Genomic DNA, 57,671 nt, shown 5'->3' with positions numbered 1-57,671 from the left:
AACTATCAGATTATGTACCATCACAGGATAGTGGGCCTGGTTCCCAGACATTTGCACATATTCTTACAAAGTTCAAAAAGCGGGAGGAAGGCAGACAATGAGACCACGCAATTTTATAATTCTCGCTTTAATTTTAATCTTAGTAGTGATAGTTTTTCCAAGCCAGCTTGTGGCACAACCATTGCCAGGTATTGATTTTAGGATAAATCCTACTAGTGAACCTGAGGAGGTTGTTGATACTTTAAGGGTATTGTTTTTGCTAACAGTTTTGGCATTAGTACCAGCATTTATGGTTTTAATGACATCCTTTACCAGGATTGTAGTGGTACTATCCTTTGTGAGAACTGCAATGGCGACGCAACAAACACCACCCAATCAGGTGTTAATAGGTTTGGCATTATTCTTAACCTTTTTTGTCATGGCACCGGTTTTTGATCAGGTAAGAGTGGATGCGTTAGAACCATATTTGGCAAATGAAATATCTCAGGAGGCTGCTCTTGAAAATGCAGAAACACACTTAAAAGATTTCATGCTTATTCATACAAGGGAAAAGGATTTAGCTTTATTTGTTAATGCTTCTAATATGGATAGACCTGAAAGTGAAGAGGAAATTGGGATTATGGTTTTAATTCCAGCTTTTGTAATTAGTGAATTAAAAACAGCATTTCAAATGGGGTTTTTGATATTTATTCCATTTCTTATTATAGATATGGTAATTGCAAGTACATTAATGTCTATGGGTATGTTTATGCTTCCCCCAATTATTATTTCTTTACCCTTTAAAGTACTGCTATTTGTTATGACTGACGGATGGTATTTAGTCATTAAATCTTTACTACAAAGCTATGGATTGTAAGGTGATGCTTAAATGACTCAAGAATTTGTAATTCACTTAGCAAGAGAAGCCCTAAGTCTAGCACTATTACTTGCCCTACCTGCTTTAGGGACAGGTTTGATAGTAGGTTTAGCTATAAGCGTGCTAATGGCGACTACACAGATTCAGGAACAGACACTAACTTTTGTTCCAAAACTTATTGCTGTTTTTTTTGCAATATTTATGTTTAGTTCCTGGATGCTTACATCTCTGACCAATTTTGCCGGAAGTATCTTTGGCAATTTGGCAAATATGGTACGGTAGGCAGATATGTTTGATTTCTTTATTATTCAAGGTTGGCTTCTAATATTTGCTAGAGCATCTTCCTTTGTCGCAATTGCACCTTTCTTTTCCATTCAGGGAGTACCAGCATTAGTTAAAATAGGTTTTAGTTTTACCCTTGCAGTTATACTTCTACCTCTTGTGCCATTTACTCCACTTGATGATATTGCATTACTAGCGTGGTGGCTCTTAGTGCTCAAAGAGGTTGCAGTAGGGTTAACCCTTGGTTTTATTACAAATATGATATTTGCGGCTATAAGAATTGCCGGTGAACTTATAGATATTCAAATGGGATTTGCCATGGCAACTGTATTAGATCCCCAAACTCAAACTAGGACAACCCTAATGGGTCAGTTCAAATATCTTGTAGCAATTTTAATTTTTCTTGCAATAGATGGACACCATGTTTTAATCGGGTCTTTAGTTCATAGCTATACTCTAGTTCCTTTGACCAATGCGGTATTTGATCCTGCCATCTCATTATATATTTTGAAAACCTTTGTAGGCATCTTTGCACTTGCTTTTAAGATTGCAGCCCCAATTGTTGCAGTATTAATCATAGCTGATATCTCTCTGGGTCTTGTGGCAAGGACAGTACCCCAGATCAATGTCTTTATTCTGGGTTTTCCTCTTAAGGCTGGCTTGGGGATGCTCACCCTTGCATTGGTATTACCATTGTTTGTAACAGTTGTAGGCCACCTGCTTTCCCAGATGGAAAAGGATCTAATAACGGTAATGGAGATTTTGGTACAATGAGCCTTGATGAAAGATTAAAAAGTATCAATTTACAGTTATTTGCTGAAGAGGAAAAAACAGAGGAAGCTACACCCAAGAAGAAACAAGAAACTAGAAAAAAAGGGCAGGTAGCAAAAAGTACCGATTTAAATGCAGCATTAACTATCTTTATCTTGGTTATAACTCTGTTTTGGATTAGAGGATATTATGGTGAAAAAATAACCGGCTTTATTGTTCATATCTATACGGAGGAATTAACAAAGGAGCTGACCCATGGACAACTGATTTATATTATAAGGATTTTCATGACTACTTTTTTTGAGACAGTAGCACCAGTACTAATAATTACTGTGATTATTGGTATATCTGCCAATATGCTCCAGGTTGGTTTTAAAGTTACGCCAGAATCAATTCAGCCCAAGCTTAGTCACCTTAATCCAATTGAAGGTTTTAAACGCATTGTTTCAAAAAAAGCACTTGTTGAAATGGCTAAAGCCATTCTTAAGGTGATGATTGTTAGTATAACAGTATTCTTAATTGTTAGAAGCAACTTTGATAAAATGCTATTTATGGTTGACATGGGTCTGGAGGGCATTAGTAACTTAATAGCTAATGTATTGTTTCAGGTAGCTATAGGAGCAGCGCTAGTTTTTTTTATAGTAGCTATTCTAGATATTACATACCAAAAATGGGAATTCAAAGAAAGAATTAAAATGACAAAACATGAGGTTAAGCAGGAGTATAAGCAGAGTGAAGGAGACCCACTTATTAAGTCAAAGATTAAAGAGAAACAGAGAAAGATGGCAATGAGTCGTATGATGACTCAAGTTCCAGAGGCAACAGTCGTTGTTACAAATCCTACCCACCTTGCGATTGCTTTAAAATATGAAGATGGTGTTACAGATGCTCCATTAGTGATTGCTAAGGGTGCGGGGTATGTTGCATTAAAAATAATTGAATTAGCTAAGGAAAATGGGATCCCTGTCATAGAAAACAAACCAGCAGCTTGGGGTCTATACGAAGCTGTAGAAATAGGACAGGAAATACCATTTGAATTATATCAAATTGTAGCAGAGATTTTAGCTGCTTTGTACAGGTTAAAGAACAAAGGGAGAGTATTATAAATGCCGCAAAACCAATCAGTTTTTTTCCAGACACTAAGAAAGGCACTAGGATATGCCGACATTATCATAGCGGCACTTATTATATCTATTGTTCTAATAATAGTAATACCTATACATCCGAATATATTAGATATCTTACTGGCCTTAAGTTTAACAATAGGTTTGATTATTATTTTAACCACTATGTTCATTACCAGACCATTACAGTTTTCAGTATTTCCTTCTTTACTCCTTGTAGTTACTCTTTTTAGATTGGCACTTAATATATCTTCAACACGGCTAATCTTAGGAGAAGGAAGTGCTGGATCGGTTATTGCAGCTTTTGGTAATTTTGTAGTAGGGGGCAACTATGTAGTGGGATTTATTGTATTTCTTATTATTACTGTTATTCAATTTGTTGTTATTACAAATGGCGCTAGTAGGGTTGCAGAAGTAGCTGCTCGCTTTACATTAGATGCCATGCCTGGTAAACAAATGAGTATAGATGCTGACTTAAATGCAGGAATTATTTCTGATCAGGAGGCTAAGGGAAGACGGGAAACTATTCAAAAGGAAGCAGATTTCTTTGGCGCCATGGATGGTTCAAGTAAGTTCGTTAAGGGTGATGCCATAGCAGGTATTGTTATAGTGTTGGTCAATATCTTGGCTGGATTAGTTATTGGAGTATGGCAGAGAGGGTTAGATATCTCCCAAGCTTTACAGCTTTATACGTTATTAACAGTTGGAGATGGTTTAGTGACTCAGATTCCTGCCTTATTAGTTTCCACAGCCACAGGTATTTTGGTCACAAGAGCAGCTACAGGACAGAGTTTGGGAAAAGATATAAGTGAACAGTTGTTTGTATTTCCAAAGGTAATTGGGTTAACTGCCATTATTCTTGCAATTCTAGGAATACTTCCAGGACTTCCTAGTATACCGTTTTTTATCTTAGCATCTGCAACCGGTTTTACAGCATACATGCTGCATAATGAGAATGAGAGAAAACAGATTGATATGGATGAGGAAGAGCTTAAACAAAGTACAGGAGAGACAAAAGAGCCTGAAAATGTATTATCACTAATGCAGGTAGACTCACTAGAAATAGAAATTGGTTATAACCTGATTCCTCTTACAGATGAAGGGCAGCATGGAGATTTGTTAGATAGACTTTCCGCAGTCAGAAGACAATGTGCAAGGGAACTTGGCATCTATGTAAAGCCTATCAGAATACGAGATAATTTGCAGCTAGATGCAAATAGGTATCGCTTTAAAATCAGGGGCAATGAAATAGTTAGTGGAGAGATACTCCCAGGATACTACTTAGCAATGAGTCCTGGTGATGAAACAATAGAAGTAGAAGGGATAGCCACAACAGAGCCGACCTTTGGTTTACCAGCTTGGTGGGTCAATGAAGAAGTTAAAGAAAAGGTTGAAATGCAGGGTTTCACAGTTGTTGATTCAGCTACTGTATTAATTACCCATTTAACAGAATTTGTTAAATCCCATGCTTACGAGCTGTTAGGTAGACAAGAAGTAAAAGAACTTTTAGACTTGGTCCAGGAGACAAATCCAGCAGTTGTGGATGGATTAGTACCTGATTTATTAAGTTTAGGAGAAGTGCAAAAGATTTTACAGAATCTTTTAGCAGAAAGAATTCCCATAAGAGACCTTATTACCATTTTTGAAACCCTTGTTAATAGAAGTCCTATAAGTAAGGATTCAGATTACCTTACTGAATCCATTAGAGCTGTCTTGGCAAGAACAATCAGTAAAAGTCATGCTCCTGATGGAAAGCTGATCGTAGTAACCATAGACTTATCTTTGGAGGAAAGGGTTAAGAAATCCATGCAACAAACATCTGATGGAGTATACCCAGCACTTTCTCCAGAGGTGACAGAGCATATTTTTGGTCAACTAGAAAAATATGTTGAAGATTTTAGTTTATTGGGTCTACAACCAGTAGTTTTATGTTCATCAAGAATAAGAATGGCTTTTCGTAGGTTAACTGAAAGATTTATGCCAAGCTTAGTTGTTCTATCCTTAAATGAGCTTATTCCTGAATTAGATGTGGAGGCCATTGGAATGGTGAAAGACTATGAGAATTAAAAAATACTTAGCATATGATATGAAGGAAGCATGCCAACTTATTAGGCAGGATTTAGGTCCTGATGCAGTTATTATTAATTCTAAGGAGGTTAGGCAAAAGGGCATTTTGGGATTCATGAAAGCGCGTATGGTTGAAGTGACTGCGGCAGTTGATGAAATTCCTGTTGAAAAACCAACCCAGCAAGGGGTAAAAGAATCACAAGTAAATAATGATAAAGTTAGCAATGAAATGCAGGAAATGAAAGAATTATTGCAGCAAATCATAGTCAAGGAAAGAAATGCTGCTAATGGCAAACCATTTGTGAAAGTTAGTGACTTAGAGGAATTTGATCCCCATGAAGAGTTTAAAAAGATCCTCCAAGAATTAGATCTTTTGCCCGAGGTAGAAAAGAGAGTTGAGGATATTTTTCAAAAACAAGAGTTGGATGAATGCCTAAATAGAATTCATATAAAAGATAAATTATCAGAGAAATTGGTTGATTTTTTCATACCTGTTACCAAAGCAAACCATAACAGTAATGTACTAGCCTTTATAGGTCCAACTGGAGTAGGAAAAACCACCACCATTGCAAAGCTTGCTGCAAATTTTGCGTTGTATCATGGATTAAACATAGCTCTTATAACTATTGATACTTACCGAATAGGAGCTGTTGCTCAGCTTAAAATCTATGGAGACATAATTGGAGTAACAGTTGAAGCTGTAATGACTCCCCAGGAGTTAAAGTTAGCCGTAAAAAATCATGAAGACTGTGATTTAATACTAGTAGATACTGCTGGCAGGTCATCAAAAAATGCTGAACAGATTAACGAATTAAAGACATTTCTAGATGCAATTAGGCCTCTTGAAATTTATCTGGTGTTGGATGTAAATACCAAGAATAAGGATTTAATAGCAATAGTCGATAAATATAGTATTTTGAAGTACTCTAAACTTGTTTTTACTAAAGCAGATGAAACCTATAGCTTAGGTTCAATTTTAAATGTAGTGGAGGCCACAGAATTACCTGTTGCCTATGTCACCAATGGACAAAATGTTCCTGATGATATTATCCCTGGGGAACCAGATGGTTTGGCCAAGTTAATAATAGGGGAAGTGGAATAATGCTAGATCAGGCTAGTAGGCTAAGAGAACTATTCGCAAAAGATAATACTCATAAAAAAGCAACTATTCCCTCCTTTAGAACAATATCTGTAGTTAGTGGTAAAGGAGGGGTAGGCAAAACAAATTTAACTCTAAATTTAGCAATTGCCCTTGCGCAACTTGATAAAAAGGTTATGATATTGGACGCTGACTTAGGTATGGCCAATGTAGATATATTAATGGGCTTAAGTCCTCAATATAATCTACTAAATGTGTTAAAGGGTAAAAAAACCTTGGACGAAGTAGTTGTAGAGGGTCCTTACGGTATCAAGATTATTCCAGGGGGATCAGGTTTTGGGGAAATAGCAGGCATTGATAAGCAGCACCAAGAATTATTGTGGGAGCAGTTAAGAAATGTTTGTAGTGAAGTCGATTATCTTTTTATTGATTGTGGTGCTGGAATATCTAGAACTATTCTAGGTTTTATATCGGCAGCTGATGATGTTTTAGTTGTGTTAACTCCTGAACCTACCTCTATAACAGATGCATATAGCGTTATCAAAGTTCTGTCTAGGTTTGAGATAAACTCACAGGTGTTTTTAGCAGTAAATAAGGTTTCTAGTTTGAAGGAAGCAAATACTACAGCGAGTAAAATTGAAGCAGTATCTAATAGGTTTTTAAAGATTAAAATTAAGAGGTTGGGTTACGTGTCTAAGGATCCATATGTAGAAAAGGCTGTTTGTAGCCAAGTACCCTTTTTCATGTTTAATCCCAAGTGCCAGGCGACAGGTGATGTTAAACAGTTAGCGGTTAACTTAATTGATGGCAAAATGAAACCTCCAAAAGGCATTGATAACTTTATGGGTAAGTTGTTTAGATTATTTGAATAGGGGGAGGAATGTTTTGTCTTCTTCAAATTTTAAATTTTTGCAGATCAATTCTAACATTGAAGTAACACGAGATGATGATAATACAATATATAAGAGCTTGATACAAGGGATCAGGGTTGATAGCTTCATGATCCAAGAGCCTGTCTACAAGAGATTTGTCTTATCGTTAAAAAATGGAGAAAGAGTTAGCTTAGGTATTTTTACAGAAAATGATAGATATACTTTTGAAGCAAATGTTTTAGGTGTAAAAAATGACAACAACTTAAAATTATATATTTTAAGTCTACCTGAAAATGTTAAAAAGCATGAAAGAAGAAATTTTGTTAGGGTAGAAGTTGCTATAAATGTAAAGTATGAGGTTTTGGAGCACCCACCATCTGTAGCAAAAGATGCTGAAAAATACAGACCAGTACAAACCGCTTTAGCAGTTGACTTAAGTGGTGGAGGTATGATGCTTAAGGTTGATAAATTTCCTCCAGAAAAGGCTTATTTAATTGTAGAATTTGAAATTTTACTAAAAGGTAAGGCTCAGCGGCTAAAACTATTTGGTCAGGTAATGAGGAATATTACTGAGAATAAGGGCGGAGTAAAAAGATACTTGGCAGGTTTATCCTTTTACAATATAGATGAGAGAACCCAGGATAAAATAATCGGTTATGTTTTTGATAAGATGATTGAAACCATAAGAAAAACTTAGGATGAGTGATAATGGAAAGGGAACAGCTTTGGAAGTCATATCAACTAAATAAAGATCTACTGATTAGAGATAACATTATCGAAAGTTATCTACCCTTGGTAAAGAAGATAGTAGGTAGAATGACATTAAAGCTGCCACTACATTGGGATAGGGAAGATGTTATTAGTTATGGAATTATTGGGCTAATAGAAGCAGTTGAAAGGTTTATTCCTGCTAAGGGCATTAAATTTGAAACTTTTGCTACGCTCAGAATTAGAGGAGCGATTCTAGATGCTTTAAGAGATTCCACGATAATTCCTAGGGGTTTAAGTGAAAATCTTTCAAAGGTTTCAAGGACAATAGAACGCCTTGAACAGGAAATGGGTACAGAAACTACTTCGGAAGATATAGCTAAAGTACTAAATATGTCTGTAAAAGAAGTAGATGGGATTATTATGGCGTTTGCACATCTAAGCTGTGTTTCCTTACAAGAAAGTTTAAGGATAGATGGAACTGAAGGGGAGGGCTTAGCTTTAATTGATACATTAGCCGCACCATCTATGTACAACCCTGAGGAGCAGGTTGCATGGAAGGAAACCCAGGATAAACTTATAAAAGCAATTGACGAACTCACAGAAAAGGAAAAGTTGGTTTTAGCAATGTATTTCCATGAGCAACTTACTTTAAAGGAAATAGCGTATATTATGAATATTACTGAATCAAGAGTATCTCAGCTAAAGAGCAAAATTTTATTAAAAATTCGGTTATTTTTAGAGAAAGGAAAATAAACAATGGGAATTTTTTTATTGATTTTAGGCGTAATTATCATAGCTGTTGTTTATCCCACCTTAAATGGTACTCCTATTTCATTTTTAAAAACAAATAAAAAACCAATTTCAGAAGACAAAAAGATTGAGGAATTAGAGGAAAAAATTGATATATTGTCAAATAATGTAGAAGAAGTCCTAGATAGGTTAAGTGAGGTACCATCCCAAAGATATGGAAATGTGGGTAGTCCGAAAGTAGCACCATCTTTTTCTCAAAGTCTCGTAGAGAGACAAACCATAGAAGAATACGATGAGATAATTGACGCTTATCACAAAGGAGAAGAAATAGTTGATATAGCTAAAAGGTTTAATAGGGGAAAGGGTGAAATACAATTAATTTTAAATTTGAAAAAATAAGAACCACCATTAAGAAATATAATCAAATTTTATTTGGTATAGGTATAGGTTTTCTCATTGCTGGATTACTTATAACATTTGGCTCACCCAAACCCACTAAGTACGAGATAGAAAGCCTTGCAAGGCAAGAAGGTATGGTATATCCCCAAGAGGTATTACCATTTGATTCTGATAATAAGGGAGGAGAGGAAAATTAACAGAGGACTGTATATTTCCGTAAATGGTTTATTATCACGGCAGCTTCAGCAGGATATAATGTCTGATAACATTGCTAATATAAATACACCAAGTTATAAAAAGAGAGACATTACTTTTTCAACACTTCATGATTCACTTATACATTCAGTAAGTGGTCCTGAGGTTGAACCAATTGGAGTTATGCCCCATGGTTCCCAAGTATCTGAAACACATACTGATTTTAGTATGGGGGTCTTGTTTGAGACTGGCGCACTCTATGATTTTGCTCTAGCTGAAGAAGGGTTTTTTATAGTAGAAACTCCTCAAGGAGATTTATATACAAGGAAAGGGAGTTTTAGAGTAGATAGTGAAGGCTATCTTGTTACCCATGAAGGTTATAGGGCAATAGGGTATTATGATGATTACATACATGTAGAAAATGAAGATTTAGATCAAGCATTTGCAATTGCTAATCCTCCTGAAGATAGCTTAACAAAGTACGGGGAGGATCTTTATGCAATTTCAGACCCTTCTTTGGAAAACATTCTAGAAAATCCACAGTTAAAAAGAGGTTACCTTGAAGGATCCAATGTGGATTTAGGACAAGCTATGGCTGAAGTAATAGAGGCCCTTAGGCTTTTTCAATTAAATCAGAGAATGCTTTTAACCCAAGATGAGATAATGAAAAAGAGCGCAAATGAAATCGGTAGTTTGAGATAAGCAACTGACTTCTTATGCAATGAAAATATGGAGGACACGCAATGATAAATGCATGGTCTAAAGAAGAAAGCATTCAGGAATTTAGGGTTGGAATAGCCGACATGAAGGTTACAAATAGTCCCCACAATGTCATTACACTAGGATTAGGGTCATGCGTTGGAATCGTATTATTTGACAAGTTTGCTCGGGTTGGGGGTATGGTACATATTATGTTACCAGACAGTACTCAGTTTAAAAACGCAGACAACCCTGCCAAATTTGCTGACACCGGAATAGATATGCTACTACGAGAAGTATTAATGATTGGTGCAAAAAAAAGTAACATAGTAGCTAAAATAGCTGGTGGTGCTCAGATGTTTAAAAGAAACACATCTAACTTACTAAATATTGGGGAAAGAAACATAAAAAAGACTAAAGAAGTGCTTGATAGCCTCGATATAGCTTTAAGTGCAGAGGACACAGGGGGGAATAAAGGCAGAACGATGATTCTTCAAACTGACTCAGGCAAAGTTTTGGTTAGAACTGTTGGATCTGTACCTAAAGAAATATAGAGGGGGGAGTTGGTGTTGGATTTTACTGAATTTAAAGAACAGATATCAAGAAAACTTGGTCTTAATCTAAGTGGATATAAAGAAAAGCAATTAAAAAGAAGAATTGAGCACCTTATGATTAGCCAGGGATTTAAGGAATTTAGTGAATACTATCTAGCACTAAATAGAGATCAGGAACAAGCTAAAAAGTTTCTAGAAAAAATAACAATAAATGTTTCTGAGTTTTTTAGAAATAAAGATATATTTGACAAGCTGGAAACAGATATTTTTCCTTATTTATTAAAAAAAACTAATAGATTAAAGATATGGAGTGCTGGATGTTCCATAGGTTCTGAAGCTTATAGTATTGCAATGATACTAGATCACCTCACACCTAAGATCATGCATACTATACATGCTTTTGACCTTGATGAAAGGATTTTAGAAGAAGCAAAAGCTGCAAAATATCGTAGTGATTTACTAAAGAACGTCTCTATGGAGAGATTAAACAAGTATTTTACTCAAGAAGATGGCAAATATCAATTAATTGATACTATTAAGAATAAGGTGACATTTAGAAAACATGACTTATTAAGGGATAAATGTGAGAATGATTATGATTTAATCGTATGTCGAAACGTAACAATATACTTTACAAGAGAAACTCAAAATGAATTATATGTAAATTTTTTTAATGCATTAAAGCCAGGTGGTATTTTATTTATAGGTGCCACTGAAAGTATATTAAATTATAGTCAACTTGGGTTTGAAAAAACATCAGCATGGTTTTATCAAAAACCATCATGAGAAGGAGAGGTGTATTAAACTGTCACAATGGAAAAAACTAGAAGCAATACATTTAGACGTCTTAAAAGAAATAGGTAATATAGGTTCAGGTAATGCTGCAACATCTCTTGCTCAACTGCTGGATAGAAAAATAGATATGGATGTACCTAGTGCAGGTGTAATTAATCTGCAAGAGTTTATAAAAACCTTTGGTACGGGGGAGGAACTGGCAGTATGTATCAATCTGTCAGTAGCAGGTTGTGCACCAAGTACTGTTATATTTCTCTTAGATGAAAAAAGTGCCTTCATGCTAGCAGATTTGTTAATGAATATTGAACCTGGAAGTAGGACAGAGTTAGATGAAATTGCATATTCTGCTTTGCAGGAAGTAGGAAATATATTAACAGGTTCCATGTTAATAGCGTTATCTAGTATGACTAGACTTACTTTTAACCCATCTGTGCCAGCACTTGCTCATGATATGCTAGCAGCTGTTTTAAGTGCAGCTCTCTTAGAAAGAGGCGTATTTGATGAAAACATTCTCTTAATTGAAACAAGATTTCATGATGAAAATGTTTCTCTAAATGGATATTTTTTTCTTATCCCTGAAGAAGGATCATTAGAAATAATATTTCAATCTTTAGGCATAAATTTATAAATACAGGGGAGGTCAATAATGGCTAAACGAGTTTTAATTGTAGATGATGCAGCTTTTATGAGGATGATGATAAAGGACATACTTAGCAAGAATGGATATGAGGTAGCTGGTGAAGCAGAAAATGGGCAGAAGGCAATAGAAATGTACAAAGAACTTAAACCAGACTTAGTTACTATGGACATAACAATGCCTGAAAAGGATGGGATTGCTGCTGTAAAAGAAATCAAACAAATGGATTCCTCAGCCCGGATTATAATGTGTAGTGCAATGGGACAGCAAATGATGGTTATGGAGGCAATTCAAGCAGGGGCACGTGACTTTATTGTTAAGCCCTTTCAACAAGAGAGAGTAATACAAGCAATGGAAAAGGCATCTAAGTAGCTTGATTGTATGAAGGGTGGTTTTTTACCTTGAAAGAAGTTTTATCTCAATCCGAAATAGATTTACTTTTAAATGCCCTATCTACCGGGGAAATTTCAGCGGAAGATGTGAAGGCAGAAAGTACAAAAACTGATGTTATAAAAAACTATGACTTTCGTCGTCCAAATAAGTTTTCAAAGGATCAATTGAGGACCCTCCATATGATCCACGATAATTTTGGGCGTTTAGCATCTAATTTTTTATCGGGGTACTTGCGAACTAGTGTTACTGTAAAAATTGCTTCTGTTGACCAGCTAACCTATGAGGATTTTCTGGTTTCAATACCAAGCCCCACTTTAATGGCTGTTTTAAGTTTGTCACCTCTTAAGGGGACAGCTGTTTTTGAATGTAATCCTGCTTTTACGTTCCCTATTATTGATTTACTATTTGGCGGCCCAGGAGAAATGCCGGTTGCTTTAAGGGAAATGACAGATATTGAATTAAGTGTTCTAAAAAAGCTAATTAGCAAATTGATGGAAAGCATGGTTTATGCATGGTCAGACATATTTAATTTTCAGCCAGTCATTGAAAATATTGAAACTAATCCACAGTTTAACCAAATAATTTCCCCAAACGAAACTGTTGCAATAGTTACCCTTTCAACAACTGTTAATCAGTCACAGGGGATTATAAACCTATGTTTACCATTTATTACCTTAGAACCTGTAATTTCTAAACTGACTGCTCATTACTGGTTTGCAAGTCAAGATGTTTCAGGTGCAGATGGAGCAAAAAGTATTATACGTAATAAATTGCTTAATGTACCTTTGGATTTAAGTGCCGTTGTTGGGCATACAGAGTTAACTGTTAGGGAGTTTCTGGGACTCGATGAGGGTGATGTTATTCCTTTAGATATTAATGCAGGTGATGATTTTGAATTGTATGTTAACGATCATGTAAGGTTCAAAGTACAACCTGGGCTAGTTAGGAGTAAGGTTGGAGTTAGAGTAACTTCCAAAGTGTCGGGAGGGAATAACCATGGATAATTTCTTGTCTCAAGAAGAAATAGATGCCCTTCTAAAACAAGGTCAGTCTGATGATTCAAACGGGGAAGAAAGTGAAGTAGTTGAAAAAAGTATAGAGATTACTGCAGTACAGGAAGATAAAGATTTTTCAAGTGTTCTTAGTGACATGGAAAAGGATGCTCTTGGCGAAATAGGTAACATTTCCATGGGCTCTGCATCAACGGCTTTATCGGAATTATTAAATCAAAAGGTTATAATAACTACTCCTAGGGTAAATATAATAAGTGCAAAGACATTATATGACTCCTTTAGGATTCCCTATTTATTAATTGATGTAAACTTTACAGATGGATTAAATGGTTCTAATATTTTAGTTATTAAAATTAGGGATGCAGCCATAATAGCTGACTTAATGATGGGAGGTCCTGGTACGGATCCACCAGAAGAATTAAGCGAAATTCATGTAAGTGCAGTAGCAGAGGCAATGAATCAAATGATAGGTTCTGCTGCTACGGCCATGTCAAGCATATTTGGAATAGGTGTGAAAATAGCTCCACCAATTGTAAATATTGTTGATTTAAAGCAAGATGAGGTATATTACCCGTGGGATAAGGAAGAACCGATGTCAGTTATTTCCTTTGACCTTAAGATAGGTGATCTTATTGATAGTGAGATTATGCAGGTTGTGCCTGTTGATATAGCTAGAATGGAAGCTAATTTACTACTGAATCCTGGACAACCAGCCGCTAAACCTGTTGTTTCTCAGCCAGATTCAGAACCCATTCAAGAATCTGTTAATGTAGCTGTCAATAAAGACAAGGCCCGACCGTCTGCGGAAGAATATATACCATCAACAAGTCAGTTGCAAGACTATCCTAAAAACTTAGATTTAATTCTTGATGTGCCCTTAAAAGTATCTGTTGTCTTAGGCAAAACAAAAAGACCTATAAATGAAGTTCTTAACCTGATACCTGGTTCCATAGTAGAACTGGAAAGGTTGGCTAATGAACCAGTTGATGTACTTGTGAATGGAACTCTAATAGCAAAAGGTGAAGTAGTCGTAATAAATGAAAACTATGGAGTAAGGGTTACAAGTATTGTAAGCCCAGAGCAACGTTTGCAAAATCTTAAAAAAAATTAGGCAGCTAAAAAGCTGCCCTTGTTGATGGAGGGTTAGTAACGGTTAGGTTGGTTTCCCATGGTCTGTTCAGCTTTCATGATTGCCATTTTTACCAAATTACCACATTCCCGAGAGGGTACACCACCCCATCCTTCATTCATGACTGTGTTATAAACACCGAGCTCTTTTGCGAGCTCATATTTTAGCTGTTCAGACATAATTTTTGACAATTTTTATGACCTCCTTTTTAATAACCTGTCCATCACTATTATTTTTAGCTAAATAGAGCTAATTACACCTGGTTTTTTGTGGTCAGGTTATCTATAATTATTTCAGGAAATTATAATATTAGCACATTAGTCCTAGAATATTATATAAATATGTAACTTGAAGGGTTAGGTAAAATGAAAATTGAACGTAAGATTGTAAAATATAACAATAAAATATTTCAAAAAGTTAATGATGTTGTTGCGGGAGAACAACCTATTACAATTTATTTGAATGGTGAAGAAGTGGTGACTCTCCTTTGTACATCCGAGTATTTACAGGATCTTGCTATTGGGTTTTTAACCGCTGAAGGATTACTAGCCAGAGACGCAGATATTAAAACTCACTTAGAAATAGAAAAAGGCATTGTTTGGGTCGATAGCTCTAATACTAGTAAGTTGAGTAAAGTTAATTTTGCAAAAAGAATGATTACAACTGGTTGTGGTAAAGGTACTAGTATGTATCACTATCACGGTAAAAGAAAGATGATCTTATCGCATTTAGAAGTTCCTATCGATGTATTGTCTAATGGATTAAAGGAAATGCAGTCCAAATCAGAATTGTATCAGACTACTGGTGGTGTTCACAGTTCAGCATTAATGCACAAATCAGGGGAAATAATTGTTTTTAGAGAAGATGTAGGCCGACATAATGCAGCTGATAAAATACTTGGTTTTTGTATTAACAAGAATATTACTATGGAGGATAAGATCTTTTTAACTAGTGGTAGAATCTCCTCAGAAATAGTAGGTAAGGTCGCACATATGCAAATACCAATTCTTATTTCAAGAGCTGCACCTACTTCACTTGCCATAGATATAGCTGAAGAATTAGGATTAACAGTTTTAGGTTTTGTTCGAGGCAAAAGAGCAAATATCTACACTAATGCTCAAAGAATACTAATAACACAAAACCCCACTTAAGTGGGGTTTATAGAATTACTAATTTTCAGCTGATGATTAATCCTGCTTATCATGAGCCTTTACTTGTTGCGCTCCATGATTTTTTAGGATATTTTCTGCTTCATCAATATTTTCTTCAGAAGAATTGATTGCGACAATTATTTTATCTTGTTTTAATTCTTCCTCATATCTACGGCCTTCTTCTTCTGGAATTCCCCAGTCTACTAAACCTCCAGCTACTCCACCACCAGCAGCTCCAGATAATAGACCTGCTATGGGGCCAGCGGCAATTAGTGGACCAATTCCAGGTATAACAAGGGCACCTGCACCTATAGCTAAACCACCAAGACCTCCAAGCACACCACCAGTCGTAATACCATCAGCTAATGTTTCACCGCCAGCCATTGTTTGACCACCATCATCATCAGGTGTGCGATGAGCTCCTTCTTGATTTCGATCTTTTGCTAATAAAGATATTTCTTTTTCAAAACCTGCTCTCCTTAGGTCTTCTATAGCTTCCTTTGCTACACGTTCTGATTGAAAAACTCCTACAACAGATTTACTCAAGAAAATTCCTCCTTAATTATTCTCAAGTTTAGTTTAACTCTATTATGAAAAAATATTCTTATTTAACAATGGTTAAAATTTTTTCATTTGCCATGCAAAAAAATTAAAAGATGTGGTTATTTTAGCCTAAAAGGGGTTATGGTAATTTTAATAAAACGTTATAATAATATTATGTCAAAATTGGTGGTGTCAGTTATGGAAAAAATTAAAATACCTTATGGCAAAGAAATCATTAAGTGGTCTCCTCCAAAAGAATTTAGAATAGAGATTGTTAACCTAAAAGCTGTTCAGGGGGCATCTAACCAGATCGAGGAAGTTATAAGGGCCATTGAAAGTCCAATAGGAACCAAAAGACTTGAAGATTTTAGAGATGTGACCAAGGTTGCAATAGCTATAAGTGACTTAACAAGGCCTGTACCTAATAAGCTATTAATTCCTCCAATTGTTAATAAACTGGAAAAGATGGGGATAGACCCTAAGAACATTTTTATTATTGTAGGAACGGGATTACATAGACCTTCCAACAAAGAGGAATTTATTAAACTTCTAGGTGAAGAAATAGTAGACAAAGTTACAGTAATAAGTCATGATGCCAATGATAAAAACATGAATATATCCTGTGGAAGCACAGGTAAGGGGACACCTGTTGTAGTTAATAAGTATTATGTTGAAGCAGATTTGAAAGTTTTGACGGGTATGATTGATCCACATCAGTTTGTTGGTTTCACAGGTGGTGCAAAGGCACTTGCGATAGGGCTAGGTTCAAAAGAGTTAATTCAGGCAAATCACTCAATGCTGACTGACAAAAAATGCCAACTTGGAATGTTAGAAGGAAATCCTGCTAGAGAAGATATAGATGAGATTGGAAGAATAGTTGGGATTGATTTTATAGTAAATGTAATACTTAATAATGATAAGGAAATTGTAAAAGTAGTAGCTGGCGATCTTATTGAAGCACATAGAAAGGGCGTTGAAAGTGCAAGAGAAATTTTTGAAGTGCCAGTAAAAGAAAAAGCTGATGTTGTAATAGTATCACCAGGAGGTTTCCCAAAAGATTTAAACATATATCAAGCTCAAAAAGGACTAGCCCATGCATCAAAGGTAGTAAAGGATGGAGGTTATATAATATTAGTTGCGGATTGTTCTGAAGGTATTGGTGATGACAAATTTTATAATACTATGAATAACTTTAAAGAGCCTCAGGAAATCATTGAACATTTTAAAAGTATAGATTTTGAAATGGGTGTACATAAAGCATTTTTATGGTGCAGAACCCTTGCTAAAGCAAATGTTTATTTATTATCCAAGGGTATAAATCAGGAAAATGCATGTGGTTTGATGGTAGAGAAAAGAGATAGCCTAGAAACTATCTTTGCCGAAATAAAGGAAAAACTTCCAGAGAACGCAAAGGTGATTGTTATGCCAAAGGCAAATTCAACAATACCAGTAGTTACGGAATAATATAGCTTTAATAGCATAACGGATTGTAATATGTGGCTTAGCAAAATGTTATGTTCTTTCATTCTAGGAATTAAGTTTTAGAATTCTAAAGCTCCTTACATCGAAAAACTCTATGCCTTGCAAACTCGCTTCGCTGAGACAAGCAAGTCATTTACGAGTTTTTCGCCTCCAGTCACTAAGAATTGCTTTAAAACTCAATTATTGTTCTCTCACATTAACATTTTTGCATTATACAGTTTTAGTAGACAATAAATACATTTATAAACTTTAAAAAAGGAAAGGAGGCCTAAAGTCTCTTTCCTTTTTTGTACTATCAGAAAGATAAGTTCAAACAAGGTAGATAGTATTTACAAAAACTAAGGTTTCCGCCTGCGTCTAAGGACTTGGCGCAAGCCAAGTTTTGTTTTAATTGAGATAGAATTATACGTCCAAGATGTTAAATCTGCAAATCGTTTTGCAATGGGTAGCACCATAAGAGAAATTATTAAGTTGTAGATGGTTTGAGCATTAGCAATTTGCCTGGGTAATGAAAGGGACGTCATTTCAATTAATGTGCTAAAGCTTGAAATAAAGGGGAAGAAAAGAACTAAACCTCCAACATTTAAAATTATGTGTGCCAAGGCAACCTTACGGGCTGCTACTGATGAATGTATTACTGCCAGCACAGCTGTAAAGCATGTTCCTACATTTGAACCCAAAATAACGGCTATTGCGGTAGTTAAGGAGAGGTACCCATGAGGTGCTAGAGCCAAAAGAATTGCTGTAACTCCACTACTGGATTGGAGTAAAGCCGTACTTATCACTCCTATTGAAATACTATATAGAATACTATTGTCTAATTTCGAAAACATGAGTAAAAAGAGTCTACTGCTTTCCAATTGAGATGTTGACCAAGTCATGAGGTTCAGACCAATTAAAACCAGAGAAAAGCTTAATAGGATCTTCCCTCCAAGCCTGACTGTTATAATAGGTATAATATAGAGAATGATCCCAACAATTATCATGGGCAAAATAAGCTTCTTTAGATCAAAAGCTACCATTTGTGTTGTAAAAGTTGTACCTACATTGGTTCCTAATACAATTCCAATAGCTTGATAAAAGGTCAAAAGCCTAGCATTTACAAGTCCAATTGTAATTACAGTAATGGCACTACTGCTTTGAAGTATCATTGTAGCTACTGTTCCAAAAATGAAACCTCTTGTGGGAGTGTCTGTAAATCTTTTGAGTAGATATTTAAGTCTAAACTGATGATAGCTCTCAAGAGTTTTGCTTATAAAATAGATTCCTAATAAAAGAGTGGATAAACCTCCAAGAAAGCATAGTATGAAAATCAATTAAAGTCCTCCCACTATATAAATAAGCATAGAAATTCCAACCCCTTTAGGGGTACTTATGTAGATTAGTTATTCAAATATTAACTAAATATACCATAATAAATTTCTTGATTTGAACAAATTTTTACATTATTATCTTTAAATGTTTAAAAGGAGGAATTTATTTACCTATCTCGAAGTTTATAGGATATGTTATAATATAATAGTTAATTTTATGGAAAAAACTTTTGAAATATAATGTTTATTATTTCACAAGCATATTTTTGTATTATTTCTACTATTTATAAAACTGTGTTTATTATCAAGAAAAACAATAGCTTTAAGCATGGGAGAGGAGGAAGGATGTTGGAGGAATTTGACATTAGCTACCAATTAAATGATAGCGCCCCTATTAAAAAACAAATAGAGGAACTTAGTGGGGAACAGGTAAAAAAGTGTTATCAATGTGGTAAATGTACGGCTGGTTGTCCAGTAGCCTTTGCTATGGACAATCCTCCAAGGAAGATTCTTAGATTGTTACAAGTGGGCTTAGCTGAAGAGGCTTTAGAAAGTAAAAGTGTTTGGATTTGTGCTACTTGTGAAACGTGTTATGCTAGGTGCCCTAGAGGTGTTGATATTCCACGAGTAATGGAAGCAGTAAGAATCTTAGCTAAGAAAAAGGGAATTGTCCCAGAAAAAAACATTAACTATTTTAATGATCTGTTTTTAAAATCTGTGAAAAGTAATGGAAGAGTACATGAAATGGGTTTGATTGTCATGTACAATCTTATGTCAATGCAGCCATTTAAGGATGCAACCTTAGCACCTAAATTGTTCTTGGATGGGAAAATTAGTCCTTTTCCGCATAAAGTAAAAAATCCTTTAGAAATCCAGAGGCTATTTGAAAGAGTTAGGGAGAAGGAAGAAGGGGGTCACATCTAATGACTTTAAAATATGCTTATTACCCCGGTTGTTCTCTAAATTCTACCGGTGTTGAATACAATCAATCTGCCAAAGCAGTTGCAAAGCATTTAGGCGTACAATTAGAAGAAATAGATGATTGGAATTGCTGTGGTGCTTCAGCTGCCCACAATACAAGTCACCTTTTGTCAATAGCGCTACCTGCCAGAAGCCTTGCGTTATCGGAAAAGCAAGGACTTGATGTGGCTGTTCCATGTGCTGCATGTTTCAACAGAATGAAGGCGGCGCAAGTGGAAGTTAGAGAATCTAAAGAAATGAAACAAACCATAAGTGAAGTTATTGGTATGGAGTATGAAGCGAAATACGAAGTAAAACCACTTTTGGACGTACTTGTTAATGATGTGGGTCTTGACAAGATTAAAGAGGCTGTAACTAGACCTTTAACAGGATTAAAGGTGGCTTCTTACTATGGATGTCTATTAGTAAGACCACCAAAAACTATGTGTTTTGATGATGTAGAAGATCCAATGACAATGGATAATTTAGTTGAGGCATTAGGCGGGGAACCAGTAGATTGGAGTTATAAAGTAGAATGTTGTGGAGCAGGCCACTCAACTGCTAAACCTAGTGTCGGTATTCCAATGATTAGAGATATTCTTAAAAATGCTAAATTAAATGGTGCTAATTGTATTTTGACTGCATGTCCCCTTTGCTTTTTGAATTTAGATATGAGACAAAAAGAGGCAAGTCAATTACACAATGAAACCTATGAGTTGCCTGTCTTTTATTTCACCCAGCTTATGGGACTTGCAATTGGCTATTCGGCCAAAGAATTATTTATAAACAAACACTTTGTGGATCCAATGAAACTATTAGAAGAAAAAGATATTTTCAGGCATCCAGATACAAGGAGGGAGAAGGCTTGAAGCGTATAGGAGTTTTCGTATGTCATTGTGGTTCTAACATTGCTTCTGTAGTCGACGTGAAGAAAGTAGCAGAGATCGCTAAAGAAATGCCAGGAGTAGTATATGCAACAGATTATCAGTATATGTGTTCTGAACCAGGACAGGATGTAGTTGTTAAGGCAGTAAAAGAACACAAGCTTAATAGAGTTGTAATTGCTTCGTGTTCGCCGAGACTTCATGAACCAACCTTTAGAAAAACTTTAGTAAATGCCGGTTTAAATCCATATTATTTAGAAATGGCAAACCTCAGAGAGCATTGTTCATGGGTTCACTCAAAAGATAAGGAAGGTGCTACAGTAAAGTCTATCGATCTTGTAAGGAAAGCAGTAGCCAAGGTTAATAAGACTGTGGCTCTCTTTCCTGGAGAAATACCTGTTGAAAAAAGATGTTTAGTAATAGGTGGAGGCATTGCAGGTATGCAGACGGCTATTGATGTGGCAGATATGGGATATGAAGTAGTAGTTCTTGAAAGAGAAGCAACTATTGGTGGTAAAATGGCAATCCTTGATAAAACCTTCCCTACAATGGATTGTTCAGCTTGTATTTGTACACCTAAAATGGTTGATGCTTCACAGCATCCAAATATAAAACTATATACCCTTTCAGAACTTGAAACAGTAGGTGGATATGTAGGAAACTTTGACGTAACCATTCGCAAAAAAGCTCGTTATGTGGATATGGTTAAATGTACAGGTTGTGGAATCTGTGAAAACAAATGTCCTAAAAAGGTTGTATCTGAATTTGATTATGGGATGGGTAAAAGACCTTGCATTTATAAACCTTTCCCACAAGCTGTGCCAAATAAACCTGTGATAGATGCAGAAAACTGTAGAATGCTTACGGAAAATAAATGTGGGGTTTGTGCTAAGGTATGTCCTACAGATGCAATTAACTTTGAAGATAAAGATGAGCTGGTTACAGAAAGATTTGGTGCCATTGTAATGGCTACTGGCTATGAATTATATAATTGGAAAAAGGATTTTGGAGAATATGGATATGGAAAATACCCTGATGTAATAGATGGCTTACAGTTTGAAAGGCTTGTAAACGCATCTGGCCCAACTATGGGCAAGATTAAAAGACCATCTGATGGAGAAACTCCTCAGGATATAGTCATGATAAAATGTGTTGGTTCAAGAAGCACGGAAAAAGGAAAAACTTATTGCTCCAAGATATGCTGTATGTATAGCGCAAAACATGCCACGCAAATAATGGAGAAAAATCCTGATGCTAACGTGTATATTTTCTATATGGATGTTAGGACACCTGGTAAACTGTATGATGAATTTTATATGAGGGCCAAAGAAAGTTACGGTGCCAACTATATTCGTGGACAGGTTTCTAAGATTTATCAAGAAGGCAAAAAGCTTATAGTAAAGGGAGAAGACACTTTACTTGGAAGACCTGTGGAAGTAAAAGCAGACATGGTTATTTTGGCTACGGCCGCCGCTGCTGTCAAGGATTCCGCAGCTATAGCTCAAAATGTTGGTTTTTCATATGATAAAGATGGTTTCTTTACAGAGGCCCATCCAAAGCTAAGACCCATAGAAACAAATACAGCTGGTGTTTTCCTAGCAGGAGCTTGTCAAGGACCAAAGGATATTCCAGAGACGGTATCCCAGGCAACTGCAGCTGCTGCAAAGGTAGGGGCACTATTTTCTAAAGATAAAATGGCGACAAACCCATTGATTAGCTCTGTTGATGAAAGTATCTGTTCAGGATGTGGATTGTGTATTCCTGTTTGCCCATACAAGGCAATTGAGTTAATCACAATTAAGGAGCGCGTTCATGGTGGAGAAATTGAGAGAAAAGTAGCAAATGTTAATGAGGGATTATGTCAGGGTTGTGGACCCTGTACTGTCGCTTGTCGTTCAGGTGCAATTAACCTGAAAGGATTTACAAATCAACAGATTTTAGCGGAGGTGGATGCCGCATGTCAATAGAACAAAAACAACAAGCAGAATGGACTCCGAAAATAGTAAGTTTTTGTTGTAATTGGTGTAGCTATGCAGGTGCTGATTTGGCTGGCACTAGTAGGTTCCAGTATCCTGCCAACTTGAGAATTATCAGGGTTCCATGCTCTGGTAGAGTTAACCCCCACATGGTAATTAGGGCTTTCCAAAAGGGAGCAGACGGGGTACTAGTGGCTGGTTGTCACCCAGGTGACTGTCATTATGCAACAGGCAACTATTATGCTAGAAGAAGGATGCTTGTCTTTAAAAGACTACTTGAATATGTGGGAATAGAACCAGAAAGATTTCAGGTGAGGTGGATTTCTGGATCTGAAGGGCAGAAATTTGCTGAAAATGCTATAAAGCTTTCTGAGGAAATCAAGGCTCTAGGACCTAACAGGAAGTTGAGGGATATCCGATGATGAACAAACTAACTGATAAAGCTAAAGAAGTTGCCAAGGAATTATTGGAGAAAAAAGAAGTTAATCTGGTACTAGGTTGGGAAAAGGGTACCTTTGAAGATAAAACTGCACCACTATTTATGAAAAAGCCAGAAGATGTAGAAAAGCTTATTATTAACGAGTTTTGTGTTAATAGCTTGAGTTCTTATATGCTCCATTATAAAACCCATAGTGGTAAAATTGCTTTATTTGTAAAGGGTTGTGATTCTAGGGGAATAGTTAGGCTTATCCAGGATAAACAGTTTACTAGAGATAAGGTTTATCTTATTGGGGTTCCCTGTAGTGGAATGAAGGAATTAAATGAAAATGGTGAGTTGGTTGACTCTGCCAAGTGTGATGGTTGTACACATCCCAACCCGATTGTTTATGATGTTATGATAGGTGAAGAGGTTCAACCAAAAAATCCTGAGGATAGATATAAGGTATTACAGGAGGACCTAGAAAAAGCTATTGGTGACAGATGGGACTCATGGACCAAGGAATATGATAAATGCATCAGATGCTATGCTTGTCAAAGAATCTGTCCTGCGTGTAATTGTCGTCAATGTATCTTTGTTGATCAGTCCCAGCAATGGATTGAAAGAAGGGTTGATGAAACAGAAAATGCAACCTACTCACTAATCAGAGCATATCATATTGCTGGGCGATGTGTTGAGTGTGGAGAATGTGAGAGAGTTTGTCCTGTTGGACTTCCGATTATGAAATTAAACAAGAGAATTGCAAAGGATATTGAGGACCTATTTGGGTCATATGAAGCAGGGGTTGAGTTAGATCAGAAGTCGCCTCTGGGAGACTTTAAATATGAAGATCCAGAAGAGTTTATGTAAAGGGGGTGTCTGGACATGAAATCAATCAACAAGCAGAAGCTGGCGGATGTTTTAAATGAGTGGAGCAAAAGTCACGCTGTGATGGCTCCAATAGAAGAAGGTAATATCACTTCTTTTATAAAGTGGGAAGAAGGAAAGGTTGTAAAATTGGATAAAAATTCCGATATTCCTGTAAAAAGTGTTTTCTTTCCCCAGACTGAGGAGCTTTATGAATACAAAGTGGAAAAAGACAACATGGAGATTATTGAGGCTACACCTATAAATGAAGAACTAGTAGTTTTTGGTATTAGACCTTGTGATTTGAAGAGTTTGGAAATGCTTGATGACTTGTTTTTAACTAGGGGTTATATTGATCCATATTACAAGGCGAAAAAGGATAACGCGGTGATAGTTTCATACCTTTGCGGCAAACCTTGTAGGACTTGTTTTTGTGAATCAATGGGTATCGATTATCAAAAGGCTGAAGGTGCAGATATTGCAATGTACCAAGACGGGGAAAACTTTGGCTTTGTTGCCCAAACACAAAAAGGCGAAGCCCTTCTTGAGACAATTGCTTCATTAACTGAGGAAAATGATATTAAGTTGCCAGAGAAACAGGAATTTATTCTCAAGGCTGATACTGAGGGACTTGCAGATAAACTTGCAGCAATGTTTGAGCACCCTATCTGGGATAGTGCTTATGAAAAATGTATTGGCTGTGGAGCATGCACCTACCTGTGTCCAACCTGCCACTGCTTTGATATTAACAGTCACAGCAGATCTTGTGGAACGGGATTCAAGACACGTTGTTGGGATTCATGTATGTTTCCTGACTATACATTAATGGCTGGTGGTCATAATCCTAGGCCTACTAGAAAAGAAAGATTTAGGAATAGATTTTTGCACAAGCTGCAGCAATTTCCCGAAAGATATGGAAAAATTGCTTGTGTGGGCTGTGGACGCTGTATTAGCAAATGTCCGGTAAACGTAGATATTACAGATATAATCTCCCAATTGAAGGAGGTGGATATAAATGATCAACAAGACATGGACAGAGTCGGTTAATCCATTATATCCAATAGTTTGTGAGGTAACTAAAATAATTGATGAAACTCCTGATGTAAAGACATTTCATGTAACGTCTGCAAATGGCAAACCATTTGCACCAATGCCAGGACAACTTGGTATGTTATCAATGTTAAATGTTGGGGAGGCAATGTTTTCAGTCACTTCCCAGGGTGAGGGCCACCTTGAATTTGCCATTAAAAGGGTTGGTATGCTAACAGATGCCCTTCACGAAATTGAAGTTGGTCAAAAACTAGCAGTTAGGGGACCCTATGGTAATGGTTTTCCTATTGACATGATGAAAGGAAAAGATCTCCTATTTATCGGGGGTGGGATAGGGTTGGCACCTTTACGTTCACTCATTAATTACTGTGTGGATAATAGGGATGATTTTGGAAAGCTTCATGTAGTATATGGTGCACGTACGCCTGCGGATTTGTGTTTTAAAGATGATCTGTTTGAGTATTGGCCTAAACAAAGGGATTTTCAAGTTGACGTAACAGTTGATAAGGGTGATGATGAATGGAAAGGAAATGTTGGTTTTGTTCCTGCATTTTTGGAAAAACTAAATCCATCACCTGAAGGAAAGATTAATATTACCTGTGGCCCTCCAATCATGATCAAGTTTGTGCTTCAGTCTCTTGCAAAAATGGGTTATAATGATGAAGACATTGTAACTACATTAGAAATGAGAATGAAGTGTGGGGTAGGAAAATGTGGTCGTTGTAATATAGGTAGCTGCTATGTATGTCTTGACGGGCCTGTATTTACCCTGGCACAAATGAATAAAATGCCTAACGAGTATTAAAAGTCCAATCTGAACGGTCTCTTTAAGGGGCCGTTTATTTGTACTTTAGAAATTTGGTATAATTTCGCTCACCCGGTAAATTGAATTTTAGCAATTCTAAGGTTTATTCCGGCAAAAAGCCTATGCTTTGCAAACTCGCTTCGCTCAAACAAGCAAATCATAACGTCTTTTTTGTCTCCATAAACCAACAATTGCAAAAAATTCAATTAATGGTTCGCTCCATTATACCATTTTCTTATATGTGTATTTATAGGGTAGAAGGGAGGCAGCACATTGACTGTAGATTACCACATCCATGCTGTTGGTCACGGGGATAGAAAACATACCAAAAATGAAATAAAACCATTTATTGAAAAAGCAGTTGAATTAGGTTTGATGGAGATAGGCTTTGCTGATCATGATTGGCATTTAAGTGATATAGATATGGATAATTATAAAGAGCTGCGCAGAGAATATTCCAATATTAAAATCAGAGTAGGCTTGGAATTTGAGTATTTTCCCGATCAGGTTGAAAAAATAAGGCAGGTAATCCACAGTAACAATTTTGATTATACCATAGGGTCAGTACATTTTTTGGGAAACTGGAATTTTGATCATCTAGATTATATTAAGGAGTACGAAAACTGGACTACAGAAAATTTTTATATTAAATATTATGAAACCTTACTTGGTTGTATTGAAACTGGCTTATTTAATATTGCTGGACATTTAGATTTGGTGAAAATATTTAATTATAGGATAGATGCCCAAAAGGCTTTAAAGCTTGCAAATCCCGTTTTAGATGAAATAAAGAATCAAGAAATGGTTATGGAAATAAACACAGCAGGTCTCTATAAGCCTGTAAAGGAGTTCTATCCATCTCTAGATATTATTAAATTAGCTGTAGAGAAAAACATACCTTTAACCATATCCTCAGATGCACACAGATTTGAGGATGTGGGTAGAAATAATGACATGATTAGGAGGATTCTAAAAGATTTAGGAGTTAAATGGATTGCCGGATTTAATAAAGGCATAATGCATGAACTTCCTATCTAATCAATTCTTAATATTTCCCCCACCAATAGCATAGAATGTATCATTTCAATACATTAGTTCTGAGGTGGGGATTTATGTTTCAGAATTTTGGAATACTCATATTTAGTCTGGGGATTATTTTGTTGGGAGCACAAGTTTTTACTAATGGAATAGAATGGCTGGGAAAGAGACTGAAGCTTGCTGAAGGTGCTGTAGGTAGTGTTTTAGCAGCTGTAGGTACAGCATTGCCAGAAACAATGATACCAATAATTGCAATTTTTTATGGTGCAGAAGAGATAGGCAAGGAAATAGGGATAGGAGCTATTCTAGGAGCACCTTTCATGTTGTCTACCTTGGCTCTTTTCATGGCTGGGGCGGCAGGACTGGTTTATAAGAGAAAGAGAGTTCATTTTCCCCGCATGAATATTAATCCTAGTATACTAGAACGAGATCTAAGTTTTTTTGTAATCCTTTATACCGTAGCTCTACTTGCAGCCTTCATACCTAATCATACAGTCAAGATGACAATAGCAGGTGTTTTAGTTGTTATGTATTTTATATATGTATTTATTACAATAAGTAGTGGTGCGCCTCTAGGAAACTCACATAACATTAATCCTTGCTTTTTTGATAGGAAATGTCCTAATAACCCTTCCTTAATCAATATCTTGTTACAGGTGTTTGTAGCATTATGTTTAATAATTATAGGCGCAAAATTTTTTGTTAATGAAATTGAAAAGCTGTCACTTCTTTTCGGTATGCCGGGCTTCGTGTTAGCGTTAATAATTGCACCTATAGCTACGGAACTTCCTGAAAAGTTTAACAGTATTATTTGGATTTCGCAGGGTAAAGATACTTTAGCAATGGGTAATATTACAGGAGCCATGGTTTTCCAAAGTTCATTAATACCCGCCTTAGGTATTACTCTGACGCCATGGAACTTAAGCATCAAAGCAGTAATAAGTGTTGTTCTGGCATTAACATCCGCATTACTCTTGTTGTATCATCTAAAGAAAAAAGGCTACATTACAGTTTACATGCTAATGTTTAATGGGATTTTTTACTTTATTTTTCTCTACTTGGTTGTAAACAGAGTATTTTTTTAAAATCATAGTATCTTGTATAAGTTTCCATATATGAAAGCATAATATTATGGAAGATTGATTATGGAGGTACAACAACCATGTATGAAGAAAGATTAAAAAGTTTAGGAATTATAATTCCTAAACCACCTAAACCTGTGGCAGCTTATATTCCTGCAGTAAAAATCGGGAATATGGTTTACACTTCAGGACAACTACCAATTGTAGATGGGGTTTTGAAATATAGGGGGAAGGTTGGTACTAACTTAACTGAAGAAGAGGCCTATGAGGCTGCTAAGATATGCTGTTTGAATTGTTTGAGTGTTATAAAAGGACAAGTGGATACCCTAGATGATATAGAACGAATAGTAAAGATTACAGGCTATGTCAATAGCTCTTCTGGCTTTATCCAACAGTCAAAGGTTATAAATGGAGCTTCGGATTTATTGGGTGAAATATTTGATGAATCTGGAGAACATGCAAGAGTCGCCATTGGTGTATGTGAACTTCCAATCGATGCTCCTGTTGAAGTGGAAATGCTCGTACAATTGAAAGAATAATTATAGCTTACATGTTGTAGTAAAAAAGACTAAGTAACTCTATAAAAAAACTTTTGGAGTTACTTTTTTTATTTACCTGGAGGATTTTCTAAATGACATCAAGAATATCATAATTTAGACATGGTAGAATGAGTTTTTAAATGTATTTTACAAGGAGGTAGCACATTGGAATGTTAGCATATGATAAAGCGCATGAATTAGCAAAATTACTTTCACAGTCAGATGAATATAAAGTGTTTATAAAAGCTAAGTTTACTTTAGAACAAGACCAAGAGAATGTGCAAATGCTTCAGGACTTTAGGAGAAAGCAGTTAGAGATTCAAATGGCACAAATTTCTGGAGAAGAAATTGATGAAGAATATATTAAACAAACTGAAAGGCTATATGAACTTCTTAGTATGAACTCCAGGATTAATGACTATCTAAATGCAGAATACAGATTATCCAGAATGATGAGTGATATTCAAAAAATCATTGGTGATGCGGTAAGCGAATGGTTTTCTCTAGAACAGATAAATAAAAATGTGAATTAATTGACATTTAGAAATCAGCTTTATATACTAATAGTACTTATTATTAAGAGTAGGTGAGGTTACATTATAGTTGCAGGAAAGAGAAAGACAAAACAAAAAAAAATAATACTCGAGGTAATACGTAGTACTAATAGTCATCCTACAGCTGACTGGATATATGAGCAGGCAAAAAGGGAATTACCTGATATAAGCCTAGGTACAATATATCGTAATTTGAAGCTTTTAAAGGATATGGGAGAAATAATGGAATTAAGTTATGGTAGTACGTACAGTAGATATGATGGAGTAGCAGATAACCATTATCATTTTGTTTGCAAAAAGTGTGGAAAGGTTATAGATCTAGAGTTGAACTTTAATATTTCCAAGAATGATGTAGAGAATGCGCTGAATGTCGATGTTGAATCCCACAGACTGGAGTTCTATGGAATTTGCTCTTATTGTAAGTGAACTCGATCAGCCAAAGCTGAACATCGGGGGATCAGATGGATACTCTACTCCACCTGATTTAAAGCCCACTTATAGCCATATTGGGGACATTCCTGGTTCTACTCACAGGTGTGTCTCCTTTCCTTAAGAGAAGTGGGGGTCTTAACCCATATAGAATATCTTGGATAAAGAATAATAGTGTATTAAATAAACCTTGCTTAGGTAATGCTATATATAAAACATACAGTAATTTCACATTTTAAGCGAGGGTTGAAGATGGCTAAAATAACTGAAATATCGAGTTGTCAAAAATGTGGGAGAACATATAGAAAAAATAAACTCAATACTGTACAGGAATTATGGATTACCAAGTCATTGTGCAGAGATTGTTATGCAAAATTTCAAAGGTCTCAATGGGGGTACTGGTAAAAGCCAAGAGGATTTCTGTAATACTTTAAAGGGCGGATTATCGCCTTTTTTTTACTATCAGAAGTATAAGTTCAAACAAGGTAGATAGTATTCACAAAGACTAAGGCTTCCACCTGCGTCTAAGGACTTGGCGCACTATAGTACTGGTATTTCTACGCATTGCAAAAGACACAATGCTAGAACTACTGGCGGAAGCCAAGTTTTGTTTTAAGTTTAAGGACAGAATTGAGAGCAATACAGACTGGAAGTTTTACCTGTGCGCATCTACCATCCGTAAATTCATAACGGATGTTAAATTCCTGATTGGTTCAGCTAACTATCAGTATAAATCCACTGATAGAAGTTTCACTTTATGTTATAATAGGTGATATATTGATAAAAACATGGGGGGGCACTACATGGAATTGAATTTGATTAATCTTAGGAGGGCCATGGAGGCAGAAGGTTATATAACTGACGGCAACCTGGTTCTATCTGTATTTATAGCTCTCAAGCTTGAAAAGCCTCTACTTGTTACTGGAGCCCCGGGGGTTGGAAAGACTGAGCTTGCTAAAGTGTTGGCAAGTGTTTTTGATACGGATTTAATTAGACTTCAATGTTACGAAGGTCTTGATGAGCAGAAAGCACTCTATGAATGGAACTATCAAAAACAGCTTTTACAAATACAAATATCAAGAAATGATTCAGGAGAATGTACTATAAACCAGGACTTATTTTCTAAAGATTTCTTGCTTGAAAGACCTCTTCTAAAAGCCATAAGCTTACCAAGAAAGACTGTTCTGCTCATTGATGAAATAGATAAAACTGATGAAGAATTTGAAGCATTTCTTTTTGAATTATTATCCGATTTCCAGGTATCCATACCTGAGCTTGGAACTATCAAAGCTGAGCATAAACCTATAGTAGTTCTTACAAGTAATGCTGAAAGAGAGCTGTCAGATGGATTAAAAAGAAGATGTGTGTTTCTACACATTGATTTTCCATCTATTGATAAGGAGTTTTCTATAATTAAAGCAAAAGTACCAGGAATAACTGATAAATTAGCGCTCCAAGTTTCAAGTACTGTTTATGCAATTAGGACACAGTTCGAGGCTAAAAAACTACCCTCTATATCGGAGACCCTCGATTGGGCAAATACTTTAAAATTATTGAATAGTGAAGAGGTTACCGAGGATACCATGGATAAAACCCTTAATATATTGTTTAAAGACCAGGAAGACATAGTAAATTTCAAGGAGAAGATTGGAACAGAAAAAATCCTGCATACGTCTAAATAATAAGGATGATTCAGATGCTTGTACAGAATTTATATAAATTTTTACTATTGCTTCGAAAAATGGGACTTAAAATCAGCTATTCAGAAATGGAAGATTTTTTTCGATCCATTGAATACATCAATATAGGAGATAAAAATGAATTGATGTGGCTTATGCAGGCTACAGTAGTTAAAAAGGAGCAGGATATTCTTATTTTCAAAATGGCATTTAAAAGCTTTTTTGCAAATCTAGAAGAAATGGAAGAAATGTCAGATAGATGGCAGAACTTCCAAAACATTCAGGAGAAGTCCAAACAAAAGGCAGAGGAAGATCTGGTATATAATGAAACTCCCATTAACATTTCTGAGGAGGATAAGGTTTTTTACGCCAAACTTGCTAGAGAACAACAAGATAAAATAAAAAAATTCTTAGAAGAAAGTACCCATGGGAAACACATGAATCCAGAGAAGTTTAGGCCTGTTATTGAGGATTTAGTAAAGAGTCATCTAAAATACTGGAGAAAACAAATCCAAACTAATACTATGGAAGTGGAGTTTACTGGGGACCCTGAGATTGACCAATATTTATATAATACTCATATGCAACTTATGGAACAAGGGTATGTTCCTGGTAAGGACTTAAAGGATTTAAATGCCCAGGAATTAGAAGAAGCTAAGCGTCTATTAAAAAAACTTGCGAAAAGATTTGCTACTAAAATATCTAGGAGATATTCACTATCTAGAAAGGCTAAACTTATTGATATTAGGAAAACGATCAGAAGCAATATTGGGTTTGGTGGTGTACCGTTACATTTAAAATATCGTAAAAGGAGAATCCAAAAGCCATCCATTCTACTGATTGTGGACGTCTCTGGATCAATGATAAGGTATTCTGCTTTTATTATTCAATTTTTACATTATTTAGCAGAGGCAGTAAAGAAAATAGATACATTCATTTTTTCAGAAAAAATTGAAAAGCTTTCATTAAAGCAAATAAAGAACTCTGATTTGACAGAATTAGAAGGAATAATTGAGAAAAGTCCTATCTGGGGTGAAGGTACAGATATACATTTTGCTTTAAAATCAATTCAAGGTAACTACAATCATCTTCTTACACAAAAAACTGTAGTTATTATTGTAAGTGATACTAAAACCATCAAGATAACAGATACAACAGCTGAATTGATCAAAATATCTAATAGGGCAAGAAAGATCTTATGGCTCAATCCGATGCCTGTCAATCAGTGGGAAAATCATACATCAGTAAAACTATTTCAGGACTATACTCAGATGTTTCCATGCAATACTTTAAAGCATTTGGAAAGGTTAATTAACACACAAATTATTTAGATATTTCACCAGTAATTAGATATTGACAGGAGACAGTCTGTGTAATAAGCTTAATTGTGTAGTTTTCGTGGAGACTATAGGAGGCGATTGAATATGATGAGGAAACTAAGAAATGTAAAGAAAATGAGAGGACCAATGATTGTCCTAGTAATTATGTTATCTATAGGTCTTGTTGGATCATTTACATTAATGGGTGGTTTAGGGGGACAACAACTTCCTGATGCTTCTGCTGATCCAAACCTTTCACCGGAAGAACAAATGGCCTTTTTTGAAGGATTATTAGAGGAGTATAATGCCAAATTAACCGAAGATCCTGATGATCAGGAGGCTATAGGTGCGTTAGCAGAGATACACTGGAACTTAGCAGGTTTATATGAAGATCAAGAAAAGCAAAAAGAAGAAATGAATAATTCTCTTGGTTTTTATCAGAGATTAGTTGAACTGAACTCCGATAACGTCAACTTAATTACTCAGACTGCTGTAGTAGCACATAGTGCAGGCAATGATGAATTAGCTCGCGAGCATTTTAACAAGGCTTTAGAATTAGATGAAAACAATGTTAATGCTCTTGCAAACTATGGTGTCTACTTGATGAATAGTGAAGGGGATTTCGATGGTGCATTAACCCAATTCGGAAAGGCACTTGAACAAGACATTAATGATGAAGCCAAGGAGCAGTTAGAGACTTTTGTAACCTTTGCAAATCAAATGATTGAAGCACTTGAAGAAGATAGTGATACTGAAGCTGATACTGAAGCTGATACTGAAGCTGATACTGAAGCTGAAGAAGAATCAAACTAAACGCACCTATTCGGTGCGTTTGTTCTTTAAAAAGGAGGATATCGACTATGTTGTCTAGTGATGAAAGACTTAGGTACAAAAGGCAATTAATAATGCATGATGTTGGAGAAGAAGGACAGTTGAAACTTAGAAAAACCAAGGTTCTAGTTATTGGAGCAGGTGGACTAGGTTCTCCAGTCCTTTTTTATCTAACAGCCATGGGAATAGGCACTATTGGCATAGTAGATTCGGATAATGTAGATTTATCAAATCTACAGAGACAAATCCTTCATGATACTAATAAAATAGGTGTAAACAAAGTAAAATCTGCAAAAGAATCGCTAGAAAGGCTAAATCCTCACATCAACTTAGTTGAATATCCTTTTAGGATTACTAAGAATAATTGTGTACCGTTGATTTCAGATTATGATATAATTGTTACTGCTTTGGATAATCTAACCACTAGATACTTAGTAAACGAAACCTGTGTTAGTTTACGGAAACCTCTTGTTGAAGCTGGAGTTGCTGGGTGGGAAGGGTTAGCTACTACCATTATCCCAGGCAAATCTCCCTGCTATAGATGTATTTTCCCCACTATGCCTGAGGAAAATGAAGGAGAGATTGGTTTAATAGGTTGTTTGCCAGGTGTTTTGGGCACAATCCAGGCAATGGAAGTGGTCAAATTAGTACTCAAATTAGGCAACACGCTTACTAATCGCCTCCTTGTTTTTGATGGACTAGAACTTACATTTAGTGAATTTAAGATGGAACGAAATATGAATTGTCCTGTATGCGGAAATATATAACGAAGGAGATTAATAATGACCTTAGAAATTAAGGGCTTTGAGGCAACGGCAATAGGGAGTCTACCTTTTAACAATACTACAAGAGCCTTACAGTTGATTAAGGACACCATACCCTTAATTCCCCATTGGCCCCAACTGCCAAATAGGGGTGTTCAAGAACACTTTGTTTTTCAAAATCTTGACTTTTTAGTTCAGTTGGGATTATTAAATATTAATGATGATAAAGTTATGATGGACTATGAAAGCCCTAATTGGGTGAAAAATCAAGTTAGTTTCTATGAATTGTATTTTCAAATAGAAAGTGGAAATATGAATGTTCTTGAGGATATAAAAATGCCTATAAACGCTGCGCCAGGATTTTATGATTTTCTGGATTGGATAGATAAAGGGAATTTTACTGATTCAATTGCTTACAAAGGACAGATTGCTGGTCCTTTAAGTGTTGGTTTATTTCTAAAGGATCATAAAAAGAAATTGGTATACTATACTGATCAAACCCGTGATATAATCGTAAAAGCAATTATGATAAATGCAATGTGGCAGGCATATGAACTTAGAAAAAGAGGCAAACAGACAATTATTTTTGTTGATGATCCAGCAGTTGGTGCTTATGGAACATCCAACTATTTGACCTTAAATAGACAAGGTATAGTGGATGATTTAGCTTCAATAGTAGACGGTGTTCACAAAATGGGAGCAATAGTAGGAGCGCATTCGTGTTGCAATATAGATTGGACAATATTTATGGATGCAGGTTTTGATATTATAAACTTTGATACTGGTTACTTTCAGTCTCTGGCTGTTTATAAAGATGAGTTGATATCATTTGTAGATAAAGGTGGAATTCTTGCATGGGGTGTTGTTCCTACGTATAATTTATCCCAGCAAGAAAATGTGAAAAACTTGCAGAATGAGTTTGAGGGTCAAATTGACCAGTTATTAAGAAAAGGATTAAATGAAAGTAAACTTAAAAAGCAAATCCTTTTAAGCCCTGCATGTGGAACTGGTATACTAACAGATGAACAGGCAGAAAAAATTTATCAGTTGGTTGCTGAATTGGCAGAGATTTATAATAAGTACTAGTAAGGTGATATTACTATGGGAGAATTAATTATAGAAATGTTAAAAGACTTTCCTCTAGAAGCACAGGTAATGATATTATCTGCCGTGCCAGTAACTGAATTGAGGGCTACCATTCCCATTGCAATAGGTATGAATATGGACCCTATTGCAGCTTTGATGTATGCTCTTATGGGCAATTTTATTCCCATTATACCGCTACTATTATGGTTACCCCATGTCATTAAAGTAATGGAGAGATATTCTTATTCTAGAAGATTTGTTAAATGGGTTCTGTCAAGAACAAGAACTAAAAGTAAAAAACTGCAAAAATATGAAGCGTTAGGTTTAATGCTACTTGTATCTGTGCCTTTGCCACTTACTGGAGTCTGGACAGGTAGTATTGCAGCTTTTCTTTTTGGGATACCATTTAGATTAGCATTTCCGGCAATTACTATTGGAATGTTTATAGCTGGAATTTTAGTAACATTGGCTACGTTGGGGATCTATACATTAATAGGCTACGTGGGAATTCCATTGGTTGTGATGATTATTGCTATGCTTTTCATAGTATTCTATCTATATAAAAGAGGATAAACAGGTTTCTAGAACTCAGGTGGAGTTTTGACTCCATCTGAGTTCTAGAAACCGTTATCCAGGGACGTAGCGCCACTTATCTCCCACTTGCGACCGTAGTTCTAGCATTGAGATTTTTGCAATGCGTAGAAATACTAGTGCAAGGCTAGAAGATAGGAGTCTTGGAGTGAAACTTGTCAACTTGTTGACATAGCTGAACCCATGCAAGGCTAGTGGCGATAGTCATCGGATAAAATTCAAATAATTCATCCCTCCTTATGAAATACTAGATTTGGAGGTGTTTTATTTATGATTAGAAACAAGGCCCTAAAAAGGTATAACCAGTTCACCCCAGTCGCAGGTATAGGTAGTAGAAATAATGATAGAAAAGGTATTGTTGCAACAGATTTGAAAAAGTTTAATGCTGTGGATTTTTACTTTGAAACTGAAGCTGATTGAAGTAAGATCTTAATTCAGGGGGAGATTCTACTCCCGCTGAATTTTAGAGCTACGAATGAATGGCTTAGTTGGCGTTGTACTCCCACTTGTATTACGCCAGTAGTTCTAGCATTGCGCATTTTGCAATGCGTAGAAATACCAGTCCTTTATGGACGCCAAGTTAGTCAGTTAAAATGTAATTTACATTTTTTAGACACCTTTAAAGTCTACCAAGGTGTCTTTTTTTATCCTGATTCTTGCCTCTTGCTTCTTAGGTCTTTGCTTTATCCTGCCTTTTACATGTGACTTTAGTCCTATTTTAAAAAAAAATTAAATAAAGAATATACAAAAGAAGGAATTTATGGGATGAAGGGAGAATAGGTGGATTAAAGTGGATGTATGTGGGGCGAAATACCCACAAAGTGGGGTGAGCAAGTATGTTTATGGGAGAGTATCAACATTCTCTTGATCCAAAGAGCAGATTAATAGTCCCATCCAAGTTCCGTGATGGATTAGGACAAAACTTTGTTATTACAAAGGGTTTGGATAACTGCTTGTTTGTTTATCCCATGGATGAGTGGCTAGTAATAGAAAAAAAGCTAAAGAACTTACCTTTTACTAAAGCTGATGCTAGGGCTTTTGTTAGATTCTTTTTCTCAGGAGCCAATGAGTGTGAGCTTGATAAGCAAGGAAGAATACTTTTGCCATCTAATTTGAGAGAATATGCAAAACTTGATAAGGATGTTGTGATAATAGGAGTTTCTTCAAGAATAGAGATTTGGTCCAGAGAAGTTTGGGAAAGCTACAGTCAGAGTGAAGAAATGGATTATGAAGGAATTGCAGAAAAACTTCAGGATATAGACATTAATATATAGGAGGGCAAGAAAACATTGAAATTTTATCATCAGCCAGTTTTGTTGGATGAAGTCATTGAAGGACTAGGCATTAAGGCTGATTGGGATCTAGTTGATGGTACAGTAGGTGGTGGTGGGCATAGCTATCACATGCTAAGAAAAGCTTCACCAAATGGTGTGTTAATGGGAATTGACAGAGATACTCAAGCACTAGAAGCAGCTAGAGATAAGCTAAAAGAATACGGACAAAGGGTTACACTAGTCCATGATAACTATAAAAACATAAAAAGAATTTTCTATATTAATGGTTGGACTAAGGTTAATGGAGCTCTAATAGACCTTGGTGTTTCCTCATTTCAAATTGATAATAAGTTTAGAGGATTTTCTTACATGCAAGACGGCCCCCTTGATATGCGGATGAATGAACAGGACGCAACTACAGCTAAGGAGCTTGTCAATACACTAAGCAAGGAAGAACTAGCTAATATGATTAAGAAATATGGTGAAGACAGATGGGCTGTAAGAATTGCAGATTTCATTGTTAAATATAGACAACTTAAAGAGATTGAAACTACAAGAGATTTAGTAACCATAATTGACAAAGCTATACCAAAAAAGGTTAGAGAGCAAAATTCACACCCGGCCAAAAGAACATTTCAAGCTTTACGAATTGCTATAAATAAGGAAATTGAAGGTCTCGAAAAGGCAATAGATGATTTTGTAGAAATTTTACATCCGGGTGGTAGATTAGCAATAATATCTTTTCATTCGTTGGAAGACCGTATAGTAAAAAATACATTTAGAGATTTGGCATCAACATGTATTTGTCCACCAAAATTGCCAATATGCATTTGTGATAAGAAAGCCAAAGTTAAAATAATTAATAAAAAATCTATAACTGCCTCTACAGAGGAATTGGAAAATAACTCTAGAGCCAAGAGTGCCAGGTTAAGAATAGTGGAAAGACTATAATCAGGCATAAAAGATGGAGAGGGTGAATAGTTTGTTAGTAGCTCCTAAGATAAAAGAGTATAATACTACCGAAGTTTTAAAGGTAAATAAAGAAAATAGTGAACCTAAAAAGGCTAAACTTATCAAGACTTCTACAAAAGTAAAACTTTTTATGTGTTCATTAACTTTAGTATCTTTTATTTTGGGGTTAGCACTTACAGGTTTAGCTGGCCAAGTTGGTGTAAAGGGTCAGGAATTAAATAAAGTTAAAGATGAATTACATTCTATGCAAATATCTAATGAACGGTTACAATTAGAAAAGAATAAATTGCTTGCTCTAGAAAATATTGAACTAATAGCTGTGGCTGAATTGGGAATGGAGAAACCGCAGTTTGAAAACTTGAAAATGGTTAGTGCTGAAGAAGTTTCTACAGCAGACACCCTTCTTGCATTACATAACCCATCGGGAAATGAATATATCGAAGCAGCAGACAATAATGCTTCTTTTTCCATTATGACTGCAATAGCAAATGTTTTTAGTGAATGGGCTGTTACAGGCAAGCATTAGTTTCAACACATTAGTCTGCTAACTATCTGACTAATTCACCTTCCGGATACAGCAACTAACTATCAGTAATATACTTTGCGGGCAATTATTTATCCGATGACTAACTACCACTAGCCTTGCATGGGTTCAGCTATGTCAACAAGTTGACAAGTTTCACTCCAAGACTCCCACCTCTTGCTCTGCACTGGTATTTCTACGCATTGCAAAAATCACAATGCTAGAACTACTGGCGGCTCTGCACTAGTATTTCTACGCATTGCTAAAACACAATGCTAGAACTACGGTAGTAGGTGGGAGATAACTGGTACTAAGCCCCTGGATAACGGTTTTCCCTAAAGGATTAGCTCAGCTAAGCCAAACAATTTGGCAAGTTTCGCTCTATAATATTCAGATGGAGTCATTCAGTAAAACTTAGTTCAGGTGACTTTCCCTGAACTATAGCTGAACTATAGCTGAACTAATCCTGTGGGAACTCCACCTGAATAAAGAATCCTGTTTATAGGCCAACCCCTACTGATAGGAGTTTCACTTTATTATGAGTAAAATGGAGGGGAGAAGATAAATGACAGGAAATGTAGTTATGAAAAAGAGAATTGCAAAGGTGTTTTTACTTTTCTTTGCAGCTTTCTTTTTTTTAAGCTTTAGACTTGTCTGGATTCAATTTGTCAGGGGAGATGAGTTACAACTACAGGCCCTCGATAATCGTTTGCGAGAGGTGCCTGTGGAGCCAAAAAGAGGAACTATTTTTGATAGAAATATGAGAGAATTGGCCATCAGCGTAAGCGCTGATTATATTTATGCTATTCCTCCCCAAGTCAATAGAAGTGGAAAAGCCCAAGAAATTGCAGAAGAACTATCAAAAATCTTGGATATACCTGTTGAAAATGTATATAATCGTATAACAAAAAATGGCTCCTGGTTTGAATACGTTGTTCGTAAAGTAGATTATGATAAAGCTACTGCTATAAGGGAGTTGAATTTGCCAGGTATCAATGTAGCTGAGGAAAGCCAGAGATTTTATCCAAATGATCACTTGGCAGCTCATGTTTTAGGCTTTGCTGGTATTGATAATCAGGGTCTAGAAGGAATTGAAGTAATTTATGATGAGGAGTTAAATGGAAAAAGAGGTGCTATTGTAGTAGAATATGATGCAGCTGGAAGAGAGATACCCCATGCTATGCATCAATATATTCCTCCAGAGGATGGAAATAGTCTGGTTCTCACAATTGATGAGACAATCCAATTCATTGCAGAGAGAGAATTAGATACTTTAATGGCCAGCACTAGCAATCCCAAAAGTGCTACTATAATAGTAATGGACCCTCAATCAGGAGAGATTCTAGCTCTTGCAAGCAGACCTACCTATGATCCAAACAATTATAGTCAATATCCACAGGAAAACTGGAGAAATATTGCCGTATCCAACAGCTATGAACCAGGATCTACTTTCAAGGTGGTTACAACCTCAGCTGTCTTAGAGGAAGGGCTGGTTGGGGAAAATGAAAAATTTGTTTGTACAGGATCAATTAGGGTTGGTGGTGAAACCATTAAGTGCTGGCGGTATTATAATCCCCACGGAAGCCAGACTTTTTCAGTAGGCGTTCAGAATTCTTGTAACCCTACATTTATTACTTTAGGACTAAGATTAGAGGATAAGCAGAAAGGTAATTTTTATAATTATATAAGAGATTTTGGTTTTGGCAGTATAACTGGACTTGATTTGCCTGGTGAAGCTAGTGGCATTATGATACAAGAAGAGAACCTTAAGCAGGTAAATATAGCTACTATTTCTATTGGCCAGGGTATAGCTGTTACTCCAGTTCAGTTAGCATCAGCTATGTCGGCCATTGCTAATAATGGTACTTTATTAAAACCTCATCTTGTACGAGAAATTAGAGATAAAGACGGAAACCTTGTTAAAGCTATAGAGCCGGAAGTTGTTAAACAGGTAATATCAAAGGAAACAGCCCAAGAAACCTTAGGAATCCTTGAAGAGGTTGTTAGCGAAGGTACTGGGAGAAATGGATATATTGAAGGATACCGAGTGGGCGGAAAAACTGGTACAGCTCAAAAAGCAGGAGCAGGTGGTTATTTACAGGGGAGATATGTCGCATCCTTTCTTGGAGTGGCTCCTGTAGATGATCCCAAACTAGTTGCTTTAGTTGTAATTGATGAACCTCAAGGTTATCCATATTATGGGGGTACTGTAGCTGCTCCAATTTTTAAAAGGGTAGTGGAAGACAGTTTGCACTATTTAGGTGTTGCCCCTCAATACAACCCCGATGAAAAGGAACAAACTGAGAATCAACAGATTTCTTTGCCAGACTTGACAGGATTAAGTATTGATAAGGCAGAGCAAGCTTTAAGAAGTCTTGGATTAATAGCTGATTTTAGAGGTAATGGAACAATAATAAAGGATCAAAATCCTGCAGCCATGGCCAAGGTAACACCAGGGACTACTATAATCCTCCAATTAGAAGAAGGCGAAGCGACGGAAATGCTAAAAGTGCCCGACATATCTGGCTATCGAGTATACCAGGCAGCTAATGTTCTAGAAGCTATGGGACTTAAATTGGTCCCGGAAGGTAGTGGGTCGGCAATTGAGCAGAATCCAAAACCAAATTCAAATTTAGAACCAGGAAGTGAAGTTAATGTGATTTTTCAGGAGTAACTGTAATAGGTTAAAATATTTACTTTTGGGTTAATTTAGTAATATAGAAAGTTATAGGGGGATGATTTTAGTGAATTTGCATGATATATTAAAACCATTAAACTTCTACGAAACATCTAAACCTATAGATGAAATAGAAATACATGGTCTAAAATATGATTCTCGGCAGGTTATAACAGGAGATCTATTTTTCTGTGTTCCCGGGTTCAAGACAGATGGACATTTATATGCTGATAAGGCTGTTAAATGTGGGGCAGCAGCACTTGTGGTGGAAAGATATTTAGAAGGTTTAAATGTACCTCAAATAAAGGTCAAGAATGCTAGGGATGCCATGTCGTTAATGGCAACCCTCTTTTATGATTATCCATCAAATAAATTTGGCTTAATTGGGGTTACTGGAACAAATGGCAAGACTACTACAACCTATCTTATTAAATCAATTCTTGAAGCAAGTCACAGGGTAGGAATAATCGGTACCATTGGTAATATGATTGGTGACCAAACTCTCCCGGCTAGTAGAACAACTCCTGAAGCAGTAGATTTGCAATATATGTTTTCGCAGATGCTTAAAGAAAATGCTTCATATGGTGTTATGGAGGTATCCTCTCATGCATTGGACTTAAAGAGGGTACATGGAAGCTCCTTTGATGTGGGAGTATATACAAACCTTTCACAAGACCATCTGGATTTTCATGAAAGCCTTGATGCTTACAAAGAATCAAAGGGTGCCCTTTTTGAAATGATAGGCAACTATAAAAAAAGAAGACCCCAATATGCAGTAATAAATAGAGATGACAATTATTATGAGTATTTTAGAAACAAGGCACGTGTTCCTGTGTATACATATGGTATTAATGAGGATTGTGACTTCAGAGCAAAAAACATTAATGTTCAGGGGCATGGGGTGTCTTATGATCTAGTGTTTCCTAAGGGTAGTGTTAGTCTTAAACTGAAAATGACTGGCTTATTTAATGTATACAATTCCTTAGCTGCATTTGTGGTTGGCTACCTTGAAGGAATTGAGCCAGACGTCATAAAGGATAAGCTAGAGGCTGTTATGGGAGTTCCTGGACGTTTTGAAAGGGTTGATGCAAATCAAAATTTTACCGTTATTGTGGACTATGCCCATACACCTGATAGCTTGATTAATGTTTTAACTTCTGCACAAAATTTTGTCAAAGGGCGTATAATAACAGTATTTGGCTGTGGTGGTGACAGGGATAGGACAAAGAGACCGTTGATGGGAGAAGCTGTTGCTAAGTATAGCACTTATAGCATAGTAACATCAGATAATCCTAGAAATGAGGAGCCCGTAGCGATAATTACAGATATACTACCAGGCTTAGATAAGCTATCAGTTCCATATGAAGTAGTAGTTGATAGGAAGCAAGCAATAGGTAAGGCAATTCAAATGGCTCAAAAGGATGACTTAATACTGATTGCCGGCAAAGGGCATGAAACATATCAGGAAGTTAAAGGGAAAACATATCCATTTGATGACAAAGAAATTGCAAAAGAATTTCTGGTGAAGTTGGTGGAATAATGAAGCTTCAAGAAATAGCACATGCAGTCCATGGGGAGTTAAGTAGTCAAACTGAGATTACTATACAAAAAGTTTCAACAGATACAAGATCCATACAAAAGGGGGACTTATTTATCCCCCTGATTGGTGAAAAGTTTAATGGACATGAATTCATAAATGTAGCACAAGAAAAGGGCGCTGTTGCTGTTATCGTAAATGAAAATTGGTGGGCAAAATCTAAACCAACTTTTACGATGCCCGTTATAATTGTGGAGGATACATTAAAAGCACTTCAGGATTTATCTAAGCACCATAGGAAAAAGTTTAATATTCCGGTCATAGCAGTAACTGGAAGCAATGGAAAGACTAGTACAAAGGATCTAATAGCTACTATTCTTCAGCAAAAGCTAAATGTTGTGAAAAGTAAGGGTAACTTTAACAATGAAATAGGACTTCCTCTGACCCTTCTTAATATTGATAAAGATACACAAGCAGTTGTAGTAGAAATGGGGATGCGAGGATTAGGGCAAATTGATGAGCTAGCTCGTATTGCTCAGCCTACGATAGGGGTTGTTACAAATGTTGCTCCTGTACATCTTGAACTCCTTGGAAAAATAGAGAATATAGCAATTGCAAAGAGTGAACTTGTAAAAAATATTCATAAAGACGGAAAAGTAATTTTAAATGGAGAAGATTATTGGTGTAGGCAGATGGAAGGTTGGACAGAGGCAGATGTTAACTTTTATGGATTTGAAAGCAAGCATAAATACAAAGCAAAAAATATAGAAATGTATTTTGACAAGAGTCTGTTCCAGCTGGAGATTTATAATGAGAGCATTGATATTACATTGCCCATTCCTGGACGACATAATATTTTAAACTCACTAGCTGCTGCAGGAGTTGCTTATGAACTGGGTCTTAATTTAAAGAGTATTAGTGAAGGACTCAAAAATTCAATTTTATCAGAAAAAAGGTTAGAGAAAATTATTCTAGAAAAGAATATTATACTTATAAACGATACATATAATGCAAATCCAGTATCTATGGTTGCAAGTTTAGATATTTTGTCCACAGTAAAAAATCACAGAAAAATAGCTGTCTTAGGTGATATGTACGAATTAGGTAAGTATGAAGAAGAGGGTCATCATACAGTCGGTAAGCAGGTTCATGCCAAGGGCATTGACATCTTAGTAACAGTAGGAGAACTTGCAAAGATGATTGCTCAAGGAGCTCTAAAAAGTGGGATGCTTGAAGACAAAGTCTTTATTTTTACAAACAACAGGGAAGCAACTGATCACCTGAAAAAAATTATTACAAAGGGAGATACTATTCTATTTAAGGGCTCTAGAGCTACTAAAATCGAAGAAATTGTTAAAGAACTTGTTTAGGGGGACACATAAAGTATGGTCTATTTGATAACATTTGCTGTTACTGCCATTAGTACAGTAATCTTGGCACCGTTAATTATACCTGTTTTGCGTAGTCTAAAAGTGGGTCAAACAATACGTTCCGATGGACCAAAAAGACATTTTGGGAAAGCCGGAACACCGACCATGGGTGGACTGATTTTCTTATTGCCAGTAATTATTGTTACACTTTTTATATCATCTCCTAGTCTTGATACTGCCTTATTATTATTAATGACACTTGGTTTTGGTCTAATAGGGTTTACTGATGATTATATAAAAGTAGTCTTAAGGAGATCTCTTGGTTTAAAGGCAAGATGGAAATTGGCAGGACAGGTTTTATTAAGTCTTATTTTAGCATTTATAGCTGTTGTATTTTTAGATAGAGGGACCGAAGTTTGGATTCCATTTTTAGGCTATGTATTCTTTGGGTGGCTTTATCTTCCATTTGTTATTATAGTTGTAGTAGGCACAACTAATGCTGTGAATCTTACTGATGGACTTGATGGCCTTGCTACCGGGATTACAGCAGTAGCAGCTTTAGGCTTTTTGATGATTAGTATTATGCTAGACAATCAAGAATTAGCAATGTTTGCAGCTACTCTTGCAGGAGGTTGTATGGGTTTTTTGGTTTTTAACTTCAATCCTGCAAAGGTTTTCATGGGAGATACGGGATCACTAGCCCTTGGAGCTGCAATAGCTACTCTAGCTGTTTTATCTAAAACAGAAGTTCTACTAGTATTTATAGGAATAATATTTGTTATAGAAACATTATCAGTAATAATTCAAGTTATAGCATTCCAGACTATTGGAAAAAGGTTATTCTTAATGAGTCCTTTACACCACCACTTTGAATTAAAGGGTTGGGGAGAAAGAAAAATTGTATTAGTATTTTATCTAGTGTCTATAGTATTTGCTTTTGCAGGTATTGCGTTATTTAAGTATATGATGTAAGGGGTAATGTTAATGGATTTCAAGGAAAAGAAAGTTTTAATAATTGGTATGGCGCGAAGTGGTATTGCTGCTGCTAAGATTTTGAAAGAACAGAGAGCAATTGTTTCCATATATGATCAGAAACCACTAGAAAAACTAGTGAAGGAATTAAAAACCCTTTCAGGATTAAATATTGACTATTATTTGGGAGGATCTGAGCCTGAAATAAGTACTGATAAGTTTGATTTAGTTGTTACAAGCCCAGGTGTACCATTAACTGCAGCTCCTATAACTACAGCTTTTGGTAAAGGGTTACCTGTATGGAGTGAGCTAGAGCTGGCATCTATAATGACAAAATCTCCTATTATCGCTGTTACGGGTACAAATGGGAAGACTACTACGACTGCTCTAATCGGGGATATTTTATCTAAAACTGGACAAAAAGTAAAGGTGGCAGGAAATATCGGAATACCCTTGGTTCAAGAAGTGACTTATGCAGATGATAATACATATTTAGTTGTTGAAGTGAGTAGCTTCCAATTGGAAACTGTACATCAGTTTTGTCCTAAAATTGCAGTACTTTTAAATATAACTCCTGACCATTTGGATAGACATAAAACAATGGGAAAATATATAGCTGCTAAGGGTAATATTTTTATTAATCAAGATAAAGATGATTATGCTATTTTAAACTATGATGATCAACTGACAAGGAGCTTTGCCTCCAAGATAAAATGTCAGGTAATATTTTTTAGTAAAAAACATAAATTAGAAAAAGGTATTTTTTTAGATCAAGGAACAATTATTGCTAACTGGCAGGGTAAAACAGAAAAGATTATAGACTGGGAGCAAGTTAAGATTAAAGGTTCGCATAATTTAGAAAACTCTATGGCTGCTATTGCCGTTGCGCTGATATGTAATGTCAATCGAAAAGGATTACAGGAGAGCTTACAAACGTTTCCGGGGGTTCCACATAGATTAGAACCAGTGGGAGAAGTAGATGGTATTACATATATAAATGATTCTAAAGGAACTAATCCTGAAGCCACAATAAAGGCAGTAGAAGCCTATATGGATAAAAAAATTGTGTTAATTGCTGGTGGAATGGATAAGGGAAGCTCTTTTAATGACCTTGCCAAAATAGCGGCTGGTTTAAGTTGTAAAATAGTTGTGTTTGGAGAAACAGCAGTAAAGATTAAGGAAGCTGCTACTGATGCAGGCATTAGTGAGTGCTATCAGGTAAACAATTTAGCTGAGGCTGTGGAACTTAGTAAGAACATTTCTTCAAAAGGTGGTATTGTGCTGTTATCTCCTGCGTGTGCTAGCTGGGATATGTACAGTAACTATGAAGAAAGAGGAGACCACTTCCGGAAGTTAGTAAAAAAAGTGATGGGGTGAAAAGATATGTTAGATAAAAACAGGCATTCCCCGGACTTTACAATTTTTTTTGTTACTATGATCTTAATAAGTATAGGTATTATCATGGTATTCAGTTCTAGTGCCTATTCATCTGATATAAGCCATGGGGATATGTATTTTTACTTAAGAAGGCAATTATTTAACGCTTCGATAGGTGTTGTTGCTCTTATTTTTGCAATGAATATCCATTATAAAGTCCTTTATAAATTTGCAGCTCCTATCCTGCTTGGTACAATGTCTTTACTGGTCCTGACGCTTTTAATTGGGAAGGTAAGTGGTGGAGCAGGTCGATGGATTGGTCTCGGTGGATTTATTTTTCAACCGTCAGAAATTGTTAAACTAGCTATGGTACTATTTATGGCAAAGAGTTTAAGCCTAAACCAAAAGAATTTAAAAAATTTTGGGAGAGGCTTATTACCCCAATTGGTTATATTGGGTATTGTTTGTGCATTAATTCTAGCTCAACCAGATTTGGGTACTGCAGTTGCAGTTGCTGGTACAATCTATTTATTATTAGTGGTAGCAGGTGCAAAACCATTACATCTAACTATGTTAGCTTCTAGCGGCCTAGTAGCTATTGCGGTAGCAATTATTGCGGAACCATATAGGTTACGAAGAATCATGGCATTCATTAATCCATATGAAGATCCCATTGGTGCAGGTTTTCAAACTATACAATCTCTTTTGGCACTTGGTTCAGGAGGACTGTTGGGAATGGGGTTGGGTAATGGAAGACAAAAGTTGCTTTATATACCAGAAAGGCATACAGATTTTATATATGCAGTACTTGGTGAAGAGCTAGGCTTTATAGGTGCCGCTTTTATCTTAATTCTATTTGTAATATTTGTATGGAGGGGCTTTAAAATCGCTGTTTCAGCACCTGATAACTTTACAAGCCTTGTAGCAGCAGGCATTACAATAATGATATCATTTCAAGCATTAATGAATATTGGCGTTGTAACAGGTTCTTTACCAGTTACAGGTATTACCTTGCCATTTATTAGTTATGGAGGTTCTAGCCTAGTATTTACCATGGCAGGGGTTGGTATTTTACTAGGGATATCTAGATATACAAAAAGCACTTAGGCGGGTGTTGTTTATGAATGTAATAATAACAGGTGGTGGGACAGGGGGACATATCTATCCTGCCCTAGCAATTGCAAAAGGTTTACAGGAAACCTACGTAGGTTGTGACATATTATATGTTGGTACAAGTAAAGGCTTAGAAGCAGGGATTCTCCCAAAAACAGGTATAAATTTTCGGTTCATCACAGTTGAAGGGTTACCCAGAAAGATTAATTTTCAATCGCTTAAAAGTGGTTTTAAATTCCTTAAAGGGCTGGGGCAATCCTTTAAAATTATTTCAGAGTTTAAACCTGACGCCATAGTATCAACAGGAGGATATGTTGCAGGTCCAGTAGCGTGGGTAGGTTCTCAAATGGGTGTACCACTCATGCTACATGAACAAAACTCATATCCTGGTATTACAAATAAGTTATTAGCTCGAAGAGCTAAGCGTATTTGCTTGACATTTAAAGATAGTAAACAGTATTTTAAAGATAAGTCCAAACTTAGATTAACCGGCCTACCTATACGTTCGGAGATACTAAAGGTTTCGAAAAAAGGCAGCTATAAAAGGTTGGGACTTGACCCAAGAATGAAAACTGTTTTAATTACAGGTGGAAGCCGAGGAGCATGGAGTATTAACAATGCAATTGCCAAATCAATGGCTGAACTGATTAAAATCAAAAATACTCAATTCATATTCATTACAGGTGAAGCAAGTTATCTTGAAACAACTGAAACTATTAAAAAACAAGGAATAAATCTTGAAGATATGGGTAATATTACCATTAAGCCTTATATACATAATATGGAAGATGCTATAGGTATTGCTGACCTAGTAATAGGGAGAGCAGGAGCTACATTTCTAGCGGAAATCACAGCCTTAGGGATACCCGCCATATTGGTGCCATATCCATGGGCAACTGAAAACCATCAAGAACATAATGCAAGATCCCTCGTTAAAAATGGTGCAGCAATATTAATAAAAGATCATGATTTAACATCAAATAATCTTTTAAAGGAATTAGATAATCTATTATTGAATGAAAAGAGATTACTTTCTATGAAAAAGGCTTCCCAGGAGCTTGGAGAACCTCACGCATTAAAGAAAATACTTGAAGTGTTTACTGAAGTAGTACCTTATAATTTACTATCCTGAGCTAGCTTGAAAATTGCTTTTTAGTTAGACAAGCTATAATTAAAAATTTACTTTGTGTAACAAAAGTATCTTAGTCTGCATAGTATGGTTTGTAAGTTATGTTACTTTGCTTCTCGGGACAAAAGGAGTGGTAGCTTTGAAAGAAATAAATTATGTACACTTTATTGGTATTGGTGGCGCAGGCATGAGTGGCCTGGCAAAAATACTAATTCAAACTGGAACAAAAGTTAGTGGCTCAGATTTATCTAACTCAAAATATGTAGAGCGGCTTACCCAAATGGGCGCCCAAATAAAAATAGGCCACCAGGAAGATAATGTACCTGATATTTGTGATTTGGTTGTGGTTTCTACTGCTATACCTGAGACCAACCCTGAAATTCGCAGATCTAAAGATAGAAATATAAGAATCATCAAAAGAGGAAAACTTCTTGGAGAATTAATGAAACTTCAAAGGGGCATTGCTGTAGCGGGAGCTCACGGGAAAACAACTACAAGTTCAATGATCGCTCTGGTACTTGAAGATGCTGGGTATGATCCTACTATTGTAGTTGGTGGTGAGGTATTCAACTTATGCTCAAATGCTAAGTTAGGTTATGGAGAATACCTTGTAGCCGAAGCAGATGAAAGTGACGGGTCATTTTTAGAGCTCTTTCCTGAAATTGCCCTAGTGACTAATATAGAGGATGATCATTTGGATCACTATGGTAGTATGGAAAATATAATTAGTTCTTTTCAACAATTTATTAATCAAGTTCCTGAGGGAGGCACAATATTTCTTGGAATAGATAATGAAATTGTTAAAAGAATCAAAGTGCCAAAAGGCAGAAATATAAAATATTATGGTCTACAAGAAAATGATTCTTATGTTGCAAAAAATATAGTTTTTAAGGCAACAGGAAGCATCTCTGACATATACTACGAAAATAAATTTCTTGGTAGTTTGGAACTTACTGTTGCAGGTAAGCATAATATAATCAATGCAATGGGAGCATTAGGAGTGGCCATGGAGGTTGGTATTAGTTTTGAAGAAGCTAGTCTAGTATTAAAACAATTCAGGGGAGTTGAGAGACGTTTTCAATTATTGGGAGATCAAAACAACGTTAAGGTTGTAGATGATTATGCACATCATCCTACTGAAATTAAGGCTACTTTAGAAGCTGCTCGACAGAGTCATGAAGGAAGGGTTGTGGTAGTATTTCAACCCCATCGTTATTCAAGGACAAAACAACTTTATCAAGAATTTGGTAATTCATTTTCTGATGCAGATTTAGTAATTATTACTGATATTTATGCAGCAGGAGAAAAAGCTATTCCAGGTATTAGTGGTGAATTAATTTATCTGGAAGCAAAGAAGAGCTTTCCTAATAAGCAAGTAGTATACAAGGAATATAATAAGTTAAGTGATTATTTGCGAAAAAAAACTAAGTCTGGGGATTTAATATTGACATTAGGGGCTGGGGATATATGGAAAAAGGGTAAAGAACTTGTAAACAACTTGGGGGAATGAAAGTGGAGATCAATGATACTGTATTTGCGCAATTAAAAGAAATTCTAAATTCAGGTAAAGAAGTACTTGCTAACGAACCTTTAAGTAAATGGACTACATGGAGAGTTGGTGGCCCCGCTCAATACCTAGTATTTCCAAGTAGCGTGGAGAAGGTAGTGGGTGTGATAAAAATTGCAAAGAAGAATAATGTACCAGTTATCGTCTTGGGAAATGGATCTAATGTGCTGGTAAAAGATAGTGGTATCAAAGGGATAGTTATCAATACAGCTAAGCTTGAAAGGATATCCGTTCAAGGAACAATTATAAGTGCAGAGGCTGGAAATACAATGCCACAACTTGCAAAATATGCAATGCAAAATAGCCTTACTGGACTTGAGTTTTCTGTAGGAATTCCAGCGTCTTTTGGTGGTGCTATCTTGATGAATGCTGGAGCATGGGGTAAATCATTAGGAGATGTTATAAAAGAAGTCAAAATAGTTAATATGGAAGGTGAGGTCAAGGTTCTATCAAGGGAGCAAATGAATTTTAATTATCGCGAAAGTAGTTTTAAAAAAGGTGCTCAGGTGATAGTCGGTGGCAACCTTAAACTAGCTCAAGGTGATGCTGTTAAAATAAAAAATTTAATGACATTTCATCAGCAGAACCGAATTGAGAAACAGCCATTAAGGCTACCCAATGCAGGAAGTGTTTTTAAGAATCCAGAGGGTTATGCAGCTGGTTACCTTATTGAATCTGTTGGTTTAAAAGGATTTAATATGGGTGGAGCAAAGATTTCAGATAAACATGCAAATTTTATAGTCAATACTGGAAGTGCAACTGCTGAGGATATTCTCAACCTGATGGATAAAGCTGTTCATTGTGTAGAAAATTTCTATGGAATTCACCTAGAACCGGAGATTAGTATTTTAGGATAGAGTTGACAGGGGGTGGATCTGTGAAAAAAGATAAGTTTGTTGTAATGGGGGGTAAAGAACTTTCCGGAACAATAAAGGTTAGTGGGTCAAAAAACGCAGTTTTACCAATAATGGCTGCGAGTCTTTTATCCAGCAAGGAAGTAATACTACATGATGTCCCAGATATTTCAGATGTGCAGGAAATGCTTAAAATGTTAGAGATTTTGGGTGCAAACCTAAAGAGAGAAGGCAAGGTACATATTATAGATACCTCCAACGTACAGCCCCAAGAATTATCTGAAACGCTTGTGAGAAAAATACGTGCTTCTAGCTTATTTATGGGACCTATGTTAGGCAAGTTCGGTTCTATAAGAGTAGCTTATCCAGGTGGATGTAATATTGGCTCAAGACCAATAGATTTGCATCTGAAAGGGTTTGAAAAATTAAACGCAATTATTAAGGAAAAACATGGTTTTATCGAAGCCAACGGCTCAAATTTAAAAGGAGAAAGTATTTACCTAGACTTTCCAAGTGTAGGTGCCACTCAGAACCTAATGATGGCAGCATGTTTAATACCAGGAGAAACAATAATAAAAAATTGTGCTAGAGAACCTGAGGTTGTGGACTTACAAAATTTTTTAAACTTTATGGGGGCAAAAATACGTGGAGCAGGAACAGACACTATAAAAATAACTGGAGTTAAGAAGCTTGGCTCAGTAGAACATTACCTTATTCCTGACAGAATTGAAGCAGGTACACATATGATAGCTGCAGCTGCAACAGGTGGAGATGTTGTGATTGAAAATGTGATAGCTGAACATTTAGTTCCTCTTACTAGTAAACTTAGAGATGCGGGGTGTCAAATAGATGAAGGAGACTACCAAATAAGGGTAAGGGGAAATAAAGAGTTAAAACCATTAGATATTAGAACATTACCTTATCCAGGTTTTCCTACAGACTTACAACCTCAAATGATGGTGCTCCTAATGCTTGGTCAGGGCACTTCAGTAATAGTAGAAAACATTTTTGAAAATAGGTTTAAACATGTTGATGAATTTAGAAGGCTTGGTGCAGAAATAAAAGTTGAAGGTAGAATTGCAATTGTTAAGGGAGTTAAAAAATTAACTGGTGCTTTTGTAGAGGCCACAGACTTAAGAGCTGCAGGAGCATTAGTCTTGGCAGGTCTCGTCTCAGAAGAAGCTACAGTTATAGAAAATATTCATTATTTGGACAGAGGCTATGAGAACTTTGAAAGAAAGTACAACGATCTAGGCGCCAAAATAATAAGAGTCAACAACTCTCTTAGCAGCTAAGTGGCTGCTTTTTTTAATGTTATATTGGACTGGCAGTAGTTGTCTGATATAATAGTGATAAAAAATCTTACTATAATTGTTATTTAAGGAGATAACCAAAATGCCCTCAAAAGCATACCGAGTTTTACATACCAAGAAGTCAAGGGTTATGCAGACTACCTTACTTTGTCTTTTATTTGCGCTATTTATGTACTTATTTATACAATCAAGTTATTTTGATTGCAAGGATATATTTGTAGACGGGAATAGGATCCTAGATAATGAGCACATTTTACAAAATGCAGACGTGCCCTTAGGGAATAATCTGTTTTATATTGATGAGAAACGCATCATAAGGCGATTAGAAATATTACCAATGATCCAGGAAGTGAAAGTTGAAAAACGTCTTCCGGGTACTTTATATATTCATGTAAAAGAGAGAGAACCGTCCTCAATTGTTGTTGCACAAGAAAAATTTATTTTAGTGGATGGCAAAGGATTTTACATGCAGGATGTGGAATCTATAAGAGAGTTTATTGATCTTCCCCTTATAACTGGTCTAAGTCTTGAGGAAAATTTACGTTATGGACAAGAGATAGAGAATCGGGTTCTGGATGCTGCTCTTGAAATTGCAGACCAAATATGGGAAGAGCATGGTATTTATTTCAATGAGATAAACGTTTCCTCAGGAGAAAATGATATTTGGTTGTTCACAAACGAAGGTATTATGGTTAAAGTAGGTAATTCAAAAAACCTTGATGAAAAGATAGCCGTTTTTGAAAAGCTTTATACAAAACAGTTGGAGGAAGGAAACCACTACCAATTGGAATATATTGATATAAGCTTTGCAGGTTTGCCAGTAATCAAATATAAGTAAAGGATGTTTGCAAATGTGGTTCCCTTTAGTTGGCCTGTTGATAGGAATAATGCTAGGTTTACAGCTTCCATTTGCTGTACCCATTGGGTTTGCTAAGTATATGTCTGTGGCCTTACTGGCTGCTTTTGATTCTGTGATTGGAGGACTAAGGGCAAATTTAGAGGGTAAATATGATAATGCAATTTTTGTTACGGGATTTGTAGCCAATACGTTTTTTGCTGGTGCCTTAGCTTATATTGGCGAGCAGATAGGAGTCGATCTTTATTTAGCTGCAGTATTTGCTTTTGGGGTTCGTTTGTTTGAAAACCTTGCCATAGTTAGAAGACTTATTTTGAAAAAATAAAAAATTGTTTTTTGTAAAAAAAGGTATTTGCAATATGTTGTGGAAATTTTTTTAAAGATATAGATGTTCTTCCAGGGAGGTGCAAAACTTGCCCCAAAATAGAATAGTAGTAGGATTAGACGTTGGAAGTACAAAAGTTACAGCAGTTGTAGGAGAAATAACTGAATTAGGTGAGATTAAAGTCACAGGGTTTGGTGAATGTCCATCAAATGGCTTGCGTAAAGGCATCATAGTAGATATTGATGGAGTGGCACGTTCTATTGTTCAGGCAGTTACATCTGCCGAGAGAATGAGCGGCCAAAAAATTCTATCAGTATATGTAGGAGTGACTGGTTCTCACATATATTCTGTTAATAACAAAGGTGTAGTGGCTGTTGGCAATAGGGATGGTGAAATCTCTGTAGCAGATGTAGAAAGGGTAATATCAGCATCTAAAGTAATAAACCTACCCATTGATAAGGAAATCATACATGTGATTCCTAGACAATATGTGGTTGATGGGTATGATGGGGTGTTAGATCCTGTAGGAATGGTAGGGTCAAGACTTGAAGCAGAGGTTAGTATTATTATAGGGGCAAATGCATCTATCCAAAATCTTGGCAAAGCGGTTTCAAGGGCAGATCTGCATGTAGACGGTTTTGTATTAAATCCGTTAGCAGCATCTGAAGCGGTATTGCAACCTGTAGAAAGAGATTTAGCATCTGTGGTTGTGGATATTGGTGGTGGAACCACAGAGATTTCTCTCTTTGATGAAGATGGTTTATGGTTTGCGTCTGTACTGCCAGTCGGTGCTTACCATGTAACTAGTGACTTGGCTGTAGGCTTAAGGATCCCTTTGAACCAAGCTGAAAAGATTAAAATGGAACATGGCTGTGTTCTTAGTAATCTGATGCCAGATGAAGAATATGTTGCTATATCCAATTTAGGTGGGCATGAAAACAGGAAAGTTTCAAAAAAGGCCTTAGCTAGTATTATTGAACCTAGGATGCAGGAAATATTTCATATGATAAAGCAAGAGATAAAATCATCCGGTTTTAAGGGTGTTATTCCAGCAGGGCTAATTTTTACTGGTGGAGGTTGCTTATTGGATGGAATTGCTGAACTCGCCGCTGAACAATTAGATATGCCTGTTAGGATAGGTTATCCATGTAATATTGGCGGTATGATAGATATGGTAAACAACCCCAAATATGCAACAGCTATCGGCCTGGTAATATATGCTTCACGTAGGATGGTTTCAGAGGAAGTTGCAGTAGATAACGATAACAGCTTTAAAAGTTATTTTAATAGTATTAAAAGCTGGTTTAAAGACTTATTTTAGAGGGAGGATACTACATGTTAGAACTAGAACAACAAGAATTTAACCCATTTGCAAAGATTAAGGTTATTGGAGTAGGTGGCGGAGGTAATAATGCTGTTAATCGTATGATATCAGCCAATCTACAAGGAGTCGACTTTATTTGTGTAAATACAGATGCTCAGTGCTTAAGTCTTAGTCAAGCACAAATGAAGATTCAAATTGGAAATAAGCTTACAAAAGGCTTAGGTGCCGGTGCTAATCCAGAAATTGGTAAAAAAGCAGCTGAGGAAACACGAGATGAAATAGTAAAAAGCCTCCAAGGAGCGGATATGGTATTTGTTACGGCAGGTATGGGTGGAGGAACAGGAACAGGGGCAGCTCCAATTGTTGCAGAGGTAGCTAAAGAACAGGGTGCTTTAACTGTAGGAGTAGTAACCAGGCCATTTACATTTGAGGGCAAGAAAAGAGCAGGACAAGCAGAGATAGGTATTGAAGAATTAAAAGAGAAGGTAGATACACTCATAATAATTCCAAATGACAGGTTACTACAAGTTGCTGATAAGAATACTTCAATTTCAGATGCTTTCAAAATAGCAGACGATATATTAAGGCAAGGTGTTCAGGGTATATCAGATTTAATTGCAGTACCTGGATTAATTAATTTAGATTTCGCTGATGTTAAAACAATTATGATGGACACAGGGTCTGCTCTAATGGGTATTGGACGTGCTAGTGGTGATAAACGTGCTGCTGAAGCCGCTAATATGGCAATTTCAAGTCCACTATTGGAAACTTCAATAGAGGGTGCAAAGGGTGTATTGTTAAATATCACAGGAGGCAATAACCTTGGCTTATTTGAAGTTAATGAGGTGGCTGAAATAATTTCGTCTGCAGCAGATCCAGAAGCAAATATAATTTTTGGAGCAGTTGTGGATGAGAGATTAGAAGATGAGTTAAGGGTAACAGTAATAGCTACTGGTTTTGATGAGAGACGAAGTCCTAAAGAGAGTTTTACTAAAGAAATAGAGATGAAACCTTTTACAGGGGACGATCTTGATATTCCTGCATTTTTAAGAAGAAAGTAGACTCGTTCAGGCAAAAAATTTAATGATGTAATAAATTCAATAGCAAGATATTAATGAGGAGAACGGTTTTAGGTGACCGTTCTTTTGTTATTAAAACTACTTTAAAGAATTCGCAATAAGTGACAAAGTTCTTCTGAAGTCTTCTGTATAATTGTTTTAGAAGTCATAGACTCGTACTGCATTTAATATATTTATATGGAGTATTCCCTTTGAGGTGGCTCTAGTGTTTGAGGAAAACATCCTATATTTAGATGTTCTATTTCTTGTAAATCTTACCATGGATTTTGTTTTGATTTGGGCAACAGCTAGGTTTACAGGGTTTAGTACCTCATTTAAAAGAATTATCTTAGCTGCCCTTACTGGTGCCTTGTATTCAGTAACTGTCTATTTTCCCGCATTGCATACTTCTTTTTCTTCGCTTTTAATAAAATTACTTTTTTCTATAGTAATGATTTACATAGCTTTTTATCCATTGAGCCTTCGGAAAATGATGCAGGCACTAGCCTATTTTTATTTTATTGTATTTGCTGCAGGTGGTGCTATGTTAGCTACAGTATATCTAGCAAATACGGACCATACCATACAGGCTGTATTAACAGGTAAGTTTTCAATTATAGAACCATTGGGATATAATTGGTTACTTGCGGCAATGGTGGCTGCATTGGTTGTTGGTAGGTACGGAACAAGATTTATCAGACAGAACTTTCTCAAAAACATTTTATATGTTCCAGTAATTATTTGTATTGGAGATCAAAGAATAGCTCTAAAAACCTTAGTTGATACAGGTAATCAGTTAACAGATCCGATTACAAGTAAGCCCGTGATGATAGCTGAATTAGAAGCTTTGAAAAGTATAATTCCTGAAGTCATATACAAAGAATTGGAGGAAAATAAGGATTTTGATATTAATTCAACAATAACTTGTCTTTCAGAGACAAACCTGATATCTAGACTACGGGTCATACCCTTTAATTCAATAGGAGAGCAAAAGGGAATGCTTGTAGGCATTAGACCAGATTCAATCATTATTGTACATAATGATAAGACAATAAAGATTAAGGATATTATTGTAGGTATTTATAACTATAGACTATCTTCTAAGGGCATATATAATGGACTCTTACATCCAGAACTCTTACAAAATTCTCTGGATATTTAGTTTTTAAATTAGTATAAGCTTTATTCATATAGGGGGGATTTTGTTAATGAAGAAACTTTTACAACTTCGCTGGAACATAAAAATAAAGTTACTAAATTTGTTAATAAGACTTAAACTGCACCCGGAAGTACATTATGTGGGAAGTAGTGAAGCATTACCCCCGCCCCTATCAAATGATGAGGAAAAGTATTTAATAGATAAGCTTGAAGAAGGCGATAGAGCTGTAAAGAGTATTCTAATAGAACGTAACCTGCGTCTAGTAGTGTATATTGCTAGAAAGTTTGAAAATACAGGTGTAGGAATTGAAGACCTAGTGTCAATAGGGACTATAGGTTTAATTAAGGCAGTCAATACCTTTGATCCAAAGAAAAAGATAAAACTTGCCACCTATGCATCAAGATGCATTGAAAATGAGATATTGATGCATTTGAGAAGAAATAATAAGACAAAAACAGAGGTTTCCTTTGATGAGCCTCTTAATATAGACTGGGATGGTAATGAATTATTATTATCAGATGTTCTGGGAACTGAAAATGATATTATTTATAGATCAATTGAAGA

The 57,671-nt window shown here is 36.0% G+C and carries 60 protein-coding genes (2 of these 60 running past the window's edge); 57 read left to right on the top strand and 3 right to left on the bottom strand.

The window, feature by feature from the left end; genetic code table 11:
- The 18 genes from APF76_05715 to APF76_05630 all read left to right on the top strand — a co-directional run.
- A protein-coding gene (locus APF76_05715; GenBank protein KUO52529.1) for a hypothetical protein crosses the window boundary here: on the top strand, positions 1 to 101 show its 3' portion. Its footprint begins 244 nt before the window's first position; only the last 101 of its 345 coding nucleotides appear in the window; its start codon lies off the left edge, out of view; the stop codon is at positions 99 to 101.
- On the top strand, positions 98 to 856 hold the full coding sequence (locus tag APF76_05710; GenBank protein ID KUO52528.1) for a flagellar biosynthesis protein flip: 759 nt from the start codon (positions 98 to 100) through the stop codon (positions 854 to 856). Before APF76_05715 ends, APF76_05710 begins: the two co-directional genes overlap by 4 nt.
- Positions 857 to 868: 12 nt before the next feature.
- A complete protein-coding gene (locus APF76_05705) occupies positions 869 to 1,138 on the top strand; it encodes a flagellar biosynthetic protein FliQ (GenBank protein ID KUO52527.1) in 270 nt (89 codons plus the stop codon).
- A gap of 6 nt (positions 1,139 to 1,144) precedes the next feature.
- Positions 1,145 to 1,912, top strand: a complete 768-nt coding sequence (locus tag APF76_05700) for a hypothetical protein (GenBank protein ID KUO52526.1) — start codon at positions 1,145 to 1,147, stop codon at positions 1,910 to 1,912.
- Positions 1,909 to 3,015 carry a hypothetical protein gene (locus APF76_05695; protein KUO52525.1) on the top strand — a complete coding sequence of 369 codons (1,107 nt, stop codon included), beginning with the start codon at positions 1,909 to 1,911 and terminating at the stop codon, positions 3,013 to 3,015. Before APF76_05700 ends, APF76_05695 begins: the two co-directional genes overlap by 4 nt.
- Positions 3,016 to 5,100, top strand: coding sequence for a flagellar biosynthesis protein FlhA (gene flhA / locus APF76_05690; protein ID KUO52524.1), 2,085 nt, complete (start codon positions 3,016 to 3,018; stop codon positions 5,098 to 5,100). It begins immediately after the preceding gene.
- Positions 5,090 to 6,202 (top strand): hypothetical protein, encoded by a 1,113-nt coding sequence (locus APF76_05685; protein ID KUO52523.1) that lies wholly within the window; start codon positions 5,090 to 5,092, stop codon positions 6,200 to 6,202. The genes flhA and APF76_05685 overlap by 11 nt, the downstream gene beginning before the upstream one ends.
- The gene (locus APF76_05680) at positions 6,202 to 7,071 is read left to right on the top strand and encodes a hypothetical protein (protein KUO52522.1); all 870 of its coding nucleotides are present in this window, start codon (positions 6,202 to 6,204) and stop codon (positions 7,069 to 7,071) included. Before APF76_05685 ends, APF76_05680 begins: the two co-directional genes overlap by 1 nt.
- A gap of 13 nt (positions 7,072 to 7,084) precedes the next feature.
- Positions 7,085 to 7,768: a hypothetical protein gene (locus APF76_05675; GenBank protein KUO52521.1), complete on the top strand. Its 684-nt coding sequence runs from the start codon at positions 7,085 to 7,087 to the stop codon at positions 7,766 to 7,768.
- Between the two features lie 11 nt (positions 7,769 to 7,779).
- Entirely contained in the window at positions 7,780 to 8,535 is a 756-nt protein-coding gene (locus APF76_05670) for a hypothetical protein (GenBank protein ID KUO52520.1), read from the top strand.
- Positions 8,536 to 8,538: 3 nt separating this feature from the next.
- Positions 8,539 to 8,931, top strand: a complete 393-nt coding sequence (locus APF76_05665; protein ID KUO52519.1) for a hypothetical protein — start codon at positions 8,539 to 8,541, stop codon at positions 8,929 to 8,931.
- A gap of 162 nt (positions 8,932 to 9,093) precedes the next feature.
- Positions 9,094 to 9,828 carry a hypothetical protein gene (locus APF76_05660; GenBank protein KUO52518.1) on the top strand — a complete coding sequence of 245 codons (735 nt, stop codon included), beginning with the start codon at positions 9,094 to 9,096 and terminating at the stop codon, positions 9,826 to 9,828.
- A gap of 41 nt (positions 9,829 to 9,869) precedes the next feature.
- Positions 9,870 to 10,379: a chemotaxis protein CheD gene (locus APF76_05655; protein KUO52517.1), complete on the top strand. Its 510-nt coding sequence runs from the start codon at positions 9,870 to 9,872 to the stop codon at positions 10,377 to 10,379.
- A gap of 15 nt (positions 10,380 to 10,394) precedes the next feature.
- A complete protein-coding gene (locus APF76_05650) occupies positions 10,395 to 11,165 on the top strand; it encodes a chemotaxis protein CheR (GenBank protein ID KUO52558.1) in 771 nt (256 codons plus the stop codon).
- A gap of 19 nt (positions 11,166 to 11,184) precedes the next feature.
- Positions 11,185 to 11,802: a hypothetical protein gene (locus APF76_05645; GenBank protein KUO52557.1), complete on the top strand. Its 618-nt coding sequence runs from the start codon at positions 11,185 to 11,187 to the stop codon at positions 11,800 to 11,802.
- Between the two features lie 18 nt (positions 11,803 to 11,820).
- On the top strand, positions 11,821 to 12,183 hold the full coding sequence (locus tag APF76_05640) for a two-component system response regulator (protein ID KUO52516.1): 363 nt from the start codon (positions 11,821 to 11,823) through the stop codon (positions 12,181 to 12,183).
- Between the two features lie 29 nt (positions 12,184 to 12,212).
- Positions 12,213 to 13,208: a flagellar motor switch protein FliM gene (locus APF76_05635; protein KUO52515.1), complete on the top strand. Its 996-nt coding sequence runs from the start codon at positions 12,213 to 12,215 to the stop codon at positions 13,206 to 13,208.
- On the top strand, positions 13,201 to 14,328 hold the full coding sequence (locus APF76_05630) for a hypothetical protein (protein ID KUO52514.1): 1,128 nt from the start codon (positions 13,201 to 13,203) through the stop codon (positions 14,326 to 14,328). Before APF76_05635 ends, APF76_05630 begins: the two co-directional genes overlap by 8 nt.
- A gap of 32 nt (positions 14,329 to 14,360) precedes the next feature.
- Here the strand turns inward: APF76_05630 and APF76_05625 are convergent, their stop codons facing one another.
- Positions 14,361 to 14,525, bottom strand: coding sequence for a spore protein (locus APF76_05625; protein ID KUO52556.1), 165 nt, complete (start codon positions 14,523 to 14,525; stop codon positions 14,361 to 14,363).
- Between the two features lie 186 nt (positions 14,526 to 14,711).
- Here APF76_05625 and APF76_05620 point away from each other — a divergent pair, with 186 nt between their 5' ends.
- Positions 14,712 to 15,497 (top strand): hypothetical protein, encoded by a 786-nt coding sequence (locus tag APF76_05620; GenBank protein ID KUO52513.1) that lies wholly within the window; start codon positions 14,712 to 14,714, stop codon positions 15,495 to 15,497.
- Positions 15,498 to 15,533: 36 nt separating this feature from the next.
- Here the strand turns inward: APF76_05620 and APF76_05615 are convergent, their stop codons facing one another.
- A complete protein-coding gene (locus APF76_05615; GenBank protein KUO52512.1) occupies positions 15,534 to 16,043 on the bottom strand; it encodes a hypothetical protein in 510 nt (169 codons plus the stop codon).
- Between the two features lie 195 nt (positions 16,044 to 16,238).
- Between APF76_05615 and APF76_05610 the strand changes: the two genes are divergently transcribed.
- A complete protein-coding gene (locus APF76_05610; GenBank protein KUO52511.1) occupies positions 16,239 to 17,504 on the top strand; it encodes a hypothetical protein in 1,266 nt (421 codons plus the stop codon).
- Positions 17,505 to 17,860: 356 nt separating this feature from the next.
- Here the strand turns inward: APF76_05610 and APF76_05605 are convergent, their stop codons facing one another.
- The gene (locus APF76_05605) at positions 17,861 to 18,838 is read right to left on the bottom strand and encodes a hypothetical protein (GenBank protein ID KUO52510.1); all 978 of its coding nucleotides are present in this window, start codon (positions 18,836 to 18,838) and stop codon (positions 17,861 to 17,863) included.
- 342 nt (positions 18,839 to 19,180) lie between these two features.
- On the opposite strand from APF76_05605, the gene APF76_05600 reads away from it, so the two are divergent.
- The 37 genes from APF76_05600 to APF76_05420 form a co-directional block, all read left to right on the top strand.
- Entirely contained in the window at positions 19,181 to 19,759 is a 579-nt protein-coding gene (locus APF76_05600; protein KUO52509.1) for a heterodisulfide reductase subunit C, read from the top strand.
- A complete protein-coding gene (locus tag APF76_05595) occupies positions 19,759 to 20,664 on the top strand; it encodes a heterodisulfide reductase subunit B (GenBank protein ID KUO52508.1) in 906 nt (301 codons plus the stop codon). Before APF76_05600 ends, APF76_05595 begins: the two co-directional genes overlap by 1 nt.
- Positions 20,661 to 22,646: a disulfide reductase gene (locus APF76_05590; protein ID KUO52507.1), complete on the top strand. Its 1,986-nt coding sequence runs from the start codon at positions 20,661 to 20,663 to the stop codon at positions 22,644 to 22,646. Before APF76_05595 ends, APF76_05590 begins: the two co-directional genes overlap by 4 nt.
- Entirely contained in the window at positions 22,637 to 23,077 is a 441-nt protein-coding gene (locus APF76_05585; GenBank protein KUO52506.1) for a heterodisulfide reductase subunit MvhD, read from the top strand. Before APF76_05590 ends, APF76_05585 begins: the two co-directional genes overlap by 10 nt.
- Positions 23,074 to 23,943 (top strand): 4Fe-4S ferredoxin, encoded by an 870-nt coding sequence (locus tag APF76_05580; GenBank protein ID KUO52505.1) that lies wholly within the window; start codon positions 23,074 to 23,076, stop codon positions 23,941 to 23,943. The genes APF76_05585 and APF76_05580 overlap by 4 nt, the downstream gene beginning before the upstream one ends.
- A 15-nt stretch (positions 23,944 to 23,958) precedes the next feature.
- Positions 23,959 to 24,987, top strand: a complete 1,029-nt coding sequence (locus APF76_05575; protein ID KUO52504.1) for a hypothetical protein — start codon at positions 23,959 to 23,961, stop codon at positions 24,985 to 24,987.
- Positions 24,956 to 25,795, top strand: a complete 840-nt coding sequence (locus APF76_05570; GenBank protein KUO52503.1) for a hydrogenase — start codon at positions 24,956 to 24,958, stop codon at positions 25,793 to 25,795. The genes APF76_05575 and APF76_05570 overlap by 32 nt, the downstream gene beginning before the upstream one ends.
- 273 nt (positions 25,796 to 26,068) lie before the next feature.
- The gene (locus tag APF76_05565) at positions 26,069 to 26,833 is read left to right on the top strand and encodes a hypothetical protein (protein KUO52502.1); all 765 of its coding nucleotides are present in this window, start codon (positions 26,069 to 26,071) and stop codon (positions 26,831 to 26,833) included.
- Positions 26,834 to 26,907: 74 nt separating this feature from the next.
- Positions 26,908 to 27,918: a hypothetical protein gene (locus APF76_05560; protein ID KUO52501.1), complete on the top strand. Its 1,011-nt coding sequence runs from the start codon at positions 26,908 to 26,910 to the stop codon at positions 27,916 to 27,918.
- A gap of 77 nt (positions 27,919 to 27,995) precedes the next feature.
- Positions 27,996 to 28,454: a hypothetical protein gene (locus APF76_05555; GenBank protein KUO52500.1), complete on the top strand. Its 459-nt coding sequence runs from the start codon at positions 27,996 to 27,998 to the stop codon at positions 28,452 to 28,454.
- Positions 28,455 to 28,624: 170 nt separating this feature from the next.
- Positions 28,625 to 28,987 (top strand): hypothetical protein, encoded by a 363-nt coding sequence (locus APF76_05550; protein ID KUO52499.1) that lies wholly within the window; start codon positions 28,625 to 28,627, stop codon positions 28,985 to 28,987.
- Between the two features lie 66 nt (positions 28,988 to 29,053).
- Positions 29,054 to 29,434 carry a Fur family transcriptional regulator gene (locus APF76_05545; protein KUO52498.1) on the top strand — a complete coding sequence of 127 codons (381 nt, stop codon included), beginning with the start codon at positions 29,054 to 29,056 and terminating at the stop codon, positions 29,432 to 29,434.
- A gap of 806 nt (positions 29,435 to 30,240) precedes the next feature.
- Positions 30,241 to 31,119 (top strand): ATPase, encoded by an 879-nt coding sequence (locus tag APF76_05540; GenBank protein ID KUO52497.1) that lies wholly within the window; start codon positions 30,241 to 30,243, stop codon positions 31,117 to 31,119.
- A gap of 14 nt (positions 31,120 to 31,133) precedes the next feature.
- A complete protein-coding gene (locus tag APF76_05535; GenBank protein ID KUO52496.1) occupies positions 31,134 to 32,447 on the top strand; it encodes a hypothetical protein in 1,314 nt (437 codons plus the stop codon).
- A gap of 93 nt (positions 32,448 to 32,540) precedes the next feature.
- Positions 32,541 to 33,248, top strand: a complete 708-nt coding sequence (locus tag APF76_05530; GenBank protein KUO52495.1) for a hypothetical protein — start codon at positions 32,541 to 32,543, stop codon at positions 33,246 to 33,248.
- Positions 33,249 to 33,295: 47 nt separating this feature from the next.
- Positions 33,296 to 34,033: an adenylyltransferase gene (locus APF76_05525; protein ID KUO52494.1), complete on the top strand. Its 738-nt coding sequence runs from the start codon at positions 33,296 to 33,298 to the stop codon at positions 34,031 to 34,033.
- Between the two features lie 15 nt (positions 34,034 to 34,048).
- Complete coding sequence (locus APF76_05520; protein KUO52493.1) at positions 34,049 to 35,116, top strand: hypothetical protein; 1,068 nt, start codon at positions 34,049 to 34,051, stop codon at positions 35,114 to 35,116.
- A gap of 15 nt (positions 35,117 to 35,131) precedes the next feature.
- Positions 35,132 to 35,689: a hypothetical protein gene (locus tag APF76_05515; GenBank protein ID KUO52492.1), complete on the top strand. Its 558-nt coding sequence runs from the start codon at positions 35,132 to 35,134 to the stop codon at positions 35,687 to 35,689.
- 854 nt (positions 35,690 to 36,543) lie between these two features.
- Positions 36,544 to 36,981, top strand: coding sequence for a division/cell wall cluster transcriptional repressor MraZ (locus APF76_05510; GenBank protein ID KUO52491.1), 438 nt, complete (start codon positions 36,544 to 36,546; stop codon positions 36,979 to 36,981).
- A 15-nt stretch (positions 36,982 to 36,996) separates the two neighbouring features.
- The gene (locus APF76_05505) at positions 36,997 to 37,932 is read left to right on the top strand and encodes a ribosomal RNA small subunit methyltransferase H (protein KUO52490.1); all 936 of its coding nucleotides are present in this window, start codon (positions 36,997 to 36,999) and stop codon (positions 37,930 to 37,932) included.
- 31 nt (positions 37,933 to 37,963) lie between these two features.
- The gene (locus APF76_05500) at positions 37,964 to 38,479 is read left to right on the top strand and encodes a hypothetical protein (protein KUO52489.1); all 516 of its coding nucleotides are present in this window, start codon (positions 37,964 to 37,966) and stop codon (positions 38,477 to 38,479) included.
- A 562-nt stretch (positions 38,480 to 39,041) separates the two neighbouring features.
- Positions 39,042 to 41,150 (top strand): stage V sporulation protein D, encoded by a 2,109-nt coding sequence (locus tag APF76_05495; GenBank protein ID KUO52488.1) that lies wholly within the window; start codon positions 39,042 to 39,044, stop codon positions 41,148 to 41,150.
- Between the two features lie 61 nt (positions 41,151 to 41,211).
- On the top strand, positions 41,212 to 42,693 hold the full coding sequence (locus APF76_05490; GenBank protein KUO52487.1) for a hypothetical protein: 1,482 nt from the start codon (positions 41,212 to 41,214) through the stop codon (positions 42,691 to 42,693).
- On the top strand, positions 42,693 to 44,060 hold the full coding sequence (locus APF76_05485) for a hypothetical protein (GenBank protein ID KUO52486.1): 1,368 nt from the start codon (positions 42,693 to 42,695) through the stop codon (positions 44,058 to 44,060). Before APF76_05490 ends, APF76_05485 begins: the two co-directional genes overlap by 1 nt.
- A 15-nt stretch (positions 44,061 to 44,075) precedes the next feature.
- The gene (locus APF76_05480) at positions 44,076 to 45,032 is read left to right on the top strand and encodes a phospho-N-acetylmuramoyl-pentapeptide-transferase (protein KUO52485.1); all 957 of its coding nucleotides are present in this window, start codon (positions 44,076 to 44,078) and stop codon (positions 45,030 to 45,032) included.
- A 12-nt stretch (positions 45,033 to 45,044) separates the two neighbouring features.
- Positions 45,045 to 46,409, top strand: a complete 1,365-nt coding sequence (locus APF76_05475) for a hypothetical protein (GenBank protein KUO52484.1) — start codon at positions 45,045 to 45,047, stop codon at positions 46,407 to 46,409.
- Positions 46,410 to 46,415: 6 nt separating this feature from the next.
- On the top strand, positions 46,416 to 47,516 hold the full coding sequence (locus APF76_05470) for a rod shape-determining protein RodA (protein KUO52483.1): 1,101 nt from the start codon (positions 46,416 to 46,418) through the stop codon (positions 47,514 to 47,516).
- Positions 47,517 to 47,529: 13 nt separating this feature from the next.
- Positions 47,530 to 48,654: a hypothetical protein gene (locus APF76_05465; protein ID KUO52482.1), complete on the top strand. Its 1,125-nt coding sequence runs from the start codon at positions 47,530 to 47,532 to the stop codon at positions 48,652 to 48,654.
- A gap of 136 nt (positions 48,655 to 48,790) precedes the next feature.
- A complete protein-coding gene (gene murC / locus APF76_05460) occupies positions 48,791 to 50,161 on the top strand; it encodes a UDP-N-acetylmuramate--alanine ligase (GenBank protein ID KUO52481.1) in 1,371 nt (456 codons plus the stop codon).
- A gap of 2 nt (positions 50,162 to 50,163) precedes the next feature.
- A complete protein-coding gene (locus APF76_05455) occupies positions 50,164 to 51,075 on the top strand; it encodes a hypothetical protein (protein KUO52480.1) in 912 nt (303 codons plus the stop codon).
- 44 nt (positions 51,076 to 51,119) lie between these two features.
- Entirely contained in the window at positions 51,120 to 52,367 is a 1,248-nt protein-coding gene (locus APF76_05450) for a UDP-N-acetylglucosamine 1-carboxyvinyltransferase (GenBank protein ID KUO52555.1), read from the top strand.
- Between the two features lie 100 nt (positions 52,368 to 52,467).
- On the top strand, positions 52,468 to 53,223 hold the full coding sequence (locus APF76_05445) for a hypothetical protein (GenBank protein KUO52479.1): 756 nt from the start codon (positions 52,468 to 52,470) through the stop codon (positions 53,221 to 53,223).
- 13 nt (positions 53,224 to 53,236) lie between these two features.
- Positions 53,237 to 53,566 carry a hypothetical protein gene (locus APF76_05440; GenBank protein ID KUO52478.1) on the top strand — a complete coding sequence of 110 codons (330 nt, stop codon included), beginning with the start codon at positions 53,237 to 53,239 and terminating at the stop codon, positions 53,564 to 53,566.
- An 88-nt stretch (positions 53,567 to 53,654) separates the two neighbouring features.
- Positions 53,655 to 54,887: a cell division protein FtsA gene (locus APF76_05435; GenBank protein KUO52477.1), complete on the top strand. Its 1,233-nt coding sequence runs from the start codon at positions 53,655 to 53,657 to the stop codon at positions 54,885 to 54,887.
- 14 nt (positions 54,888 to 54,901) lie between these two features.
- Positions 54,902 to 55,951, top strand: a complete 1,050-nt coding sequence (locus tag APF76_05430; protein KUO52476.1) for a cell division protein FtsZ — start codon at positions 54,902 to 54,904, stop codon at positions 55,949 to 55,951.
- A gap of 223 nt (positions 55,952 to 56,174) precedes the next feature.
- A complete protein-coding gene (locus APF76_05425; GenBank protein KUO52475.1) occupies positions 56,175 to 57,110 on the top strand; it encodes a hypothetical protein in 936 nt (311 codons plus the stop codon).
- Positions 57,111 to 57,156: 46 nt separating this feature from the next.
- On the top strand, positions 57,157 to 57,671 hold the 5' portion of the coding sequence (locus APF76_05420) for a sporulation sigma factor SigE (protein ID KUO52474.1). It continues 211 nt past the right edge of the window; only the first 515 of its 726 coding nucleotides appear in the window; the start codon lies at positions 57,157 to 57,159; its stop codon lies off the right edge, out of view.

The organism is Desulfitibacter sp. BRH_c19 (assembly GCA_001515945.1).
Classification (GTDB): domain Bacteria; phylum Bacillota; class DSM-16504; order Desulfitibacterales; family Desulfitibacteraceae; genus Desulfitibacter.
Note: the sequence above shows the minus strand (reverse complement) of the source record. Positions and strands in the feature narration are given on the sequence as shown.

Coding starts and splice junctions, on each gene's coding strand:
- APF76_05485 (KUO52486.1), top strand. CDS start 42,693: ATGAAGCTTCAAGAAATAGCACATGCAGTCCATGGGGAGTTAAGTAGT.
- APF76_05520 (KUO52493.1), top strand. CDS start 34,049: ATGACCTTAGAAATTAAGGGCTTTGAGGCAACGGCAATAGGGAGTCTA.
- APF76_05620 (KUO52513.1), top strand. CDS start 14,712: ATGAAAATTGAACGTAAGATTGTAAAATATAACAATAAAATATTTCAA.
- APF76_05475 (KUO52484.1), top strand. CDS start 45,045: ATGGATTTCAAGGAAAAGAAAGTTTTAATAATTGGTATGGCGCGAAGT.
- APF76_05625 (KUO52556.1), bottom strand. CDS start 14,525: ATGTCTGAACAGCTAAAATATGAGCTCGCAAAAGAGCTCGGTGTTTAT.
- APF76_05525 (KUO52494.1), top strand. CDS start 33,296: ATGTTGTCTAGTGATGAAAGACTTAGGTACAAAAGGCAATTAATAATG.
- APF76_05445 (KUO52479.1), top strand. CDS start 52,468: ATGCCCTCAAAAGCATACCGAGTTTTACATACCAAGAAGTCAAGGGTT.
- APF76_05595 (KUO52508.1), top strand. CDS start 19,759: ATGACTTTAAAATATGCTTATTACCCCGGTTGTTCTCTAAATTCTACC.
- APF76_05570 (KUO52503.1), top strand. CDS start 24,956: ATGATCAACAAGACATGGACAGAGTCGGTTAATCCATTATATCCAATA.
- APF76_05705 (KUO52527.1), top strand. CDS start 869: ATGACTCAAGAATTTGTAATTCACTTAGCAAGAGAAGCCCTAAGTCTA.
- APF76_05670 (KUO52520.1), top strand. CDS start 7,780: ATGGAAAGGGAACAGCTTTGGAAGTCATATCAACTAAATAAAGATCTA.
- APF76_05610 (KUO52511.1), top strand. CDS start 16,239: ATGGAAAAAATTAAAATACCTTATGGCAAAGAAATCATTAAGTGGTCT.
- APF76_05550 (KUO52499.1), top strand. CDS start 28,625: ATGTTAGCATATGATAAAGCGCATGAATTAGCAAAATTACTTTCACAG.
- APF76_05450 (KUO52555.1), top strand. CDS start 51,120: ATGGGGGGTAAAGAACTTTCCGGAACAATAAAGGTTAGTGGGTCAAAA.
- APF76_05580 (KUO52505.1), top strand. CDS start 23,074: ATGATGAACAAACTAACTGATAAAGCTAAAGAAGTTGCCAAGGAATTA.
- APF76_05430 (KUO52476.1), top strand. CDS start 54,902: ATGTTAGAACTAGAACAACAAGAATTTAACCCATTTGCAAAGATTAAG.
- flhA (KUO52524.1), top strand. CDS start 3,016: ATGCCGCAAAACCAATCAGTTTTTTTCCAGACACTAAGAAAGGCACTA.
- APF76_05685 (KUO52523.1), top strand. CDS start 5,090: ATGAGAATTAAAAAATACTTAGCATATGATATGAAGGAAGCATGCCAA.
- APF76_05585 (KUO52506.1), top strand. CDS start 22,637: ATGTCAATAGAACAAAAACAACAAGCAGAATGGACTCCGAAAATAGTA.
- APF76_05465 (KUO52482.1), top strand. CDS start 47,530: ATGAATGTAATAATAACAGGTGGTGGGACAGGGGGACATATCTATCCT.
- APF76_05515 (KUO52492.1), top strand. CDS start 35,132: ATGGGAGAATTAATTATAGAAATGTTAAAAGACTTTCCTCTAGAAGCA.
- APF76_05535 (KUO52496.1), top strand. CDS start 31,134: ATGCTTGTACAGAATTTATATAAATTTTTACTATTGCTTCGAAAAATG.
- APF76_05470 (KUO52483.1), top strand. CDS start 46,416: ATGTTAGATAAAAACAGGCATTCCCCGGACTTTACAATTTTTTTTGTT.
- APF76_05540 (KUO52497.1), top strand. CDS start 30,241: ATGGAATTGAATTTGATTAATCTTAGGAGGGCCATGGAGGCAGAAGGT.
- APF76_05600 (KUO52509.1), top strand. CDS start 19,181: ATGTTGGAGGAATTTGACATTAGCTACCAATTAAATGATAGCGCCCCT.
- APF76_05655 (KUO52517.1), top strand. CDS start 9,870: ATGATAAATGCATGGTCTAAAGAAGAAAGCATTCAGGAATTTAGGGTT.
- APF76_05480 (KUO52485.1), top strand. CDS start 44,076: ATGGTCTATTTGATAACATTTGCTGTTACTGCCATTAGTACAGTAATC.
- APF76_05710 (KUO52528.1), top strand. CDS start 98: ATGAGACCACGCAATTTTATAATTCTCGCTTTAATTTTAATCTTAGTA.
- APF76_05560 (KUO52501.1), top strand. CDS start 26,908: ATGTTTCAGAATTTTGGAATACTCATATTTAGTCTGGGGATTATTTTG.
- APF76_05490 (KUO52487.1), top strand. CDS start 41,212: ATGATTTTAGTGAATTTGCATGATATATTAAAACCATTAAACTTCTAC.
- APF76_05555 (KUO52500.1), top strand. CDS start 27,996: ATGTATGAAGAAAGATTAAAAAGTTTAGGAATTATAATTCCTAAACCA.
- APF76_05665 (KUO52519.1), top strand. CDS start 8,539: ATGGGAATTTTTTTATTGATTTTAGGCGTAATTATCATAGCTGTTGTT.
- APF76_05695 (KUO52525.1), top strand. CDS start 1,909: ATGAGCCTTGATGAAAGATTAAAAAGTATCAATTTACAGTTATTTGCT.
- APF76_05700 (KUO52526.1), top strand. CDS start 1,145: ATGTTTGATTTCTTTATTATTCAAGGTTGGCTTCTAATATTTGCTAGA.
- APF76_05680 (KUO52522.1), top strand. CDS start 6,202: ATGCTAGATCAGGCTAGTAGGCTAAGAGAACTATTCGCAAAAGATAAT.
- APF76_05530 (KUO52495.1), top strand. CDS start 32,541: ATGATGAGGAAACTAAGAAATGTAAAGAAAATGAGAGGACCAATGATT.
- APF76_05510 (KUO52491.1), top strand. CDS start 36,544: ATGTTTATGGGAGAGTATCAACATTCTCTTGATCCAAAGAGCAGATTA.
- APF76_05640 (KUO52516.1), top strand. CDS start 11,821: ATGGCTAAACGAGTTTTAATTGTAGATGATGCAGCTTTTATGAGGATG.
- APF76_05495 (KUO52488.1), top strand. CDS start 39,042: ATGACAGGAAATGTAGTTATGAAAAAGAGAATTGCAAAGGTGTTTTTA.
- APF76_05440 (KUO52478.1), top strand. CDS start 53,237: ATGTGGTTCCCTTTAGTTGGCCTGTTGATAGGAATAATGCTAGGTTTA.
- APF76_05575 (KUO52504.1), top strand. CDS start 23,959: ATGAAATCAATCAACAAGCAGAAGCTGGCGGATGTTTTAAATGAGTGG.
- APF76_05630 (KUO52514.1), top strand. CDS start 13,201: ATGGATAATTTCTTGTCTCAAGAAGAAATAGATGCCCTTCTAAAACAA.